Origin of the sequence: Paeniglutamicibacter sulfureus (assembly GCF_039535115.1) — a bacterium.
GTDB lineage: Bacteria > Actinomycetota > Actinomycetes > Actinomycetales > Micrococcaceae > Paeniglutamicibacter > Paeniglutamicibacter sulfureus.
Genome location: NZ_BAAAWO010000001.1, coordinates 2398882 through 2455754, shown reverse-complemented (window position 1 = coordinate 2455754; position 56873 = coordinate 2398882). Strand labels below are relative to the sequence as shown.

At 65.9% G+C, this 56873-nt stretch carries 49 protein-coding genes, 1 pseudogene and 1 riboswitch (2 of these 51 only partly in view); of the genes and pseudogenes, 15 read left to right on the top strand and 35 right to left on the bottom strand.

Annotated elements, in window-relative coordinates; all coding sequences use genetic code 11:
* A protein-coding gene (locus ABD687_RS11250; RefSeq protein ID WP_310291163.1) for a PrpF domain-containing protein crosses the window boundary here: on the top strand, window positions 1-605 show its 3' portion. The gene continues 511 nt to the left of window position 1, outside the view; 605 of the gene's 1116 nt are visible here — the last part of the coding sequence; its start codon lies beyond the left edge, outside the window; the stop codon is at window positions 603-605.
* Between the two features lie 11 nt (window positions 606-616).
* Window positions 617-2065 (top strand): SLC13 family permease, encoded by a 1449-nt coding sequence (locus tag ABD687_RS11245; RefSeq protein ID WP_310291164.1) that lies wholly within the window; start codon window positions 617-619, stop codon window positions 2063-2065.
* Between the two features lie 58 nt (window positions 2066-2123).
* On the opposite strand, the gene ABD687_RS11240 is transcribed toward ABD687_RS11245, so the two are convergent.
* Window positions 2124-2570 carry a UPF0158 family protein gene (locus tag ABD687_RS11240; protein WP_310291166.1) on the bottom strand — a complete coding sequence of 149 codons (447 nt, stop codon included), beginning with the start codon at window positions 2568-2570 and terminating at the stop codon, window positions 2124-2126.
* 271 nt (window positions 2571-2841) lie between these two features.
* Between ABD687_RS11240 and ABD687_RS11235 the strand changes: the two genes are divergently transcribed.
* On the top strand, window positions 2842-3939 hold the full coding sequence (locus ABD687_RS11235; protein WP_310291168.1) for an NAD(P)-dependent alcohol dehydrogenase: 1098 nt from the start codon (window positions 2842-2844) through the stop codon (window positions 3937-3939).
* Window positions 3940-4025: 86 nt separating this feature from the next.
* Here ABD687_RS11235 and ABD687_RS11230 read toward each other — a convergent pair whose 3' ends face one another.
* The 3 genes from ABD687_RS11230 to ABD687_RS11220 are packed head-to-tail and all read right to left on the bottom strand — an operon-like array spanning window position 4026 to window position 7485.
* Window positions 4026-4838, bottom strand: coding sequence for an enoyl-CoA hydratase/isomerase family protein (locus ABD687_RS11230; protein ID WP_302264188.1), 813 nt, complete (start codon window positions 4836-4838; stop codon window positions 4026-4028).
* Window positions 4835-6088, bottom strand: a complete 1254-nt coding sequence (locus ABD687_RS11225; RefSeq protein WP_302264190.1) for a CaiB/BaiF CoA transferase family protein — start codon at window positions 6086-6088, stop codon at window positions 4835-4837. Before ABD687_RS11225 ends, ABD687_RS11230 begins: the two co-directional genes overlap by 4 nt.
* A gap of 11 nt (window positions 6089-6099) precedes the next feature.
* Window positions 6100-7485, bottom strand: a complete 1386-nt coding sequence (locus ABD687_RS11220) for an SLC13 family permease (protein WP_302264192.1) — start codon at window positions 7483-7485, stop codon at window positions 6100-6102.
* Window positions 7486-7608: 123 nt separating this feature from the next.
* Here ABD687_RS11220 and ABD687_RS11215 point away from each other — a divergent pair, with 123 nt between their 5' ends.
* On the top strand, window positions 7609-8361 hold the full coding sequence (locus tag ABD687_RS11215; RefSeq protein ID WP_302264193.1) for an IclR family transcriptional regulator: 753 nt from the start codon (window positions 7609-7611) through the stop codon (window positions 8359-8361).
* Between the two features lie 97 nt (window positions 8362-8458).
* Here the strand turns inward: ABD687_RS11215 and ABD687_RS11210 are convergent, their stop codons facing one another.
* The 3 genes from ABD687_RS11210 to ABD687_RS11200 form a co-directional block, all read right to left on the bottom strand.
* Window positions 8459-9691 carry an amidohydrolase gene (locus ABD687_RS11210; RefSeq protein ID WP_310291174.1) on the bottom strand — a complete coding sequence of 411 codons (1233 nt, stop codon included), beginning with the start codon at window positions 9689-9691 and terminating at the stop codon, window positions 8459-8461.
* 113 nt (window positions 9692-9804) lie between these two features.
* Complete coding sequence (locus ABD687_RS11205; protein WP_310291176.1) at window positions 9805-10548, bottom strand: hypothetical protein; 744 nt, start codon at window positions 10546-10548, stop codon at window positions 9805-9807.
* 28 nt (window positions 10549-10576) lie between these two features.
* Window positions 10577-11326 carry a DUF5058 family protein gene (locus ABD687_RS11200; protein WP_302264198.1) on the bottom strand — a complete coding sequence of 250 codons (750 nt, stop codon included), beginning with the start codon at window positions 11324-11326 and terminating at the stop codon, window positions 10577-10579.
* A gap of 172 nt (window positions 11327-11498) precedes the next feature.
* A riboswitch (glycine riboswitch) is annotated at window positions 11499-11589 on the bottom strand.
* A 344-nt stretch (window positions 11590-11933) separates the two neighbouring features.
* Here ABD687_RS11200 and ABD687_RS11195 point away from each other — a divergent pair.
* Together ABD687_RS11195 and ABD687_RS11190 are read left to right on the top strand one after the other, a co-directional pair.
* Window positions 11934-12299, top strand: coding sequence for a nuclear transport factor 2 family protein (locus tag ABD687_RS11195; protein ID WP_302264214.1), 366 nt, complete (start codon window positions 11934-11936; stop codon window positions 12297-12299).
* Between the two features lie 122 nt (window positions 12300-12421).
* Window positions 12422-18754 carry an anti-phage protein ProA gene (locus tag ABD687_RS11190; RefSeq protein ID WP_310291179.1) on the top strand — a complete coding sequence of 2111 codons (6333 nt, stop codon included), beginning with the start codon at window positions 12422-12424 and terminating at the stop codon, window positions 18752-18754.
* A 197-nt stretch (window positions 18755-18951) separates the two neighbouring features.
* Here the strand turns inward: ABD687_RS11190 and ABD687_RS11185 are convergent, their stop codons facing one another.
* The 5 genes from ABD687_RS11185 to ABD687_RS11165 form a co-directional block, all read right to left on the bottom strand.
* Complete coding sequence (locus tag ABD687_RS11185; RefSeq protein WP_217387268.1) at window positions 18952-19227, bottom strand: HPr family phosphocarrier protein; 276 nt, start codon at window positions 19225-19227, stop codon at window positions 18952-18954.
* A gap of 58 nt (window positions 19228-19285) precedes the next feature.
* Window positions 19286-21328: a PTS fructose transporter subunit IIABC gene (locus ABD687_RS11180; protein WP_302264218.1), complete on the bottom strand. Its 2043-nt coding sequence runs from the start codon at window positions 21326-21328 to the stop codon at window positions 19286-19288.
* Window positions 21325-22305 carry a 1-phosphofructokinase family hexose kinase gene (locus tag ABD687_RS11175; RefSeq protein WP_302264220.1) on the bottom strand — a complete coding sequence of 327 codons (981 nt, stop codon included), beginning with the start codon at window positions 22303-22305 and terminating at the stop codon, window positions 21325-21327. The genes ABD687_RS11180 and ABD687_RS11175 overlap by 4 nt, the downstream gene beginning before the upstream one ends.
* Window positions 22302-23078: a DeoR/GlpR family DNA-binding transcription regulator gene (locus tag ABD687_RS11170; RefSeq protein ID WP_302264222.1), complete on the bottom strand. Its 777-nt coding sequence runs from the start codon at window positions 23076-23078 to the stop codon at window positions 22302-22304. Before ABD687_RS11170 ends, ABD687_RS11175 begins: the two co-directional genes overlap by 4 nt.
* A 242-nt stretch (window positions 23079-23320) precedes the next feature.
* Complete coding sequence (locus tag ABD687_RS11165; protein ID WP_302264223.1) at window positions 23321-24259, bottom strand: EamA family transporter; 939 nt, start codon at window positions 24257-24259, stop codon at window positions 23321-23323.
* A gap of 68 nt (window positions 24260-24327) precedes the next feature.
* Here ABD687_RS11165 and ABD687_RS11160 point away from each other — a divergent pair, with 68 nt between their 5' ends.
* On the top strand, window positions 24328-25188 hold the full coding sequence (locus ABD687_RS11160; RefSeq protein WP_310291183.1) for a LysR family transcriptional regulator: 861 nt from the start codon (window positions 24328-24330) through the stop codon (window positions 25186-25188).
* Here the strand turns inward: ABD687_RS11160 and ABD687_RS11155 are convergent.
* From ABD687_RS11155 to ABD687_RS11145, 3 genes and pseudogenes are all read right to left on the bottom strand, one after another.
* Window positions 25185-25409, bottom strand: a pseudogene (locus ABD687_RS11155) (3-oxoadipyl-CoA thiolase); the annotation flags it as partial. The gene ABD687_RS11160 and the pseudogene ABD687_RS11155 sit on opposite strands and share 4 nt — an antisense overlap.
* Before the next feature lie 132 nt (window positions 25410-25541).
* Window positions 25542-25853 (bottom strand): tripartite tricarboxylate transporter permease, encoded by a 312-nt coding sequence (locus ABD687_RS11150; protein WP_310293452.1) that lies wholly within the window; start codon window positions 25851-25853, stop codon window positions 25542-25544.
* A gap of 44 nt (window positions 25854-25897) precedes the next feature.
* Window positions 25898-26398: a very short patch repair endonuclease gene (locus tag ABD687_RS11145; protein ID WP_310291186.1), complete on the bottom strand. Its 501-nt coding sequence runs from the start codon at window positions 26396-26398 to the stop codon at window positions 25898-25900.
* 431 nt (window positions 26399-26829) lie between these two features.
* Here ABD687_RS11145 and ABD687_RS11140 point away from each other — a divergent pair, with 431 nt between their 5' ends.
* Together ABD687_RS11140 and ABD687_RS11135 are read left to right on the top strand one after the other, a co-directional pair.
* A complete protein-coding gene (locus tag ABD687_RS11140; protein WP_264268867.1) occupies window positions 26830-27819 on the top strand; it encodes a trypsin-like serine peptidase in 990 nt (329 codons plus the stop codon).
* Between the two features lie 64 nt (window positions 27820-27883).
* Window positions 27884-28057, top strand: a complete 174-nt coding sequence (locus ABD687_RS11135) for a hypothetical protein (RefSeq protein WP_310291188.1) — start codon at window positions 27884-27886, stop codon at window positions 28055-28057.
* Window positions 28058-28471: 414 nt separating this feature from the next.
* On the opposite strand, the gene ABD687_RS20710 is transcribed toward ABD687_RS11135, so the two are convergent.
* The 14 genes from ABD687_RS20710 to ABD687_RS11070 form a co-directional block, all read right to left on the bottom strand.
* A complete protein-coding gene (locus tag ABD687_RS20710; RefSeq protein WP_425566787.1) occupies window positions 28472-28591 on the bottom strand; it encodes a VOC family protein in 120 nt (39 codons plus the stop codon).
* The gene (locus ABD687_RS11130; RefSeq protein WP_310291189.1) at window positions 28543-29208 is read right to left on the bottom strand and encodes a VOC family protein; all 666 of its coding nucleotides are present in this window, start codon (window positions 29206-29208) and stop codon (window positions 28543-28545) included. Before ABD687_RS11130 ends, ABD687_RS20710 begins: the two co-directional genes overlap by 49 nt.
* 272 nt (window positions 29209-29480) lie before the next feature.
* On the bottom strand, window positions 29481-29717 hold the full coding sequence (locus tag ABD687_RS11125) for a hypothetical protein (protein ID WP_310291191.1): 237 nt from the start codon (window positions 29715-29717) through the stop codon (window positions 29481-29483).
* A 440-nt stretch (window positions 29718-30157) separates the two neighbouring features.
* Window positions 30158-31675 carry an aldehyde dehydrogenase family protein gene (locus ABD687_RS11120; protein ID WP_310291193.1) on the bottom strand — a complete coding sequence of 506 codons (1518 nt, stop codon included), beginning with the start codon at window positions 31673-31675 and terminating at the stop codon, window positions 30158-30160.
* Entirely contained in the window at window positions 31672-32376 is a 705-nt protein-coding gene (locus ABD687_RS11115; protein ID WP_310291195.1) for an HD domain-containing protein, read from the bottom strand. Before ABD687_RS11115 ends, ABD687_RS11120 begins: the two co-directional genes overlap by 4 nt.
* A 48-nt stretch (window positions 32377-32424) precedes the next feature.
* On the bottom strand, window positions 32425-33723 hold the full coding sequence (locus tag ABD687_RS11110; RefSeq protein ID WP_310291198.1) for an NAD(P)/FAD-dependent oxidoreductase: 1299 nt from the start codon (window positions 33721-33723) through the stop codon (window positions 32425-32427).
* A gap of 3 nt (window positions 33724-33726) precedes the next feature.
* Window positions 33727-34047, bottom strand: coding sequence for a 2Fe-2S iron-sulfur cluster-binding protein (locus ABD687_RS11105; protein WP_310291199.1), 321 nt, complete (start codon window positions 34045-34047; stop codon window positions 33727-33729).
* A gap of 18 nt (window positions 34048-34065) precedes the next feature.
* A complete protein-coding gene (locus tag ABD687_RS11100) occupies window positions 34066-34827 on the bottom strand; it encodes an SDR family NAD(P)-dependent oxidoreductase (RefSeq protein ID WP_264268875.1) in 762 nt (253 codons plus the stop codon).
* Between the two features lie 126 nt (window positions 34828-34953).
* On the bottom strand, window positions 34954-36819 hold the full coding sequence (locus tag ABD687_RS11095; RefSeq protein ID WP_310291202.1) for a PEP-utilizing enzyme: 1866 nt from the start codon (window positions 36817-36819) through the stop codon (window positions 34954-34956).
* 78 nt (window positions 36820-36897) lie between these two features.
* Window positions 36898-37992 (bottom strand): PEP/pyruvate-binding domain-containing protein, encoded by a 1095-nt coding sequence (locus ABD687_RS11090; protein ID WP_310291204.1) that lies wholly within the window; start codon window positions 37990-37992, stop codon window positions 36898-36900.
* Window positions 37989-39275, bottom strand: coding sequence for a cytochrome P450 (locus ABD687_RS11085; RefSeq protein WP_310291206.1), 1287 nt, complete (start codon window positions 39273-39275; stop codon window positions 37989-37991). The genes ABD687_RS11090 and ABD687_RS11085 overlap by 4 nt, the downstream gene beginning before the upstream one ends.
* A gap of 133 nt (window positions 39276-39408) precedes the next feature.
* On the bottom strand, window positions 39409-40227 hold the full coding sequence (locus tag ABD687_RS11080) for an IclR family transcriptional regulator (RefSeq protein WP_310291208.1): 819 nt from the start codon (window positions 40225-40227) through the stop codon (window positions 39409-39411).
* A 95-nt stretch (window positions 40228-40322) separates the two neighbouring features.
* Complete coding sequence (locus ABD687_RS11075; protein WP_310291210.1) at window positions 40323-41009, bottom strand: HD domain-containing protein; 687 nt, start codon at window positions 41007-41009, stop codon at window positions 40323-40325.
* Between the two features lie 288 nt (window positions 41010-41297).
* Window positions 41298-42527 carry an MFS transporter gene (locus ABD687_RS11070; protein ID WP_310293454.1) on the bottom strand — a complete coding sequence of 410 codons (1230 nt, stop codon included), beginning with the start codon at window positions 42525-42527 and terminating at the stop codon, window positions 41298-41300.
* 197 nt (window positions 42528-42724) lie between these two features.
* Here ABD687_RS11070 and ABD687_RS11065 point away from each other — a divergent pair, with 197 nt between their 5' ends.
* On the top strand, window positions 42725-43258 hold the full coding sequence (locus tag ABD687_RS11065) for a VOC family protein (protein ID WP_310291211.1): 534 nt from the start codon (window positions 42725-42727) through the stop codon (window positions 43256-43258).
* A 189-nt stretch (window positions 43259-43447) separates the two neighbouring features.
* Here the strand turns inward: ABD687_RS11065 and ABD687_RS11060 are convergent, their stop codons facing one another.
* Entirely contained in the window at window positions 43448-44809 is a 1362-nt protein-coding gene (locus ABD687_RS11060) for an MFS transporter (RefSeq protein WP_302264236.1), read from the bottom strand.
* A gap of 166 nt (window positions 44810-44975) precedes the next feature.
* On the opposite strand from ABD687_RS11060, the gene ABD687_RS11055 reads away from it, so the two are divergent.
* From ABD687_RS11055 to ABD687_RS11045, 3 genes are read left to right on the top strand one after another with little or no spacing between them, the layout of a single operon-like run.
* Window positions 44976-45848 carry a shikimate dehydrogenase gene (locus tag ABD687_RS11055; protein WP_310291214.1) on the top strand — a complete coding sequence of 291 codons (873 nt, stop codon included), beginning with the start codon at window positions 44976-44978 and terminating at the stop codon, window positions 45846-45848.
* Entirely contained in the window at window positions 45848-47689 is a 1842-nt protein-coding gene (locus ABD687_RS11050) for a bifunctional sugar phosphate isomerase/epimerase/4-hydroxyphenylpyruvate dioxygenase family protein (protein ID WP_264268884.1), read from the top strand. The genes ABD687_RS11055 and ABD687_RS11050 overlap by 1 nt, the downstream gene beginning before the upstream one ends.
* 26 nt (window positions 47690-47715) lie before the next feature.
* On the top strand, window positions 47716-48495 hold the full coding sequence (locus tag ABD687_RS11045; RefSeq protein ID WP_310291219.1) for an IclR family transcriptional regulator domain-containing protein: 780 nt from the start codon (window positions 47716-47718) through the stop codon (window positions 48493-48495).
* Window positions 48496-48505: 10 nt separating this feature from the next.
* On the opposite strand, the gene ABD687_RS11040 is transcribed toward ABD687_RS11045, so the two are convergent.
* The 3 genes from ABD687_RS11040 to ABD687_RS11030 form a co-directional block, all read right to left on the bottom strand.
* The gene (locus tag ABD687_RS11040) at window positions 48506-48985 is read right to left on the bottom strand and encodes a GNAT family N-acetyltransferase (protein ID WP_310291221.1); all 480 of its coding nucleotides are present in this window, start codon (window positions 48983-48985) and stop codon (window positions 48506-48508) included.
* A gap of 364 nt (window positions 48986-49349) precedes the next feature.
* A complete protein-coding gene (locus ABD687_RS11035; RefSeq protein ID WP_264268887.1) occupies window positions 49350-49910 on the bottom strand; it encodes a Dps family protein in 561 nt (186 codons plus the stop codon).
* 163 nt (window positions 49911-50073) lie between these two features.
* The gene (locus tag ABD687_RS11030; RefSeq protein WP_264268888.1) at window positions 50074-50565 is read right to left on the bottom strand and encodes a DUF6328 family protein; all 492 of its coding nucleotides are present in this window, start codon (window positions 50563-50565) and stop codon (window positions 50074-50076) included.
* 134 nt (window positions 50566-50699) lie between these two features.
* On the opposite strand from ABD687_RS11030, the gene ABD687_RS11025 reads away from it, so the two are divergent.
* Together ABD687_RS11025 and ABD687_RS11020 are read left to right on the top strand one after the other, a co-directional pair.
* A complete protein-coding gene (locus ABD687_RS11025; RefSeq protein ID WP_310291225.1) occupies window positions 50700-53237 on the top strand; it encodes an excinuclease ABC subunit UvrA in 2538 nt (845 codons plus the stop codon).
* Between the two features lie 425 nt (window positions 53238-53662).
* A complete protein-coding gene (locus ABD687_RS11020; RefSeq protein ID WP_310291227.1) occupies window positions 53663-54805 on the top strand; it encodes a hypothetical protein in 1143 nt (380 codons plus the stop codon).
* A 2-nt stretch (window positions 54806-54807) separates the two neighbouring features.
* On the opposite strand, the gene ABD687_RS11015 is transcribed toward ABD687_RS11020, so the two are convergent.
* Entirely contained in the window at window positions 54808-56352 is a 1545-nt protein-coding gene (locus tag ABD687_RS11015; RefSeq protein WP_310291229.1) for an FAD-dependent monooxygenase, read from the bottom strand.
* 61 nt (window positions 56353-56413) lie between these two features.
* Window positions 56414-56873 carry the final stretch of a cryptochrome/photolyase family protein gene (locus ABD687_RS11010; RefSeq protein WP_310291231.1) on the bottom strand. Its footprint extends 956 nt past the window's final position, so 460 of the gene's 1416 nt are visible here — the last part of the coding sequence; its start codon lies off the right edge, out of view — the gene reads right to left on this strand; its stop codon occupies window positions 56414-56416.

The window sequence follows — 56873 nt, the reverse complement described above, 5'->3', positions numbered from 1 at the left end:
GCAGCCTGCTGCCCTCCGGTGCGGCCAACGACTTGCTGGACGCTGACGGCACCCAATGGACCGTGTCCATGGTGGACGCAGGGGCGCCGGTCGTGATTGTCCGCGCCGAGGACCTGGGGCTGGACACCGCCCGATACGAGACCTGGGTCGACGGAGTCGAACTGCAGCTGGACACCCTGGAAAAGATCCGCCGGCAGGCTGCCGTGCTCATGGGACTCGCGGCCACCCCCGCCGAGGCCGTCAGGGCCATCCCCAAGGTCGCCATCGTCGGAGCCCCGGCAGCCGATCCGGAGTGCGACGTGAACGTCATGATGCTCTCGATGGGCAAGCCCCACCCGGCGCTGGCCATCACCGGAAGCATCGCGCTGACCCTTGCAGCCCAGACCCCCGGGACCGTGCTGGGCGACATCACCGGTGCCATGCCGCGGGCCACGCTGCGGCTGCGCACCCCCGCGGGCGTGATCGAGACCTGGAGCGAGGAACGCGACGGTTCCCTGCTGGTCGGCGTCGACCGCACCGCCCGCACCATCGCCAGCTCCACCATCCACCTCCCCGAGGCCATCGGCAGCGCCGCCGAAGCCTCGCTTGCAAGCGCCAGTTACTGAGGAGACACACCATGACCAAAACAGCATTGAAGCCAGCTCCACCGGCAGAGAACGACCTTCGCGAAGCGTCATCCGTGCGACCGGCCCGCAAGCGCCGTGTCATGCTTATTTCGGTCGCCGCGATCGCCTTCCTCGGTCTGCTCGCCCTCGTCATGGGGCGTGCCATCTTCGCCCCGGCGGCCGCCGCTGATTCGGAGCCGCCCATGACTTCCACACAGATCATCCCGCTGGTCATCCTCGTCGTGATGTTTATCGTCGCGACGAAATGGCCAGTGAACATCGGCGTGATGGGGCTGGTGGCATCCTTCGGCGTCGGCTACTTCATGCTTGGCATGAGCGACAAGGAGATCCTGGCGGACTTCCCCGCCAGCATCGTGCTGACCATCATCGGCGTCACCTACTTCTTCAGCATGGCCCAGCACAACGGGACCATCGACATCATCGTCCGCAGCTGCGTGCGCATGGTGCGCGGCAAGACGATGTTGTTGCCCTGGGTGTTCTTCCTGGTTGCCGCCGCACTGACGTCGCTGGGCACCTTCTCCCCGGCGGCAGTCGCACTGCTGGCCCCAGCTGCCATCGGCTTCGCCTACGAGTCGCGGATCCACCCGGTGCTCATGGGCGCGTTCATCATCAATGGTGCCCACGCCGGCGGATTCTCGCCGCTGTCCGTGGCAGGTGTGCTGGTCCACGACATCTCGCTGGAAAACGGCTTCCCCATTTCCCCGGGCGGACTCTTTGTCGCCAGCTTCGTCATCAACCTCATTCTTTCCGTGCTGACCGTTGTGGTGTTCGCCCTCCTGGGCAAGCTGCGCGACGGCGACGGCAGCGCGCACATGGCCGAGGTCGCTGCGGGCAGCACCCGTCCCCGGGGACAGCAGATCTTCACGCTGGCACTGATCGGCGCGATGCTCGTTTGCGCCCTGGGCTTCGGTCTGCCTATCGGCTTTGTCGCGTTGAGCGCCGGATTGCTGCTGGCCCTGTTCAACATCAAGGCGCAGCAAAAGTTCGTCGCCGGGATCTCCTGGTCGACCGTCCTGTTGGTGGCGGGCATGATCACCTACGTCTCGCTGCTCACGCATGTTGGCGTCATCGACACCCTGGCCCACAAGGCCCTGGCCCTGGGCGCGCCCATCCTGATCGCACTGGTGCTGTGCTACGTGATCGGCGTCGGCTCGGCCTTCGCTTCCTCCACCGCACTGCTGGCCGCCTTCATTCCGCTGGCCGGTCCGCTGCTGGCCGTCAGTTCGCTGAGCGCCTCCGGCACGGTGGCGGCCATCGCCATCGCCGCAACCGTGGTGGATGTTTCGCCGTTCTCCACCGCCGGAGCGCTGGTCGTCGCCAACGCCCATGAGAACGACCGCCAGCGCGTCTACAAGCAGCTGATGTACTACGCAGGCGGGATCGTCTTGGTGGCCCCGGCGCTGACCTGGGCATTGCTGGTTCCCACCGGGATCATGTAAAGACCCGATTCACAGTCGAAGAGTAGGCAGGAGCCCGAGAAAGGGTCCCTGCCTACTTTTATTTTTCGCGGGTTCCGGCGGGATCAGGATCCTCTACGGCCTCGATCCCGACCAGCCACTCGATGACCACCCGGCGCATGGCCTCGTCCTTGAATCTGTACCAGGCTTCGCGTTCCTCCGGGAAGAAGCCGAGCACGTCCTTGAAATGGCGGAACGGCTTGCTGCGGATCAGCGTCTGCTCGAGTTTTGCGCGGACCTCGCCTTCCGGCAGGGAACGGGTGAAATCCTCCATGTGTTGGTAGGACTCGTAGGATTCAATGCGGTCGACCCCGGCATACTTCTCGTCTTCGAGTTCCTCCGGATCGACCTCGAGGTCGTCGTCGTCGAGTCCGGCCATGACAAGCTCGCCCGTGAGGGTGTTGAGGTAGTACTCCACGCCCATGGAGCCGTCATCCTGCATGGCCATGGCGATCATGTCCAGATCGAGATCTTCGAGTTTCAGCATCTGGCTTCCTTGCCGTGGATCGGATCGGTGTCTCCTCCAGCCTTGCGCCACACCGGGGTGTGCACAAGTGCACCGCCGGAAACTGCCGAAGTCGGGGACGGCCGTCCCTGCGCCATCCGTATACGAATCCGTGCGCCGCTGGTAAGAATGAAGGTAGTGGCGGTTGATCCCGCGCCCGGGTTCCGCCGCTTCGCCCGGGCCCTGTGAAAGACGACCGGGCCTGCGCAACACTCGCAATTCCTTCCCGAGCACCATGCGCGAAAGGCCAGAGATGAAAACCAGAGCAGCAATCGCCATTGCCCCCGAAACCGATCTGGAGATCAGGGAGGTCGAAGTCGACGAACCCCGTGCCGACGAGTTGCGGGTGAGGATGGTTGCCTCAGGTGTCTGCCACACCGACGCCATCATCCGCGACCAGTGGTACCCGGTGCCGCTGCCGGTGGTCCTGGGCCACGAGGGTGCCGGGATCGTCGAGGCCATGGGGTCCGACGTGCAGGGATTCGCCGAGGGTGACAAGGTCGTTATCGGCCCGGCCTTCTGCGGTCGCTGCGAGCAATGCCTCGCCGGGCATCCAATGTATTGCGTGAACTTCTACGACCGGAACTTCGGAGTCCAGCGCCCGGATGGCTCGAAGTCCTTTTCCGACGCGCAGGGACCGATCGGGTCGCACTTCTTCGGCCAGTCGTCCTTTGCCGAGCTCACTAACGTGGTGGCCCACGGGGCGGTCAAGGTCCCCGATGGCGTGCCGCTGGAGATCCTTGGCCCCCTGGGCTGCGGCATCATGACCGGTTCCGGGGCCGTGCTCAATGTCCTGCAGCCGCAGCCCGGTTCCTCCATCGCGGTGTTCGGCACCGGAGCGGTGGGCATGGCCGGCATGCTGGCAGCCAAGGCCGCCGGCGCGACGACGATCATCATGGTGGACATCGTCCCCGAACGCCTGGACTTTGCCAAGGAGCTGGGAGCCACCCACACCGTGAACTCCAAGGAGACCGACCCGGTCGAGGCGATCAAGGAAATCACCGGTGGAGGCGCCAACTTCGCGCTGGACACCACCGGGGTGCCCCCGGTGTTCTCCCAGATGACACAGTCATTGGCCACCCGGGGCCACGGTGCCTTGGTCGGCGCCGCCAAGCTGGGGACCGAGGCGCCGTTCGCCATCGGCAACCTGCTGCTGACCGGGATCAAGGTTTCCATGGTCATCGAGGGCGACGCGGTGCCCAAGGAATTCATTCCCCGGCTGGTCAGCCTGCACGCCAGGGGCCTGTTCCCATTCGACAAGCTGATTAAGAAGTACCCGTTCGAGGACATCAACCGGGCCTTCGCCGATTCCGCGGACGGCTCGACGCTGAAGCCGGTCATCGTGTTCTGACGCCATCGGATCCGGAGTACTGGGTGGGCGGACATTTCACGGGGAGCATGTCCGCCCACCGTTCCCGCGAGGCAACGGCTTCGGGCTCAGCCGCCCCAGGTGAAGCGCGGCCTTTCGCCCTCCAGGAACGCGCGTTGGCCCACGGCGAAGTCCTCGCTGGCCGGCAGCTTCGCCCATTCCGCGCGCCACAGCTCGTCCTCCGCACTGCTCCCGGAAACCATGGAATCGATCAGCGACTTCATGGTGTGGATCGAATATTGCGAGCGCATGGCCATGCGGGAGACCAGACCCTGGCTCAGGACCTCGAACTCGTCCTCCGGGACCACGTCCGTCAACAGCCCCCAGGCCGCTGCCTTCTGCGCCGGGATCAGGTCCGCGCTGAACAGCACGTACTTCGCCTTGTCCGCGCCCAGCCGCTGAACCAGGCGTTCAATGCCGGAACGCGGATAGATGATGCCCAACTTGGACGGGGTGACCGCAAGCCTGACGGTGTCGGCGGCAATGCTCATGTCGCAGGCCGAGGCAATCTGCCAGCCTCCGCCCATGCACGTCCCGCGCACCAGTGCGACTGTTGGCTTGCGCGCCGCGCAGATCGCCGCATCGGCGGCACTGAGGTGGTCTATGGCTTCCCCGTTCGCGCCCTCGTCGAACAAGACCCGGCCGAGTTCGTTGATGGCGGCACCGGCCGAAAAGTCGTCTCCGCAGCCACGCAGCGTGATGACCTTGACCTGGGGGTCGGCATCGAGCAGGCGCACCTGTGCGGCGAGGTCGATGCACATGTTCCGGGTCAGGGCATTGCGCTGGCTCGGGTTCTCAATCACAATCTCGCCGATGTCGCCCTTGATTGCACTGGAGATGCGACCTGCCACCGTTTGGGCTGCCGCCGTCGTTGCGCTCATGCCGTCGCTCCGCTCGGGGCCAGGACGGCAGGCTCCCTCACGATGCCCTCCGCCATCAGGCGGTTGATCTGTTCATCGTCGAGTCCCATGTCGGAGAGGATCTCGCGGCTGTGCTCGCCCAGGGCGGGCGGTGCCTGGCGCACCGGCGTGGGCACGCGGTCGATGCTCACGGGGCCGCGCAGCACGCGCAGCTGGGTTCCGTCGGCGCGCCGGGTTTCGGCAATCAGTCCCAGCGCGCGGGCCTGGTCGCTGCTGACCGCCTGCACATAGTCGAACACGGGACCGCTGGGGATCCCCACGCCATTGAGCTCCTCGATCCATGCGGTGGCCGGCCGGGTCGACAACTCCCGGGTGATCAGATCGTTGAGTTCTTCGCGGTGCAGTGCCCGGTCCCGGCCGGTGGCGAAGCGTGGCTCCTCGGCCAGGTCGATTCGCCCGATCACCGAGCAGAATGCTGCCCACTGGGATTCGGTGGCCACCGCCACCACGATGTCGTCGCTGGCCGTGGCGAAGGCCCCGTAGGGCGCGATGGTCGGATGGTTGTTGCCCTGGGGTTCCGGCGCGCGATCCAGCGTCAGCGCGGTTTGCCCCTGGAAGGCGGAGAGTCCCAGCGCGGTCTCGAACAGCGAGGTGGAGACGTTGTGGGCGTCCCCTCCCCGTGCCCTGGCGTAGAGCGCACTGACCAGCGCGAAAGCGGAGACCATGCCGGTGGTGATGTCGACGATCGGAATGCCCACGCGGTAGGTCTCCTCCGCGCTTCTGCCGGTGACCGAGGTCAGCCCGGAGGTCGCCTGGATGACCTGGTCCAGACCGGCACGGTCCTTCCAGGGTCCGGCCGTGCCGTAGCCGGTAATCGAGGACACGATCAGCCGTGGATTGATGGCACGCAGCCGCTCGGCCGCAAGCCCCATCTTTTCCATGGTTCCGGGCTTGAAGTTCTCCACGAGCGCATCGGCGTCGGCCAGCAGCCCGGCGAGCAGTTCCCGTCCGGCATCGCTGTAGAGATCCAGCGAGATCGACTTCTTGTTCCGGTTGGTGGAATCGAAGTACAGGCTGTGGTCCCCATCGAACGGCGGCCAGGACCGCGAGGAGTCCCCGCCGGTGACGGTCTCGATCTTGATGACGTCCGCACCCATGTCCGCGAGCAATGCGGTGCAGTAGGGGCCGGCCAGCGCGCGGCTGAGGTCGATGACGCGAATACCGCTCAAGGGCAGCAAGGGGTTCTCCTTCTGGGGAAATGAATCTGACATGGCCGTGGTTCCTAGAACATGGTGGGCAGCACGAGCGCCCCGACCAGGCCCAGCGGGCCGATCACGACCATGGACATGCCCCACCGGGTCAACAGCTTGTTGATGCGCGGGCGCTCGTCTTCCTCGACGGTGGCCACTAGCGTGGCCCCCACGGTGGAGAACGGGGAGACATCCACGATCGAGGAGCAGACACCGAGCGCGGCGATCAGGGCCCAGCCGGCAATGTCGCCGGATGCCACCAACGGGATGGCCAGCGGCACCAGGGCCGCGAGCATTCCGGTGGTGGAGGCGAAGGCCGAGACCAGGCCGCCAATCAGGCAGATGACCAGGGCCGCGACAATCGGGGCGCCGATCCGGCTGGCCGCCTCGCCCAGCAGCTCGACGGCTCCCATTTTCTGCAGCACGCCGACGAAGGTGATGATGCCGCCGACCATCAGGACCGTGGACCAGTCGATCTTGGCCACTGCGGTCTTTCCGGTCTTCGGGTCGACCAAGGTCATGACCGAGGCGAAGGCGAAACACAGGATGCCGATGTCCGGGTCCAGTCCGCACATTGCCAGGACGATGACGCTGGTGAGCAGTCCGAGCATGCACAGCACGGTGACCAATTGGGTGGTGTTCATCCTCGTGCGCACGGCCGGCGCGGCGTCGGCCTTCTCCAGGGTCTGCAGGCTGCTGCGTGCAGCCTCGGCGCTGCGGCGGGTCAGTCCCTCGCGCTCGAACGGGTGGGCGGGAAGCGGTCCGCGGCCCGCAAAGCGCGGTGCTGCCGAGGGGCTGAAGGACCCGCTCGCCCGCGACTTGAGCAACCCGAAACCGCCGAACATGGCGTAGGCGGCGATCATCAGCACGAGGTTGGCGCCAAGCGCGACGCCGAAGAGCAGCAGCGGGTTCAGCGGGATTCCCACCGAGTGGGCGGTCCCATAGGTCACGATGCCGAAGAGGCTGGTCGGGGCGAATCCTCCGGCGCTCAGGCCGCAGCCGATGGCAAGTCCCATCAGCATCCGGTCGATGCCGTACTTCTTGGCCAGCGGCATGCCGATGGGGGTCAGCACGAGGCCCGCCAGCGGGGAGCCCATGGCCGATATGCCGACGGACAATGCGAAGAAGACGATGGGGAGAACAAAGGCGTTGTCGCCGACCTTGGCAATGGCGGATTCGATGATCCTGTCGACGGTCCCGTTCTCCTGGGCGATGGCGAAGAAATAGGTCACCCCCACGAGCAGCACGAGGATGGAGACGGGGAAGCCCCCGATCACCTGCTTCATTTCCAGGTCGGCCAGCCAAATGCCGACACCGGCGGCCGCGGCGAACATGATGACACCGAGGTGCACCTTGCGAAGCGTGGCCACGGCAAAGATTCCCACGAAGATCAACAAGGCAATGATTTGAGAACTCACGCTCGTCCTTTCACTTGCACATCCTGCGGTTCACTAGTTGAACCGACGGTTCATTTTCGGAATTCGGATGTAAGCTATATCACAACAGGGTGTTGGTCAAGGGAAGGAACGGGTATATCCACGGTGAGTACGCAAAGCGTGAAGACGGCAATCCAGGTCATTGAGACAATCTCGCTGCACCAGCCCATCGGGCTTTCGGACATTGCCAAGCGGACCGGAGGGTCAAAGGCCACGGTCCTACGCATGCTCGCGACACTCAAGGAGATGAATTGGGTGCAGCAAAGCGATACGCGGGATGCGGCCTGGTCGCTCTCGTTTCACGCGTATGCAGTGACCGCCCGTGCTGGCCTAGGCGTTGACCTGCGGGACATTGCCATTGGCCCGATGAACGGCCTGCAACTGGACACCCGGGAAACGGTGCACTTGTGTGTCCCCGACGGCAAGTCGCTGGTTGTCATCGAGCGGCTCGACACCCCGCACGTGCTGCGCGCGTTTCTGGCGCTGGGAACCCCCATTCCCCTGCACGCCTCGGCAACCGGGTTAGCCTTCCTGGGAGCGTCCGCCGACGAGTTTGTCCGCGACGTCCTTGCCGGTCCGCTGGAGGGCGTCAGTGAGCAAACTGTCACCGACCCCGAGTCCGTGTGGAAACTGGTGCGCGAAACGCGGGAGCGCGGCTACGCCATCAACGAGGAGGGGTTGAGCAGCGGCATCACGTCGCTGGGGGCGCCCATCGTGAATTCCGCGGGAGTGCCGGTCGGCAGCGTGTCGATTTCCGGGCCCTCGAGCCGCATCGAGCCAGCAAAGTATGAAGAGTACGGCACCGCCGTCGTGCGAACCGCGGGCGAAATCAGCGCGCTGTTGCGCGGTAGCCGCTAAGGGCCCCTGCACGCGCACGGTTCCGTCGAAAGCCCGTATATATGCCTCCGGCCAGGCCTTCGGTAAGAAGACCTGGCCGGAGGATTGAAGGTCTTCGCTACTTGCCGAGCTTCGAGTACAGGGCGCGGACAGCCGCCTCGACGCCGGTGCTCAGTGTCGGTTCCATGACCGGGGCGAAGAACGGCGAGTGGTTTGCCGGCGGGTGGCCGGCGGCCAGGGTCTTGGCGTCATTTCCGCCGAAGAACCAGAACACCGAGGGCACGCCGATCGCCGCGGCCAGCGCACCGAAGTCCTCGCTGCCCATGACCGGCGAACCCTGCAGGACCCGCTCCTCGCCGAACTCGGCGCGGAATTCCTCGGCCAGCTTTTCGGTTTCGGCCGGGTCGTTGTAGAGCGGCGGGAAGTTGGAGATGTCCTCGATCAGCGGCTCGGGCGCGCCGGAGGCCTCTGCCTCGGCGGCAATGATGCGCCGGATCGAGGTGAGGACGATGTCCCTGACCTCCGGCTCGAAGGTGCGCACATTGATGGTGAACACGGCGCGGTCGGGGATGACGTTTTCCTTGAGCCCGGCGTGGAACGACCCGATGGTCAGCACGGCCGCGGACTGCGGGGCGACCTGGCGCGAGACGATGGTCTGCAGGCGCAGCACCATGGACGCGCCGAGCACGATCGGGTCGATGGAGTGCTCGGGCATCGAGCCGTGGGAGCCCTGTCCGAAGACGGTGACCTTGAAGGAGTCTGCGGTGGTCATGGCCGCTCCGCCCAACAGCGAGACCGTGCCGGTGAGCCCGTTCATCACATGCTGGCCGAACATGATCTCCGGCTTGGGCGCCTTGTCCCAGAGCCCGTCCTCAACCATGGCGCGGGCGCCGGCGGCGGTTTCCTCGCCTGGCTGCAGCACGAACACGACGGTCCCGGCCCAGGCATCGGTGGCACCGGCGTAGAGCTCGGCGGTCTTCAGCGCAGTGGCCATGTGAGTGTCGTGGCCGCAGGCGTGCATGGTCGGGACCTCGGTGCCGTCATCCAGGGAACCTGTCGCGGTGCTGGCATAGTCGAGGCCGGTGTCCTCGAGCACTGGCAGCCCGTCGGTGTCGGCGCGCATGCCGATGACTGGTCCCTCGCCGTTGCGCAGCACGCCGACCACGCCGGTGCCGCCGCAGCGGAACACCTCAAGCCCCAAATCCTCGAGCCGCTTGGCCAGGTAGTCTGCGGTCTTGTGTTCCTGCATGGACAGCTCGGGGGTGGCATGCAGGTACTTGTAGGTCTCGCCCATTTCGGCCGCCGAGGCCGCGGACATTTTCAGGGACTGGGGAATCGTGGTGTTGGCCATGGGGCTGGGGGTTCCTTGCTTTGGGTTGGCGGCGGCACCGCAGGGTGCCGCCGCCGGTCAGTATTTTTGCAGTGAGTGTTTTAGCGGGTCGGTACGGTTGCCGGGGGTGCCGGTCAGTACATCGGGCCCTCGGGGGTGGCGTCCACCGGGACGTCTTCCGGGGTGCCCAGGGTTTTGCGGTCGCGGAACACCCAGGCGAGGACGGCCGTGGAAATCACGGCAACGGCGGTGGAGAACAGTCCGAAGGGCTTGTAAAGCTGGGCGAAGAAGACCACGATGACCGAGACCACCAGTGCGATCACTGCCGATCGAGGGGCCTTCTGGCTCACGATGGCCTGAACGACCACCGCGCCCATGACGGTCGGCAGGATATAGAACTGGACGGTTTGGATGATGTCGACCGGAATCACGCTGACCAGCCAGGTGCCCAGCAGGCCCACGAAGATGAACAGGGACGACAGGTGGACGGCTGCCGCGCCGCAGATGGCGGCGACCGAGGCCAGTTCGCCCTTGCGGGTGCCCGGCTTCACGCCGATGGTCGCCTGGGCGATCATCGCCGCCGGCAGCAGCTTGTTGGAGATGTTGCCGATCATGAAAGCCTGGTACATGGAGGAGGCGCCGAGGATCGGGAAGTAGGTCAACGGCTCGACGATCCAGATGACGCCGAAGACCGCGGCAAGGGCGGCGAAGGCCGTGATGATGCCGGCGATTTCGATGTCGAGGCCGGCGAAAAAGACCAGGTAGGCAGGGGCGGCCAGGGAGAAGAACAGGCCAATGATCATGGTGATCCGGCCCCAGCGGGAAGTGGTCTTGTCAAAGGCGCCGAGCGCCTGGTGGATTTCTGTTGCATTGCTCATGATGTGCTCCTGGAAATCTTGGCGGCGGCTAGAGGCGGGTGGCGGCGTAGGTGATGGCCAAGGCAAGGATGATGGCAATGCCCAGCGCCCATTCCTTGATCCACGGCCTGTTGACCCGTTTCGCGATGACCATCAGGATGGTCATGATCGCCGCCGAGGACACGAAGGCGACAACGTGCAGCCACGACTTGGGCAGTTCGCCGATGCCCAGCACCATGAAGGCCGCAACCATGGCGGCACCCGGGACGACCAGCATGATGGCCGGGTTGACCTTGCGCAGGGCGGAATCGCCGCGCTTGAGGAGCGGGGTGAGGATGAGGGTGGCGATCATCCACATGGCACCGCCAAGGCTCATTGCGGCCAAGGCCAGGCCGAAGACCGCCTGGGTGTAGGTGGGGCCGCCGAGTTCCGCGCCGGCCGTGTTGGCGGCAATGGCGGCGGCGGCGGTTTCGTAGGACACCGAACCGATCAGGCCGATGCGCACCAAGACCGCGGGTGTGCCGAAGATCGTGAGCAGGGCAACGGCGACAAGGACCACGGCAAGCGAGGGGCCCAAGGCTGAAACGGCGCCGGCGCGGAAGCTTGTCTTCAGCTCGGCCTGGGTCATCCCAACATGGGGTGCGGCAATCTTGGCTGCCTTCATGTAGATGACGGACTGGACGATGATGACCAGGAAGACACCGATGGCGCAGGCCCAGAGGACCGGTGAATTGGCGACGGCGAGGATGTCCGTGGAGTTGCTGTCCGCAACGGCGGGCAATATGGCAGGTATTTGCATGGGGGAGTTCTACCGTTCATCGAAGGGTTCAGTGCGGTGGGAGCGGGCGTATGTTGTTGCCAGGTGCCACCGTGCCCGCTCTGTCCTGAACCTGAAAGTGAAACCGGTGCCCCATGGCACCGGCGTGCTTCGTCGGTGAGCCACCCGTCCCGGCGGCTGCTCTCCAGAGTTTCCTCACGCGGCTGTTCTTGGTACCTGAGAGATTGCGGGTGCTTGCCCCTTCGGTGCCCGAGTGGTGTCCGGGACTCTCCAGCCGCGCGTGATCGGAAGACTATTCAGTTGTCGGCGGCTGCTTGTCCGCTGGAAGCCAACATTACTTGACGTGGGTCACAGCGGCACTCTTTATTTCAGCCGACCGAACGGTCATGAATTTCTTTTTTCCGATCCGACAAGGAATGGCCTAGGGAGTGAGGGTGATTCCAGCTCGACGCGGGGTTTCACAACGACTTGGTTCCACTACGGGAGAGTGTTCCCATCCGTCCGCGCCAGTGGTTAGCCTTGGGAATCGGCAGGCCTGCGCCCGTGGCCCGAGCTGTTGGACAGCGGGTGCCCGTTCCGCCCCTGCCGCCCATCAACGCGCCACACAGGATTCCCGGAGGTTCCATCCATGTCGGCAAACAAGGACACCGTCAGGAAGTACATCGACGGATTCAACAAGTCAGATCATGCCCAGATCCTTTCCTGTCTCACCGAGGACATCGAATGGACGGTCTTCGGCCACTTCCGGCTCAGCGGCAAGGATGCCTACGACGGGGCGATCGAAAGCCCGGACTTCAGTGGGCCGCCGGTCCTGGAAATCGTGCGCCTGGTCGAGGAAGACGACGTCGTCATGGCCGAACTCTCCGGCGAGGCACACCGTGCCAACGGTGCGACCATGCGCATGACCATGGCAGAGGTCTTCGTGATGCGCGATGCGTTAATCACCGAACGCCGCGCCTTCGTCATCGAGCTGACCGAGAACGACTACAAATAGGCGGCGGCGATTGGCCTGCGCCTCGAGTGACGGGCCGCCGCTGCGCATCTGGGATAGGTTCTTAGGAGGGAAGCGGCACCCTTGATCGGGTTGCCCGGCGATCAACGGGGATGGGCAACTGGATGAGACTGCGTGAATACGTCGGTGCGGCACTGGACATCGTTTCGGGTGCACTGACTCCATTCATGGCCGACCACCTTGCCCGGCAGAACCAAACCGCCGGCTGGACAGGTCTGCTGGACCGGCTTGAGAATGCGTTGGGGGCCGAACCACCGACCGTCCCCGCGGCATTGCCCGCGCAGTTGGGCAGGCTAATGGCAACTCCCGGAGCAGCGGGGCACGTGATCATGCTTTCGGCCGGGCAAGAGCAGCTGGCCGCGAGGCTGCGCGACGTGGCCAACGACTGGGAATTGGGTGCCGGCTTTAGTGCCGCTGCCGTCCAGCGGAACCTGGCGACCTGTGCCCAATTTCTCCGGGCCCTGGGCCTGGAACATCCGGCACGGCGCGTGGACGAGCTGGCCCGGGCCGCCGCGGAACACGTCGAAGACCCGGAGGCCACGGAGGAATCCACCGTCGATGCGGCGCCTGCAGGGAACGGTGGACGCGTCCGGATCGACATCGCGCACGGTCCTTCCATCAACTACGCCTCGGCCCACACCCATGCCCGAATCCTTGAACGCGTGGTACTGGAGAACCCCCGCCCGGAACCATTGTCGATCCTGGTGACGGCCGTGGTGATGGCAGGCAACCTGCCGGTCTCCGCGGTGGCCGAGAGCCGCCTGGAACTCCCGCCGGGTCTGAGCACGCTCCATGACCTGGACGTGGCGCTGGACCCGGCGGCCTTCGCCTTGATCGACACCCGCCGCCCGGGCAGGCTCATTGTCAGGGTGGCCGAGAACGGAAAACTTGTCGCCGAGGAATCGGGCGCGGTCGAGCTGCTTCCGGCCGGTTACTGGCCGGGTGCAGGCACGCAGGCCAATGCCGAACTTTTGGCCGCGTTCGTGCAGCCGCAGCATCCGCAGCTCACCGGGATCCTCTCCGAGGCCGGGGACCTGTTCCGGGCGCGCAGCGGGACCGACTCGCTCGACGCCCGCCAGGGCGGCGCCCAGCGGGTTGACCAGTCCGTCGAATGCATCTTTGAGGTGTTGCGCGCCCGTGGCATCCGGCTCGGCAATCTGCCCGCAAATTGGGACCTGGCCGATCTCGGGGGACAACACGTCCGCGCAGCCCAGGAGGTCCTCACCGAACGGCTCGGAACCGCCCTGGACACCACACTGCTGATGTCCGCGCTACTCGAGCGAGTGGCCATCAACTCGGTCATCTGGCTGGTGTGCGGCCATGCGTTCCTGGCCTATTGGCGCACCCCGGACGGCGCGCTGCCCAGCAGCAGCCTCGATGCCGAGGGAGCCCGGTCACTGGCGAACCTTGTAGACGCCGACCACCTGCGCATCGTCGAGACCACCGCGATCACCACCGACGGGCGCCCGCCCATGGCGGAAGCCGCAGCCGCGACCAAACTGGCCCACGCACAACTTCCGTCGGCAGCCGGGTCGATGGTCTACGCCATCGACATCCGCCAGGCGCGGCGCAGCGGCATCAGTCCGCTGCCGGCCCGCGGCATCTCGGAGTTCGGCAAGCCCGTCGTGGTCGAGTACCGGGCAGCGGCGCCCGACACCCTCGAGCGCTTTTTCCGGGAAAGGACAGAACGCCGCCAGGCAGCCCCGGCCCCCACCGTCCAGGCGGCGCCGCCGCGCATCACGGCGTGGAAGAACGGGCTGCTGGATCTCTCCCTGCGCAACCGCCTGCTGAACTTCACCGAGCGTTCCCGGCTCCCGCTGGCGATCCCCGACTCCGTTCTCGCCGGACTTGAGGACCTGGTCAACCACGGGCGGAGCATCGAGTTGCTGCCCGCCGACGAGATCGGCGCGCTCGAGAAGGAGAGATACACCTCGGGGCCGTTGCTGCCGGTCGAACGCCGGATCGAGTTGCTGCTGACCCGCGGCCGGGCCTATACGAAGCTCGAGTCGGGAACCTACCTCACCCGGCTGCGCCGCCTGGCCAGCCAGGCCAAGCGGATCATTGACGAGAGCGGCGCCAACAACCTCTATCTGGCACTGGGCTCACTGAGCTGGTCGATGGACGGACGCGCCCTGCGCTCGCCGCTGTTCCTGGTGCCCGTCACCCTTCGGCCGGCGGGACGCGGCAAGCACTTCCGCCTGGAAATCGACGAGACCGGCGCCTCCGCCCCGAACTATTGCCTGAGCGAGAAGCTGCACGAGCAATTCAACCTGCGCATCCCCGGATTCGAGGATCCGGTGCGCGACGGGTCGGGAATCGACCTCGAATCCGCCCTGGGCGCGCTGCGCGCCGCTCTGGCGGACGCCGACCTGCCCTTCCATGTGGAGGGCACCGTCGATCTGGCGATCCTGCAATTCGCCAAGTTCCGGATGTGGCGGGACCTGGACGAAAACTGGGAAACCTTCATGTCCGCGCCGCTGGTGCGACACCTGGTGGACACGCCGACCAGCGAATTCACCGACCCCGCCGGAACCGGCACCGGGCAGGGCGTTGACCTGGACCAGCTCGCCGCCAGGCTCCCGGTCCCGGCGGATGCCTCCCAGCTGGAGGCGGTCGCCGCCGCGCACGCCGGGCACACCTTCGTCCTGGAGGGCCCGCCGGGCACCGGCAAGTCGCAAACCATCACCAACCTGCTGGCCCATGCCATGGCCTCCGGGCAGCGGGTGCTGTTCGTGGCCGAAAAACGGGCGGCGCTCGAGGTGGTGAGCAAGCGGCTGAACGAGGTGGGCCTGGGCGAGTTCGCCCTGGACCTGCATGACAAGGGCTCCTCGCCAAACGCGGTGCGCGCCCAGATCAAGGCATCCCTTGACCACCTGGTCTTCGCCGACACGGCGGGGATGGAATTGGCCTCCACCGACCTGTCCTCCTCCGTCCACCGATTGGCCGGGTATGCGCGGGACCTCCACGAGGAAAACCCCGCCGGCTACTCCACCTATGCGGCGTACAACACCGTCCTGTCCATGGATCCGGCCATTGCCACATTGCCCATCCCCGAACGCTTTGCCGCGCAGGCCTTCCCCGCCGCAGTTGACGAGGTGCGCCAGGCGCTGGTGCGGCTCCCGGACACCGCGGGTCCGACCAGGCCGCGGGACGAGCATCCCTGGGGATTCATTGGCGGACCGTTGGGTGGTGAACTGCAACAGGCAGTACTCGATGCGGTGCAGGCCCTCGACCTGGCCCTGCACGGCGCCGGCACCCTGACGCGCGATCCGGGCGTGGCCTCCCTGGTGGAACGTGCCCCGGAACCCCAGGACCTGCGCGCCCTGGCCCGGCTGCTGAAAGCCGGGGTCCCGCTGCCGGTTCTCGATGCCGCGGCAACGGTGGAGTGGCGCTCGCGCAGCGGGGCGCTGCTGACCGAAGCGACCGCGCTGGTCCAGGAGATGGCCTGGCTGCCGGAGCTCGTGGAGCCGTCGGTGCTTCGAATGGATCTTGCCCCGGTTCACGAGGCAGCCACGCTTGCCAACAGGTTCGGTTTCCTGGGGATCGGCCGGAAGAGGCGGCGCCTGCAGGTCATCGCCGAGCACTTCGGCCAGCGCTGGATCGGCGGCGAGGACACGGCGCAACATCTCGTGGCCAGTGTGGAGGGCATGATCGAGGCGCGGGCGCAGTGCGCCAAACTCGTCGCGGGCCTGGGCTCCCTGGCCGGAATCACCCTGTCCGGGAACTGGAACCCCTTTGTCGACGGCGACATCGAATGGCTCGCGCGGCGGCGGGAGAACCTGGTCCAGCTGGCGGACCTGCTCGCACCTGCCGGGCGGGACCGGGAGTACGCGGCGCTGCTGCGCGAGGTCCTTGGACAAAACACCCCCGCAGATCCGGCGCGTGCCGGGGAACTGGAGCGGGTCGCCGCAGCGTGGGACGCGTTGCGGGAGGCCATTGCGCCCGAACCGCGCGCCGGGCAGGCCTGGCCCGACACCGCTGGCTTCCTGGGCAGGTACCGGCGCACCGGCCAGGACCGGGTCACCGGGCGCGACGCCGAGCGCGGGCTCGAACGCTGGGTCGCATTTGTCGAGGCGCTTGAACCGCTGAAGGACCACGGCCTCGGTGCGGCCTGGACGCAACTTGCCACTGGCGCGATCCCGGCCGAGAACGCCCTGCGCGGGTTCTTGCGCGGCACCGCCGAGTCGGCCCTGGCCGAACGGCTTGCCACCCACGGATTCGATGAATTCAGCACCGCTGCCCAGGAGCGCGCCATCGCGCGATTCACCGACTCGTCGCGCCGGCTGCGCCGGCACGTGGCCAAGTCCCTGCCCGAGGCGATCACCCGCCAGCGTGCGCAGAAGCTGAAGCAGGCCGAGAGCCGCGTGGGGGAGCTGGCCCGCCAACTCGAACGCCGGCGCGGAGGGCTCAGCGTGCGCCAGCTCATGGACTCCTACGGGGACCTGGTCACCACCATCCTGCCCTGCGTGCTGGTCAGCCCCGACTCCGCCGCCCGGTTCTTCCCGCCGCGGGCCGGCGAATTCGACATCGTGGTCTTCGACGAGGCCTCGCAGATCCGCGTGGCCGACGCCATTGGCACCCTGGGCCGGGCCAGGTCCGCGGTCATCGTGGGGGATTCGAAGCAGATGCCGCCGAGCTCCTTCGCCGAGGTCTCCGTCGAGCCGGACGAGGATCCGGAATCGGGGCTGCTGGTCGCCGACGAGGAATCGATCCTGTCCGAGGCGGTCATGGCCAGGGTGGCCCGCCGCTGGCTGTCCTGGCACTACCGCAGCCAGGACGAATCGCTGATCGCCTTCAGCAACCGGCACTACTATGACGGCAAGCTCTCATCCTTCCCGTCCCCGCGCCACGGTGCCGCGCACGCGGGTCCTGACGGCTACGGCATTTCCCTGGTGCGGGTCGATGGCACCTTCCACCGCACGGGGCCCGCCGAGGTGCTGCGCACCAACCCGGTGGAGGCCGGGCGCATCGTCGCGGAAATCAAGGAACGATTCGATGCCTCCCCAATGTCCACGCCGTCCATCGGGGTGGTCACCTTCAACGCGCCGCAACGCGATTTGATTGAGGGCCTGCTGCGTGATGACCCGGACGAGCGCCTGGGTGCCGCGCTGGAAACGGACGACGAGGGATTGTTCGTGAAGAACCTGGAGAACGTGCAGGGCGACGAACGCGACGTGATCCTGTTTTCCACCGCCTTCAGCGCCAACGCACGCGGGAGGCTGCCGCTGAACTTCGGCCCGCTGAACAATGTCGGCGGCGAGCGCCGGCTGAACGTGGCCATCACCCGTGCACGGCGCCAGGTCGTGGTGTTCTCCAGCTTCGACCCCGCGGACCTGCGGGCAGAGGACTCCTCGGCCCTGGGCATCAAGCACCTGCGCGCCTACCTTGACCTTGCCGCAGAGGGCACCCGCACGCTGGAAAACGGGTCGGATTCGGCCGTGGCGCGGGACCGGCACCGCGAGCAGGTGGCGGCGGCGCTGAAGGAGCGCGGCCATGCGGTGGCGACGAATGTGGGACTCTCGGACTTCAGGATCGATCTGACGGTTGCGAATCCCGCCCGCCCGCCCGAGCCGTTGCTGGCGATCCTGTTGGACAACGGGCCGTGGGCGCGGCGCCGGACCGTGGGGGACCGCGACGGCCTGCCGCAGGAAATCCTGCGCGGCCTGCTCGGTTGGGAATCGGTCGCGCGGATCTGGCTTCCGGCCTGGCTGCAGGATGCCGGGGCCGTCCTGGACTCCCTCGATGCCGCGGTGGAAAAGGCAGGCAAGGCGCGGGCGGCGCGGGAAGCGGCTCCGGCCGCCGTGAAGTCCCCGGGCGAAGGCCAGGCATGGCGTGGCAGCCGGGACGGCGCGGCGGATGGGCGACCGGAAGCCTACCCGGGCAAGGCCACCGCGTACACGCCGTGGGACGCGCGCACGGCGGGGACGCTCGGCGACCTTGACGAACTCAGGAGCGCTGCCGGCAAGAAGAAGGCCGCCGCGCTGCTGGGCGACATCGCGGGGGCGGAATGGCCGATCCACGAAACAAGGCTGGCACGATTGGCCATCGGCGCCCACGAATCCGGCAGGATGTCCGCGGCGCGGGAGAAGTCCATGCTGGCGGCACTGCCGCGGAAGTCCTACACGGTTGATGCGGAGGGCTTCATTTGGCCCTCCAAGCAGGACCCTGCCCGGTGGGTCGATTACCGCACCGGCTTCGCGTCACACGGTCTGGACATTGAGGACATCTGCCTCCGGGAAATCGCCAACGTGATGTGCGCCCGGGCGTCGCTGGCCGGGGAGTCCGGGGTCGACGAGCTCAAGCGCGAGGCCATGAGTGTCCTGGGATACGGACGCATGACGCAGAAGGTTTCCGCGCGCCTGCAACAGGGCCTGGAACTGGCGGTCCGCGAACAGCGCCTGGAATCCGTCGCCGGCAGGATCCGCCTGGCTGGCTAGTGCGCTGGTGCCGGAGCCGGTGAGGAAGTTGCGGTACGGCACCAGGTGAGACGGCGAAGGACCCGGGAGCAATCCGCGTCAGTGGCGGTTGCGAAACACCGGGGATGTCGTGCACATGAAAACGCGTCCCGGTGGGGGCTTCATCTCGAAGCCCCCACCGGGACGCGTTGTAGAGAAGTATGTCGAAGCAGCGAACCCTAGGCGTCGTGGTCCGTTTCCAGGATCGCGGCCAGGGTCTCGAGGACCGATTCGGCGCCTTCGCCGTCGGCGCGCAGCACGACCTTGGTGCCGTGCTCGGCGCCCAGGCCCATCAGCGAGAGGATGCTCGAGGCGTCCATCGCTTCATCGGCCGGCTCGCCCTCGCGGGCGATGGTGACCTCGAGGTCTTCGTTGCCGGCTGCCTCGGCGAAGATGGCTGCCGGACGGGCGTGCAGGCCGACGCGGCTGGCGATGGTTGCAATACGTTCTGCCATGGGGGGTTCTCCTTGGATTGAGCTGGTTTTTTGTGTGGAAGTTTGTCGGGCGGGGTGTTTAGGCCGCGACGGGAGCTGCCTCTTCGACGGCGACCGCCTGCGGGGTGGCCTTGCGGACGAACTTCTTCAGCACGATCACCAGGATGGCCGAAACCAGCGTTCCGACGATCGTGGACACCAGGAACATCGGCCAGGTGTTGTTCATGGCGAAGAAGACGAAGATGCCGCCGTGCGGGGCCTGCGACAGGACGTGGAAGCCCATGATCATGGCCCCGGTGATGCCGCCGCCGACCATGGAGGCAGGGATGACGCGCAGCGGGTCCGAGGCGGCGAACGGGATGGCACCCTCGGAGATGAACGAGGCGCCCAGCAGCCAGGCGGCCTTGCCGTTCTCGCGCTCGGCACCGGTGAAGAGCTTCGGCGAAATGACGGTGGCCAGGGCCATGGCCAGCGGAGGCACCATGCCGGCGGCCATGACCGCTGCCATGATCATCAGCGGAGCCGGGTTCTCGGCGATGGATGCGGCGCCCAGGCCCGCGACGGCGAAGGAGTAGGCGACCTTGTTCACCGGCCCGCCCAGGTCCACCGCCATCATGAGTCCCAGGATCAATCCCAGGGCCACGGCTGCAGTGCCGGTCATGCCCGAGAGCCAGCCGTTCAGTCCCTCGGTCAGCTTGGCGATGGGCCCGCCCAGGAGCAGGAACATGAGCCCGGAGGCGATGATCGAGCCCAGCAGCGGCACGATGACCACCGGCATCAGCCCGCGCAGCCAGCGCGGGACCTTCCACGAGGTGATCCAGCGGGCTGCCAGGCCGGCCAGCAGGCCGCCCACGATGCCGCCGAGGAATCCGGCGTCCATGAACACGGCAACGGCACCGGCGGTGAAGCCCGGGGCGATGCCCGGCCGGTCGGCGTAGGCATAGGCGATGTAGCCCGCCAGCGCCGGGACCAGGAAGGACATCGACAGGTTGCCGATCTTGAACGCCGCGGCGCCCAGGTACGCGGCAAGACCCGCGTCGGGGAGGTTGAAGAGCGTGTTTTCGGCCAGATAGGTGTCGGCGACCTCGGTGATCGCGTAGCCGCCGAGCAGGAAGCCCAGCGCCATGAGCAGCCCGCCGCCGGCGACGAACGGGATCATGTAGGACACACCGGTGAGCAGGGCGCGCTTGAGCCCGCGGCCGAAGGATTCCTTGGACGTGGACTCGGATGTCTCCTCGGCCCCGGTGCCTGCCGGGACGCGGCGGGCCTTCGGGTCCCTGGAAGCGGCGATGGCGTCGTTGATGAGCTTGGCGGGTTCGTCGATGCCGCGCTTGACCGGGACCTGGATCAGCGGCTTGCCGGCGAAGCGGGAGCGGTCGCGGACGTCCACGTCCACGGCGAAGATCACGGCGTCGGCGGCGTCGATGACTGCCTTGGACAGCGGGGTGGAGCCCGAGGAGCCCTGGGTTTCCACGGCGAACTCGACTCCGAGTTCCTCGGCGGTCTGGGCCAGGGAGTCGGCTGCCATATAGGTGTGGGCGATGCCGGTGGGGCAGGCGGTGACGGCGACGATGCGGGGCTTGCGTTCCGGGGCGGCTGCCTCGGCGGCCGGAGCAGCAGCTGGTGCCGCGGGTGCGCTCGAGGCAACGGCCGCAGCGGCGACCGCCGGGTCGTCGGAGAGCACGGCGGAAACCAGCTCCACGATCTTGTCTTCGGTGGTGGCGGCGCGCAGGGCGGCGGTGAAGGACTTCTTGACCAGCGCGCGGGCCAGCTTGGAGAGCAGCTTGAGGTGTGCCTGGTCGGCGCCTTCCGGTGCGGCAATGAAGAACACCAGGTCAGCCGGGCCGTCCTTGGCTCCGAAGTCCACGGCCGGGGCCAGCCGGGCCATGGCCAGGGTCGGTTCGAGCACCGCGGTGGAGCGGCAATGCGGGATTGCGATGCCGCCTGGTACGCCGGTGGCGGTCTTGGCCTCGCGGGCCTTGCCGTCCGCGGCCAGCGCGTCGGCGTCGGTGGTGCGGCCGGCGGCCGCGACCATGGCGGCCAGGTGCTCGATGACCTCGGTGGTGCTGGCGCCCAGGTTGGCGTCGAGGCTGACAAGACCGCGATTAATGAGTTCGATCATGACATCGTCCTTGGGATCAGGGTCAGCTCTTCGACGCTCACGGCGTCGGGAGCCAGTTGGGTGGGAGTGGGAATTGCGGAGCCCGGAAGGGAAGCTGCCGCTGACCCGTAGGCAACGGCGCGGGCCAGCCGCCCGGGAGCGGTTTCACCCGTTTCATCTGCCAGAAGGTATCCGGCCAGTGCCGAATCTCCCGCGCCAACGGTGCTGCGCGGGGTGATCGGTGTGTGGGTTGCGTGCCAGGCACCGTCGGCGTTGACCAGCACCGCGCCATTGGCGCCGAGAGTGGCCAGCACGGTGCCGACCCCTCGGTCCAGCAACGCCCGGGCCGCCGCGGCGGTGGCGGTGGGCGAATCCTCGAAGGCATCGGCCGAGCCCTGGCCGGAGAGCTCGGCAAGTTCCTCGGCGTTGGGCTTGATGAGGTCCGGGAGCTGGTGCACGTGCGGCGCGAACAACGCCCGAAGCGGTGCCTCGGAGGTGTCCACGGCGATTTTCGGGGCCGCATCGCCCAGGGTTTCGCGCACCGTGGCCACCAGGTCCGCGTAGAAGCTTGGGTCCGCGCCCGGCGGCAGCGAGCCGGCCAACACGAGCCACGAGGCGGAGCGGGAAACGTTCACGACGACGCGCACGATCTCCTCGAGCACCGCGGCGTTCAGAGCCGGGCCCTGTTCGTTGATCTTGGTGGTGGTGCCGTCGGGATCGGTGAGCGTGATGTTGGTGCGCAGCAGCGCGCCGATGTGCACCGAGCGGTGCTCCAGGTCATCGGCCACCAGCCGGCGCAGCAGCGGATCGGTTTCCGCGCCGGGCAGCACCGCGAGGGTCTTCACGCCCGCGTGGGCGATGGCGCGGGAGACGTTGACGCCCTTGCCGGCGGCCTGGGTGTGGCTGCCCAGGGAGCGCTGGACGCCTCCGTGGGCCAGCGGGGCACCGAGTTCGATCGTGGTGTCCAGCGCCGGGTTCATGGTCAAGGTGACGATCATGCCAGCACCACCTCCACGTCCGCCGCCTCCAGGGCCGCGGCGAGTTCGCCGGTCGGTGCGGCGTCGGTGACCAGGGTGTCGATCGCATCGATCTTCGCGAATTGCACGAGGGTGAGCCTTTCGAATTTGGAGGAGTCGGCCAGCACGACGACGCGTTGGGCGCTGGCGGCCATGGCGGTCTTAACCGTGGCTTCCAGGGGGTCCGGGGTGCTGAGACCGAAGGTGGAATGCAGGGCGTTGGTGCCGAGGAACGCAATGTCGGCGCTGAGGCGGGAGAACTGTTCGACGGTTCCGGCGCCGGTGGCGGCGCTGGTCAATCCACGGACGCGGCCGCCGATGAGCTCCAGGGAGATCTGGGGGTTTGCGGCGATGCGAGCGGCGATGGGAAGTGCGTGGGTGATCACCAGCGAGGGGGTATTGGCGGAGTTCTGCGCGATCAGCCCGGCCAGGATCTCGGTGCTGGTTCCCGCGTCGAGCATGACCGAGACGCCGTCGCCGGGCAGCAGCCGGTGGGCGGCCTGGGCAATGCGGGCCTTGGCCTCGGCGTGGATGGTGCTGCGTTCGCTGTGGCTTTCCTCCCGCGTGCTGGCGGCAAGGGTTGAGACCGCGCCGCCGTGGACGCGGCGCAGCGTGCCCTCGGACTCGAGCTGGGCCAAATCCCGCCGCACGGTCTCGCGGGTGATGTCGAAGCGTGCCGAGAGCTCGGCAACGGTGACCTTCCCGTTGCCGGCGATCATCTCGGTGATCAGGCGGTGCCGCTCTTCGGCAAACATTGCTTCCTCGCATCCAGTGACATGACACACATGCATCTGTGTTTGAATGACTTTATGCCCGTTTGTGTGGCAACGTCAAGTGGTTTGCGCCGTAAATGTGGACTTGCCTGGCGATGGACTCACGATTCTCGCGGAACCGACGTGAGTGGGGTTCCGTTGTCGGTCGGACATCGAAGCCATGGTGCGGGTGCGGGCGGCACTCGGGAAGCTCACCAATCGCCGGCATCCGGGCCTCGAGTACCTCAAACCGTCCGGGTCCGGGGACGGGATGTGGCCAGTCCCCGCACGGAAACGAAGATGTTGCTCAGGACAATCAGCGCGACTCCCAGCCATTCGTTGGGCTGCAAGGCTTGGTGGAGCATGACCCATCCGGCGAGAACCGCCCACACCGGACTCAGACTGGTGAAGATCCCGAAAATCCTGGCCGGAACCCGCCGCAGGGCCTGCAGATCGGAAACGGCGGGGACGACCGAGGACAGCAGGCCGCAGGCTGCGGCCAGTCCGAGGGCGCCGATGCTCGGCACGTGGGCGAGGAACCAGAGGATCGCGATGGGCACCCACATGCCGGCCGTGACGATGCTCGCCGCGGCGGTTCCCTGCAGGCCCGGCAACCGTTGCCCCAAGGTGCGGTTCAGCAGGATGTAGGAACCCCACCCCGCGGCGGCAACCAGGCCCAGTGCGATTCCCAAGATGTCGGTAGCCGGACCGGGGTTGATAAGGACAATGACCCCGACACCCGCGAGCAGCGCACAGGCGACGTCAAACGGCCGGCGGGAAAAGGCGATGGCGACGCCGAGCGGACCCAGGAACTCCAGGGTGACGGCCAGGCCGAGCCCGATGCGGTCGATCGCGGCGTAAAGGGAAAGGTTCATCATGCTGAACACCAGCGCCAGGCCCAGGATCGGCAGCCACCGATCCTTGCGCAGTGCGCGCAGCCGGGGGCGCACGACCGGAGCCAGGACGAGTGCCGTGACGAGCTGTCGCACGGCTAAGACGCCGACCGGCCCGATAACCGGAAACGCCATGGACCCCAGGGCCGCACCGGCCTGGTTCGAGACCGAGCTGGCCAGCATCAGTGCGAACCCGGTTCCGCGCCGACGCCCGGTGGCGGCCGTGGCGCGCAACGGCGCGACGGCGACGGGAGCATTCTGCCGGCGATCTGCGGCGTCAAGGGGTTTCATGTCCTCACCGTAGGTTCCCCTACGGCATAATCCCAGTGCATGTTTTGGGTCTGCCATACACTTTGGTTATGGACTGGAATCTTCGGGAATTGAGGTACTTCGTCACTGCGGCCGAGGAAGGATCCTTCACCGATGCCGCTGCACGGCTCTTCGTCTCGCAGGCCGCAGTCTCACGCACCATCGCGGGACTGGAGAAGAGCGTGGGGGAGAGGCTGCTGCGCCGGGTGCCGCGAGGATGTGAGCTCACCAGCACCGGTCAGCAGGTGTTGCCCCAGGCCCGCAAGGTGCTCGCCGAGGCGGTACGGTTCACCAGATTCCTGGACAGTCGCCACGGCGTCTTGCGGCTGGGGTACGCCTGGGCGGCGCTCGGGCGGCACACCGCCCGCCTGCAGCGTGACTGGGACCGTGGCCACGAGGCCATCGAGCTCCAACTGGTCAGGCAGAACCTGCCCACTTCCGGCTTGGCCGAGGGGCTCTGCGATGTGGCGGTGATGCGCGGACCCGCCGATGCACGGCGCTTCGATTCGGTGGTGGTGGGACTGGAACGCCGAGTGGTCGCCTTCGCCTCTGACGACGCACAGTGGGTGCGGCGCCGCCAGGTGAGCATGGCCGAGGTCGCGCAGCGCACCGTGGTCATCGACCCCCGTGCAGGGACCACCAACAGCCACTTGTGGAGCGGTGCGGGCCAACAACCCACGTTCATCGAAACCACCGACGTCGACAGCTGGCTGGACTCCATTGCCGCGGGCCGCGGTGTGGGATCCACGGCCGAGGCCACGGCACACCACCATCCACGCCCTGGCGTCACCTATCGCCCCATCAAGGACGGCCCCCGGATCGAAGTACGGCTGGTGTGGTGGCAGGACGAACCTCCCGGCGGGCTCAGCGACCTCGTTGACGCCGTGACCCGCCTCTATGCCGATAGTTAGGCGCGCTCCAGGAGCATTGAGGTTCCCAGGTCCACGCCGACACACATGGTGGCCAAGCCACGGTTGGAGTCTTCATTTTCCATCCGACCCATCAGCGTCACCACCAGGCGCGAACCGCTGGAGCCCAGCGGGTGGCCCGGCGCAATGGCGCCGCCGTCGTTGTTGACGATGCCCGCATCGAGCTTCAGTTCGCGCATCAAGGCCAGCGACTGCGTGGCGAACCTCGTTGGACTCAGCGCCGGATTCCCCGCGCAGTTGCGAAGGGTGTACATGCGACCGGGGTGGCACCGGAATTCGGTGCCACCCCGGTCGCTGTCAATTGCGGGTATCGCGGAGTCTCGGGCAGGCCCGGATTACACGTCCTGGCGTGCGCGGGAGTTGACCTTGCGCCAGAGTGTGTAGACCAGCACCAGAGCGAGCACCCTGTAGAGGGTGAGCGTGATCGGCGAACCCACCACGATCGAGGCATCGCCGCCGGAGGACATCATGGCGTTTCGCAGGCTGGTTTCGGCCAGCGGGCCGAGGACGACTCCGATCATGATCGGCGCTAGCGGGAACCCAAAGCGGCGGAGGGCAAAACCGAGCACGCCGATGAGCAACACGATCACCAGATCCGTCACCGCCGTACTGGTGGCGTAGACGCCCAGCGCGCAGAAGACGGTGATTCCGCGGGATCATGTCGGCTCGCAGGCAGCTCGCCTGCGAGCCCTCACATTCCGTCGATATCCTTGTCCCGTGCGGGAGGGCCCAGAAAATGGGCGAGCGTTTCGAGCGTGGCCTTCGGATCCCGCAGCTCACATTCCCACACCACGATGGTCTCCCAGCCGAGGTCCCGTAGGGTTTCGATCGCTTGCCTATCTCGTTCGTGGGTGCGGTTGCGCTTGTCCGCCCAGAATTGGGCATTTGTCGCCGGTGCACGTTGCCCGGCGGGGCAATCATGTCGGTGCCAGAAGCATCCATTGATGAAGACAGCCTGATGGCGGGCGGGAAAGACGATGTCGGGAGAGCCGGGAAGCTTGCCGCCGCGCAGGCGCACCTCCGGGTATTGGCGATTCAACTTCTCGAGTGTTCCACGTGGAATGCGACCGTGAAGCCGGTAGCGGTATCCCGCTGCATGCAGCAGTTGGCGCACGAACAGCTCGGGCTTAGTATCCTTGCCGCGGATCTTGCCCATGAGTTGTGAACGCGCTTGTTCGGACATGCTGTCCATGTCTCGATTGTGCACCCGCTGCCCCGGAAAGCGCACGATCAATAGTTAGGGTGAGATTTTTACGTTGCCGCCACCGCCTACGTTGCCGCCGAGTTCCTTCACATTCCTGGAACGGGCTCATCATGCAATTTGGATTCGCGACTTCGGCCAAACGTGAACGCGGGCACGCCCTGCATTCTGTGGCGTGAGTCCCGAGACGGGGCAAGTTGCAGAAAAGCGGGAGGTGTCGATGACGAACCTACTCGTGGGTAATCCTTCAAGTTTTGTCTCTGATTCGTTTCATAAATTTCCATGGTCCAGAATATTTGGTCCCGAAGATGGTAGCCAAAAGTCTATAGTCACTCTTTGAAGCATGTGTTTGACTGTTGTGCACCAGTGCTTCGGCACCCACTTTTGAAGGTGACAACGGCGTCACCGGACAGGAAGAAAACGTGCAAGCAACGTACGTAAGTCACCACCCCAAGGGCAAAACCATGAGCAGGACGGTAGCTGCGCTTCTTCTCGCGGGCGCCCTGATCGGCGGAACCGCATCCACGGCAACTTCGGCCCCGCGGTCCGAAACCGATGCGGTCGACACGAAGAAGATCTCTTCGACGCAGGCTGAAGCGGCAATGTCCTATTGGACTCCCCAGCGAATGAAAGACGCCAAGCCCGCCGATAGCCTTACCCGCGGCAAATCGGCGTCGAATGCTCCGCTGGATATCGGTGAATCAACCAAGATTGCCGGGCGCAGCGCAAGTAAAGCAAAAACGACTGCAGGTAAACCGACCAAGAACGTGGCCGAAACACCCGTGTCCCACATCGGCAAAGTGTTCTTCACCTTGGGTGGCGCGAACTACGTATGCTCCGGTAACGCAGTTGTCGCCGCAAATGAGGCAACCGTCTCTACTGCGGGCCACTGCGTCAACGAGGGGCCGGGTGCCTTCGCGACTCGTTGGGTCTTTGTCCCTGCCTATGAAAACGGCAGCGCTCCCTACGGGTCCTTTGCCGCAACCGAACTCGTCGCTCCGACACAATGGACGCAAGGTGGAGACATCACCTATGACACGGCCTTCGCCGTGGTCTCGGACCAGAGTGGCGTGAGCCTAGCAGATCAGGTCGGAGCCTCTGGCGTCGCCTTCAACCAAGCCCGGGGTCTGACCTACACGGCATTCGGTTATCCGGCGGCACGGCCATTTGACGGAGAGACGCTGCAATCATGCAGTGGGGCCGCGAGCGACGATCCGTATGGGCAGACGCAGTCGCAGGGAATTCCGTGCGACATGACCGGTGGCTCTTCCGGAGGGCCATGGTTCCTCGGTGGATCGGATGGCTTCCAGAACTCAGTGAACAGCTTCGGCTACGGAGGCATCCGCAATACGATGTTCGGCCCATACTGGGGCTCGGTCATCGAACAGGCCTACCAGGCAGCACAAAACTAGTAGTCCAAGCGGTGGGTGGAATGCCATGATGGCATTCCACCCACCGTCGTTTAGGAGGTGCAACGTGAAATCCAGCGACAGCGCGAAAAACGAATCGCAGGGCATTGAACCATCAGTCTTCGAACTGAACGCGACGCCCGAGGAACAACTTGAATATTTCACGGTGGAACGACGAAGAACTGCGGTGCCCCGGGAAATCGAATTGCCGGATCCGGAAAATTTGAACGACGAGGATTGAACCGGCTCGTGAATCCATCTGTGCAGAATCACGAAGTCCGTCATTAAAGGTTTGAGCACCGGCCGGAGGATTCGGGGGACAAATCATGTTTCCAGCCGGTGCTCGCATCACTCGCACCTTCATGAGGTAGTAATGACTCTATGGTCCGAGGCTATGGATTTGATGTGTCTGGCCATGACGTTGGGTGTGAGTGGGCCACGCCAGAAGTTCGCGCCCGGGTCAGTCCGCGATACGTACCGTGATCCGGGTTCCCCAAGGGTCGCTGGTAGTCAGGGATCTCTTGCCGGGCTCGTGCGGGATCTGGTTCTCGGTCAAGCGGGCGGCAATGGCATCCAGTTGGGCGTCATTCGCTACTTGGATGGAGACGGTGCGCAGGCCGAGGCTTTCCGGGCGTTTTCCCGCTCCGGATGAGGACTAGGTGTTGACGGCAAGGTGGTGGTGGTAGCCATTGGCCGCCAGGAAGATGGCGCCTTCCGAACGGGCCGTTACTGCGAATCCGAGCCCGTCTTCGTAGAATTCCTCGGCGTGCTGCAGGTCGCCGCCGCGCAGGTGCACATCGCCACAGCCGTGGCGCGGGCAGCGGGAGCACTGTTTCCAAGGTGCTCGGCGATGAAGGCATTCGGGTCCAGCGCCGCCGAACCCATCGTGACAAGTCCGTCGTTCCACTCCCAGGTGTCCTCGGGCATATCAACATAGAGCTCAACGCCGTTTCCCTCGGGGTCTGCGAAGTAGAAAGCTTTGCTCACCTTGTGGTCGCTGGAACCTTGAAACGAGGCTGGTGCCAGGTTCGCGGTGCGCAGCACGGAAGTGGCTAGCTCGGCCTCGTCGGGGAAAAGGAATGCGGAGTGGTAGAGCCCGGCCTGGGTGTAGTCATCCGGCGTCGCATCCGGGGAGTCGGCAGCGATCAGACGCAAGAGCTCGGTGTCCCCGGTGCCCATGACAACGTCATCCTCGCCGCTGCTGATGGTAGTGAGGCCCACTCCTTCGGTATAGAAGCGGTGGAGCCCGTCGAGGTCGGACGTCACCAATTCGACCGGTCCCATCCGCAGTCCGGGGCCCAGCGCGCTGGGCGGGGGGCCGTCTTCGGCCGCGGCGGTCGTGCCGCAGGCCGCGAGCACGAATGCAAGGACCGCAAGAATCGCAGCGATCACCCACCGCAGGGGTCGAATGCGGTCGGCACTGCGCGCTGAGATGTTGCCTATGATGAGTTCCCCGTCGTGGTCGAAAAGAATGAAACTTGACGTTTCAAGTAAATTCTAGCCTATGTGGTGAAACGGTGGTTGGCCCGGCGCCCGGGGGAGCGCGAACGACGACGCCGTTGGTCAGAGGGCGGAGACGTCGGCGGCAGAGCGGCCACCAGGAATGTGCTGGCCGTTCCGGCGCCTTGAGCCTCTGTCAACAAGGGAAGAAGCCGGTTTCGCGATCAGGCCGCGGCGGCGGCCCGGTGGATGCGCTTGATGCGCGATCGAAGCAGGAGCGCAAGCGCTACCAGTGAGAGGACTATGACCAATGCCGCATATCCGTTGACGACGATCTTCAGTCCGAGCGTGGGAACGAGCAGTCCGGCGACCAGCGTCGGCACACCGAACGCCATGTAGCTGACCAGATAGAGCGACGAGAGTGTACCGCCGCGCTGCAGGGGCGGGAGTAGTTCGAGCACCGAGCGAAGTCCACCCTGAAATCCCGCACCGAAGCCGATTCCGCCGATGACCCTGGCCGCGAAGTAGAGCCACTTTCCAGCGCCACCGCTGCGGCAATTGCTGCAACCCCAAGGATGAGTGCAGATGCTCCGATGGTCATGACCTCGCTGTTGCCCCTGAAGCCGGGTACCTGCATTTGGAGAGTAAGGATAAGTCGACTGGAGGGAATTCGTTTTTCGGCCGCGGAGAATCGGAGTCGACAGGGCGTTGTCCCAACGGCGAAGCCGCCGTTAAAGTTTTGAGCACCGGCCGGATGATTCGGGGGAATGAATCGTTTATCCGGCCGGTGCTCGCATCACTCGCACCTTCATGAGGTGATAATGACTCTATGGTCCGAGGCTATGGATTTGATGTGTCTGGCCATGACGTTGGGTGTGAAGGCCGTTCGCGGCGGCCGGTCTCAGCGACGGTGAATCGACTTGTAGCTCAAATAGGCGGCCAGGCCTTCGGGGCCGTACTCGGTGCCGAGCCCAGAATCGTTGCGACCGCCAAACGGCGCCGCGTGGTTGGAGGCGAAGAAGTTGATGCCAACGCTGCCGGTATCCATGCGGTCGGCCGCTGCCTGTGCGGCATCGGTGTCGGCGCCAAAGACCAGACCGCCCAAACCGAACTCGGTGTTGTTCGCCAGTGCGATCCCCTCATCGATTCCGTCGTAGCGAAGAATTGAAACCACCGGCCCGAAGATCTCCTCCCGGGAAATCCGCATCCCGGGCAATACCTCCGCAAACACGGTGGGGGCGACAAAGTAACCGGCGTCCAGGTCGCCGCCCAGTTGCGCCTTGTGCCCGCCTGTGGTGGCACGGGCACCTTCGGCGTGTCCCGACTCGATGTACTCGAGCACGGTCCGATATTGGCTGGCGGTGGCCGACGGGCCAAAGACCGTCGCCGGATCCAGTGGGTCCCCCTGGGGTGCAGTGGCAATGGTGGACGTGACCAGGTCCACGACCTCGTCGTAGCGCTCGGACGGGGCCAGGATGCGCGTGGAAATGTAGCAGGTCTGTCCGGTGTTGCGCATGCAGGAACGGATGAGGGTGTCGCCCATGGCGCCCAGGTCCGCATCCGGCAGCACCAACGCACTCGACTTGCCTCCCAGCTCGAGGGTGACGGGGCGCAGCAGCTCACCGCAGGCGGCGGCGATCTTGCGACCCACCGGCGTGGAGCCGGTGAAGGCGACCTTGTTGATCTTGGGATGGCGCACCAGCGCGTCTCCCAGGCGGCCGGATCCGGTGACCAGGTTGGCCACGCCTGCCGGAACACCGGCAGCAGCCAGCGCATCCATGATGATCCTGAATGACAGCGGCGTGGGGGAGGCCGGCTTCATCACCACGGTGCACCCGGCCAGCAAAGCGGGTGCCAGCTTGATGACCATCAGGTTGATCGGGAAGTTCCACGGGGCAATAAGTCCGCACACGCCCACCGGGTCCCGGCGCACCAAGGACTCGCCCAGGCCGTTAGGGAAGGGACGGACGTCCTCTGATTCCAGCAGCGGGGCCAGCGAGGCAAAGTAGCGGAAGATGCTGGCGGCATTTGCCGCCGCGCCCTTGGTCTCGGAGACCGGGGAGCCGTTTTCCAACGTGTTGGTCAGTGACAGCTCGGTGGAGCGCACCTCGATCTGATCGGCAATGCGCAACAGCACAGCCGCCCGCTGGGAGGGCGACAGCCGCGGCCAGGGGCCCGAGTCGAAGGCAGTTCGCGCCGCGTTCACCGCCTGCTCAAGGTCCTCGGTGGTGCCGTCGGCGACCGAACCCCACGCCAATCCGGTGGCCGGGTCGGTGACGTCGTTGCGGGCGCTACCCGTTGAGGCAAGCCACTCGCCGTCAATGAAGTGGGTGTCTACGTGGCGGTAGGGAAGAGCCAGGGCAGCGCGCGCGGCAGCGGCGCCTGGCTGATGCTGGAGGTGTTGCTGTTGCGTGCTCATCGCAGCACCGCCGTCTGCAGCAGGGCGCGGGAGCGGTCCAGATCGGTGGTGGCCATGTCCACCGCGGCGTGGGTGATGAGCTCGGGGATGATCTCGGTCTCCAGCCGGTCCGTGTACACGGCGGGGTTCTGCGAGAACCAGCCCGCGGCCAGCGCGATGCCGGCGTGGTCAAAGCGCCAGAGCCGGTCGGCGTCGCGCATCAGCGCATCCTCCAGGGAATGGGCCACCGGGCGGGTATCGTGCCCGTCGATGATGGCGCAAACCGCCTCGATGAATTCGGGTTCGTACCCCAGCGAAGGCAGCACACGGCGGGCCACATCGCAGCCCAGGCGCTCGTGCTCAAAGCGGATGCCGGCCTTGCGCCAGTCGCCGCGGAAGCCCTCGGAGATGATCTTGGATTCATCCACGTGGGCCCACCCGGTGTCGTGCAGCAAGGTGGCCACGAGCACCAGCTCGCGGTTTGCGTCCGGGTAGGCGTCGCACAGGCGGCGAGCGAAGGCCAGGGAAATGGGCAGGTGGATGTCGTTGCCGCGGGCCCGGGTCTCGGGAACCACCGCGGCCCAGAGCGGGAGTAGGTCCGCCTCGATGCCCGGGGTGAGGCAAATAGGGCTGGTGTCCACATTCCCGGGAGCGGGAATGGGGCGTTGTGGGTAGGCAGCGGCGAAGGCGGCGCCGGGATCGGTGTCGGTCAGGGTGTTCATGGCGCGTGCGGCTCCTTGCGTCAGGGAAGAGTATGTGGGGGAGGGCGGCTAGGCAATGAGGGACTTGAGCATGGTGCCCGGATCGGCGGCCCGTTCCGGGTCGATGGACTTGCCGGCGGCCAGGGCCTGCTTGACGGCCATGAAGTCCAGCGGGGCGTTGACGGCGTCGGCGGCAATGATGCGCCCGCCGCGGTAGTAGAGGACGGTGAACTTCCCCTTGTCGGGGTCGCGGCGGATGACCGTGGATTCGAAGCCGGTGGACAGGCCGGCGATCTGGAGTTTCATGTCCGCCTGGTTGGACCAGAACCACGGGATGCCGGCGTATTCCTCGCTGCGTCCCATGAGCGAGTAGGCGGCGACCTTGGCGTGCTCAATGGCGTTGTTCACCGACTCGAGGCGGATGCGCTCACCGGCCGGTGCGCCGGGAACGGGGTTGGGCATGTTGGCCACGTCGCCGACGACGATGGTGGTGCCGTCGGAGGCGAGCGCCCCGGCGTCCACGACGATGCCGTTGTTGATTTCCAGCCCGAGGGATTCGCCGAGCTCGGTATTGGGGATGACCCCGATGCCGACCAAGACGATCTTGGCCGTGATCTGGGACCCGTCTTCGAGGCGCACCGCGCCCACGGCGCCGTTGCCGTCGTCGAGGATCTGCTCGATGCGCGCCCCGATGTGGATGTCCAGGCCGCGCTTGCGGTGTTCGGTGAGAAAGTAGTCGCTGGTTTCGGTGCCCACGGCCCGGCCGACGAGGCGCTGCCCGTATTCCAGGACGGTGACGCGCTTGCCCATGGCGGCCAGTGAGCTGGCGGCCTCCAAGCCGATGAACCCGCCGCCGACCACGACCACGTCGGTGGTGGCGGGGGCAAGTTCCTTCAGCCGCAGTGCGTCGTCCGCGTTGCGCAGGTAGACCACCCCGTCCAGCTCGGCGCCGGGGGCCTCGAGGTGCCGCGGGCGGGCTCCGACAGTCAAGGCCAGACGCTGATAGGGGTAGGTGGCACCGGAGGTGCCGTGGGCGGTTCCGCTGCCGTCGGCGTTTGAGTGCACGGACTCGATCCGCTCGCCCTTGATGAGGGTGATGTTGTGTTCGATCCAGTAGTCGTTGGTGCGGAAGATCAGGGATTCGGAACCGACCTTGTCCTGCAGGAACTCCTTGGACAGGGCCGGGCGCTGGTAGGGTCGGTGGTCCTCGTCGCCCAGCAGCGTGATGTGCTCGGTGTAGCCCAGGGCGCGCAGCGAGATGGCCAGCTGCACCCCGGACTGGGAGGCTCCGATGATCAGCAGACCGGTGGCGGTACCCGACTCTGGTGCGCCGGCCCCGGCACGGGAGGGAACGGTGGCGGTGTCCATGTCCTAGACCTGCGTTTCGGGGGTGGTGACGTGGAGTTCCTGGTCCTCGCAGAGCCGGATCTGGCAGGAGAGCCGGGAGTTGTCCTCGCGGTCAACGGCGGTGCCGTAGAGCATCTCGTCCTCCATCTCGCCCATGGGCTCCAGGCTCGGCAGGTCGGCCTCGGCGACGAAGACATGGCAGGTGGCGCAGGAGAGCGAGCCGCCGCATTCGGCGACGATGGCGGAGACGCCGTTGCGCACCGCGGTCTCCATGACCGAGTCCCCGGTGTTGGCGTTGATGGTGGTGGTGGTACCGGCTGCATCGGTGAAGTGGACTGTAGGCATGATGATCAATCGACCTTTCTAGATGAACTGGCGGCCACCGTCGACGACGAGCGTCTGACCGGTGATGAAGGAGGAATCGGGACCGGCGAGGAAGAGCGCGGCGCCCACGATGTCGTCGGGCTGGCTGGCCCTCTTGAGCGCACCGCGGTCGACCCCGTAGTTTTCGGCGTTGTCCATCAGCCCGTAACTGGCCTCCGTGAGGGTGAATCCCGGGGCGATGGTGTTCACTGTGATTTCGCGTCGGCCCAATTCCTTGGCCATGACCCGGCTCAGGGCGATGACCCCGCCCTTGGAAGCCACATAGTGGGCCCACTGCTCGGAACCGGAGTAGACGGTGGCCGAGGCCAGGTTGATGATGCGCGAGCCGGCACCCAGATGCGGGCTCAGCGCCCGGGCCATCATCCAGGGTCCCTTGAGGTTCACCGCCATGACCCGGTCCCATTCCTCGAAGTCGATGTCCTCGAAGGGCGAGCGGGTGACGGTGGCGTAGATTGCGGCGTTGTTGATGAGCACCTGGACGTGGCCGCCGGCGAAGCCGGCAACCTGGGCCGCGAGCGCTTCGGTGGAGACGGGGCTGGTGACATCGACGGTGAAGGCCTCGGCGCGGCCGCCGGCGGCCCTGACCATTTCTGCGGTCTCGGCGGTGCCGGCAGGATCGATGTCCGCCGCGGCAACCGCATAGCCGCGCCGGGCGAATCCGAGGGCGAAGGCCCGGCCGAGGCCTCCGGCGGCGCCGGTGACCAACACCGTGCCCGGCGGGGTGTGTGCTTCGGTGGTCATTGTCTGTACCGAGGACCTTTCAGTGGGGCGAATGCTCTGGGCGGGGAATCGGGGTGGGCGGTGGGCGGGGCCTTGGGGTGCCCCGCCCACCTGCGGATGTCCGAAACCGCTATGGGGGGAGCGGTCCTAGACGTGCGTGTGGGAGTGCGCCCCGGGGCCGGTGACCACGGGCGCCTCCTCGAGGATTTCGACGGTGCCCTTGGTACCGTCCACGCGCAGCATCTGGCCGGTGCGGATGGTGGTGGACGCGCTGCCGGTCCCGGTGACGGCCGGCAAACCGTACTCGCGGCAGACGATGGCAGCGTGGCTCATCATCCCGCCAATGTCGGTGACCGTGGCCTTGATCTTGCCGAAGATCGGGCCCCAGCTCGGGGCGGTGATCGGGGCAACCAGGATCTCGCCGGCCTGCACGTCGGAGAGGTCATCCGCGTGCATGACCACGCGGGCCATGCCCTCGACCAGTCCGGGGGAGGCGGCCATGCCCTTGAGCACGCCCGACTCGGAATCCTCGTCCCCGCCCAGCCACTGCTGAACTTGTTCGGTGGTGATGCCCCAGAGCATCCGGGTGAACGGCTCGGTGATGGCCGAGGGCGGGGTGTTCAGTGCCGGGGCCGGCCGTGCGGTCTTCAGTGCGTCGACGATGCCGCGGCGGCGCTCGATCTCCTGCGGCCACACCACGTTCCCGATCGGGTCGCCGGCGCCGATGCCCCAGGAAGTGACGAGGTCGAAGATCACGTCACGGACCTCGTTTCGGCCCAGGTAGAGCATGTCCTCGGGTTCGTTCCAGAGGCCCTGGGCGTGCAGCATGCGGGACAATTCGCGCACCTTGCGCCAGAACACGCCCATGGTCCAGTGCTCGATGTAGAAGTTGTGGTTTTCCACGTACGGGTAGGCGGTGGCGGCCAGGGTGCGCTTGGCGTCGAAGACCTCGCGGACCTCGGGATCCAGCAGGTCCCGGTACTCCTCGACGATGCGGTCCTTCTCGGCGATCAGCTTGTCGGTCGGGCGCATGATGTTCGCCCCGCCCTGCAGACGGTGAATGTAATCGGCGATGAAGCCAAGCGGGATCTCCTGGTGTTCGATCCAGTACTTGTCGTGCCCGTAGAAGCCGTTGCCGATGGTGAAGTTGAACCACGGGTCCTTGGCCTCCTCCCAGCGTGCCAGCCAGCGCTCGCCGGAGGGCGAGGTTGCGATGGCTGCAAGCGTGGCTGTCGGGTCGTCGGTGTTGGAGAACGCGCCGGACAGATCCAGTTCCACGGCCAGTGCCGCGAGTTCCTTCAGTTCATCGTCGGGCTTGAACAGTTCCATGTCCACGCCCTGGACCATGGTGGCGATCGACTGGTCGGGGATGTTGGGGAATACTTCCTTGCAGAAGTTGAAGAAGTCCAGGTAGGCGATGTAGCCCAGGTTCAGGAATTCGAAGTGGTATTGCCAGTTCTGGTAACAGAGCTGGATCAGCCGGTCGTAGTTCTCCAGCAGCACCTCCGAGCCGTCCTTGGCCTTGCCGGAAAGGATGTCCGCCATCGGGACCTGCTCGGGCAGGGCCTCGAAGCTGAGGGACTCCATCTCGCTGATGGTTCCCTTGACCTTGATGTGCCAGGCCTTCAGGAGCTCTTCCCAATTGGCGAAGTAGTGGCCGATGCGGGCCTCGAAGTCAGGGACGCGGGCGGCGATCTGCTCGCTGGGCACCGGAAGCGGAGACATATAGAGGTAGCCGAGGTGGATGCGGAAGTCGATGCCGTTGGCGTTGGGGATCATCAGGTGGCGGGCGTTGTACTGGCCCAGGCACTTGACGGCGAATTCCCCGCCGATGGTCTCGAACGGCTTGAAGACGGTGGGCCAGTGCTGGGAGTCGCAGAACCAGAACTTTTCGTCTTCCTCGGCCTTTAGTGCGTCCTGAAAGACCAGGTAGTACGGGTAGAGCTCCTCCCAGCCCTCGGCGCCCGGGGGAACCTGGAGATCGGAAGGCTTGGGAAAGGATTTCATGCTCATGGTGGTGGATGCCTTTCAAAAGATGCTGCTGCGGAGTTGGGGGAAAAGCGGCGAACGGTGGTGGGTCGGGCAACGCGGCTAGGATGCGGTGTTCATCAGCGAGGACGTGATCGAGGAGAAGTTGAAGCCCGAACCCAGCCCGAGGGAGGAAGCGTAGCCGCCGGCGTCCGGCTTAACCGTGGACTTGGACGAGTGCACGGTTTCCGGGCGGGACTGGAGCAGGAGCAGGTTTTCGCCTTCGGGCAGATCCGCATCCAGAGCCCACTCGATGTCCTGCGGGCAGCCGTAGTGCTTCTCGGCGCGCTTGGCCAGCTGCGCCACCAGGGCCAGGTCCGCATCCGAGAGGCAGCGCACCGCGCGGCGCTCTTCACTGACCTCGACCTCCACCAGGGAGTTGGTGGCCGGGTCGGGAATGAGTTCGGCGTGCTTGGCCCCGATGTGCTCGGTGATGATGGCCAGGGTGACCTTGTCCAGCTGGATGTTGTCGGGGGTGACGGTGCCGGAAACGACCATTTCGCCGACCCCGTAGGAGGCGTCGATGGTGATCTTGGAGCGGTCCCCGTTGGTGGGGTCCAAAGTCATCGCCACGCCGGCTGCGGCGGAGTTGACCATCTTCTGCACGACGACCGCCATGGACAGGCCCTCGTCGGGGATGTTGTTCTTCAGTCGGTACAGGATGGCCCGGGAGGTGTAGAGCGAGGCCCAGCAGGCGCGGATGTGCTCGGTGACCGCATCGTAGCCGTTGAGCCAGAGGTAGGTGTCCTGTTGTCCGGCGAAGGAGGCATCGGGAAGGTCCTCGGCGGTGGCCGAGGAACGCACCGCCAGCGGCACCTCTGCGGTGAAGTTCCCCTGCAAGGTGGCGTAGGCGTCCTTGGTGACTTGGCGCAGGGCGGCGGGCACCGGGCGCTGGGTGATCATGGAGCGGATCGCGGCGCTGGCGGCGTCCACGGCGTTCACGTCCTCCGGATCGACGCCGGCCAGCAGAGCGTTGATTTCGGCGGTAATGCCGCCTTCCATGAAGGCGTCGAAAGCTGCGGTGGTGACGACGAATCCGGGAGGCACGGGCATCCCGGCCGCGGTCATCGTCACCAGCGAGGCACCCTTGCCGCCGAGGTTTTCCAGCTTCGGGTCGGCACCGCCGTCGAAGAATTCAATGAAGTCGTTGTTGCTCATGCCTGGGATTCCTTCCAGCTCACGTTGACGTATTCGGGGACCCGAAAGGACAGGTTCTTGCGGAACTCGATGCCCTCGCCATCGATCAGCTCGAGCCCCGGGATCCTGGAAGTAAGTTCCTCCAGGGCGATCTTGGCCTGCAGCTTGGCGAGCATGTTGCCCAGGCAATAGTGGATGCCGAAGCCGAAGGAGAGGTGTTCGCGGGCGTTGGTCCGGGCGATGTCGAAGGCCTCGGGGTCCTCGAAGCGGGCTTCGTCGCGGTTGGCCGCACCCATCAACAGCAACAACTCGGCGCCTTCGGGAATCTTGACCCCGGCGACCTCGGTGTCCTTCAGGGCCTTGCGGCGCCAGCCGACGATGGAGCCGGCGTAGCGCAGGACCTCGTCGATGGCCGCGGGGATGGCCTTGGGATTTTGGACCACTTGCTCCCAGGCCTCGCGGTGGGCCAGAAGCACGCGCACGCAATTGGAGATCAGCGTGGTGGTGGTTTCGTGGCCGGCGAAAAGCAGGGAGTAGAGCAGCGAGGCGATCTCGTGGTCGCTGATTTCCGCGCCCTCGGACTGGGCCTTGACCAGGTCGGCGGTGAGGTTGTCCCCGCCGTGCTCGTGGGCGTGGACCACGAGGCGCATGCACTCTGCCCAGTACTCCACGAGGTTGTGGGCATGCGGGATCTGCTCCTCGTCGCTCAGGTCTCCCCAGGTCATGGCGGCCCGGGAATCGCTCCAGCGCTTGTAGGTGTCGACTTGGGAGACATCGGCGCCGATGAGGGTGAGGATGGTGATGGTAGGAATGGCGTAGGCCAGATCCTTGACGATGTCGCCGGTGTTGGATTCGCGCGCCAGCATGGTCTCGATCGATTCGATGACATTGGCGCGGATGGAGGGTTCCAGGGCCTTGAAGCGGCGCGGGGTGAACGCCTTCTGTGCGATGGCCCGGATGCGGGTGTGCTCCGGCGGGCGGCGGGCCGAGAGCCCGGAGTAGGTGGTGAAGCCGCCGTCGTTCATGATCTTGGTGGCCTGCGGACCGCGCTTGCGCACCGGGGCTTGGGCGTTTTCCGAGGAGAAGGTTTCCCAGTCCTCAAAGACGGCCTTGACGTCGTCGTAGCGAGTGACCACGTAGAGCCCGACACGTTCGTCGAACATCACGGGTTGTTCGTTGCGGAGGTTCGTGTAGGAGGGAAACGGGTTTTCCATGGTGAACGGTTCAAAACCGTGGTGGTCGGCCGGTGCCGTGGCGCCGTGCCCCATGGGACAAACCCCGGCTGCAACATTGCTGCTGGACATGGAACGGACTCCTTGAGGAAAGAAGATCGGGGTTGCGCTACCCGATTGTGGGTTGCGCAACATTCATTGCCTCAAGTGTTACCCATGACACATGCGAAGGGTGCAGAACCTTTCCCACTCAGTGGAACCTTGTTCAGGGCTCGGGTTCGGCGGGAGGCCCCGGTGCGCTTCCTGTGACGCTGCCCAGTAGCGTTTCGAGCGGGATGTGCGCCGTGGCTGCCTCGATGCGCTGGGAAATGCCCTTGAGCACGGGCAGGTGCCGGGTCATGGTTCCGGCATTGGCGGAGGGAACCACGAGCCCGATCGAGCAGCCCAGGCGACCGGTGTGAAAGACCGGCACGGCAATGGAGCACGAGCCGATGATGACCTCTTCCTGTGTCGTGGCGTAGCCCTGCTCCCGAACCTGGGCAAGCTCGGCGCGCAGGCGGGCCGGGTTGACGTGGGTGTGGCCGGTGACGGTAGTCAGCGGGCGGTTGAGGTAGGCATCGGTGACCCAGTCCTCGGAATGCGCCAGGATTACCTTGCCCACTGCGGTGGCATGCAAAGGCAGCCGGCCGCCGACACGTGAGGCGCGCGGAACCCTTTTGGAACCGTAGACCCGGTCGATGTACAGGGCCATGTTGCCGTCCCGCACGGCAAGCTGGCTGGTTTCCCCGGTCAGGGAGAACATGTCCTGGACGAAGGGGCGGGCGGTGTCGCGTAATTGGCGCCCCGCATTCTGGGCGATGGCCCACAACCGCAAGCCAAGCTGGATCCCGCCGTTGGGTCCGCGGCTGAGCATGCCCCACTCGACCAGCTCGCTCACCAGCCGGTGGGTGGTGCTCAAGGGGACGCCCGAGGCTTCCGCGATTTCGGTCAGGCTCAGTGCCCGGCGCGATGTTTCAAACACTTCCATGATGGCAAGGACCTTGGAGGTCACGGTGCTTCCGGGAACTCGATTTCCACCTGCCATCTACGGTGTCCTTTCCATCTGCCGCACCTATTTTGCGCGCACCTTTGAGTGTAGGGGAGGACCCTCGGAAGTGACCGGACGAGACATGGAAGTCCTTAGTGCACCGGGTGCAGTTCCCGGCTCCGGGGCCAGAGGTTCGCCTGCTCAAGGGCAATCAATCCGTTTGCCATGGTGATTGCCTCGGGAGTGAAAAGCTTGCCCAGCACCCGCGATGCACACAGGCGAAGGGCCTGGCCACGGTGCAACCCAAACCAGTCCATGACGGTGTCCAGGCCGTGCGGGGTCAGCCGCCACAACTTGTCGGCGTCCTTGACGATTTCGTCGTCGGGGTTCAGCGCATGGGAGCGGGAGTCGTGCCCGTCGATGATCGCGGCGACCTGTTTGATCACCAGTGTATCCACGCGGAGGGATTCCAGGATCTCGGTTGCCAGTCGCGCGCCCTCCTTTTCGTGTTGCAACACCAGCTCGGGTCGTCCGCCGCCCGGGGCGATGGCTGCGAGCACGAGGCCGGGCTCCACTTGTGACCAGCCGATGTCGTGCAGCATCATTGCCGGCAAAACAACTCCGGGGTCGGCCTGCGGCCGTTGATCGAGCAGGGCGGCGGCCAGGGAAACGGCGTAGAGGGTGTGGGCGTCGTTGTCGCGCACCGCCAGCAGGCCCCGCGCCTGTCCCCAGATTTCGCCCAGCAATGGATGGGCTTCGAAAAGATCGGGATGCGGCGGCGGGATGTGCTCTGAGCTGTCGAGTCCAAAGTGGTTGGCCTGTGGGTGAACTTTAATCATGGGCACATGCTTGCACCAACACAACTTAAACCCAAGTGGTGGGTTCCGGGCAGTGGAAACCTCTCTGACAACGACCGGCCGGGATCGGGCCACGATTGGCTTTGCCTTCATGCCGGTATGGCTGGGTTAAATGGGTGAGCACCGGCCGGAAAATTATGGGGGCAATTCTTCCGACCGGTGCTCTCATCACTCGCACCTTCAAGAGGTAACTACGACTCTAGGGAATGATTCTGGGCATTCCATGTGTAGAGGCCTCATATTTCATGTGGCTGCAGTTGGGCGCCTTTGCTAGGCGTGGGAGAAATGCATGCCGCTGCGCCGCCGGACCAGGACCGCGGACAGGATGATGCCCAGGACCGCGAAGCCACAGGTCATCCACCAGGTGGCTGACCAGCCGCCAGTGCTCATGGCCAGCCAAGCCACGATCATCGGGCCGGTGAAGTTTCCGACGTTGTAGATCTGCTGCATCAATCCCATGGCCGCCGGAGCCGAACCGCCCTCCGGTGCCAGATCCACGGCCATCCGCGTCATGGTCGCCGGTATCATCGCCCCGGTCAGGGAGAAGAAACCGACACAGGCGACTTGCCAGGCCAGCCCGCCGGGAACCGGCGACCAGTCAATGGCAAAGGTCAGCAGGCTGGCCGCGGCCATCAGCACGAAGGACAGGAACAGCAGGGCACGGGCCGGGGCGCCGCGCTGGAGCAGCATGCCGGTGACGATGGCACCGACCCCGTTGAGCCCGCCGACAATGGCCGATAGGACCCCGGCATGCGTGCCGCTGAGGCCGCTTTCCCCGTAGAGCGTGGGCAGGAATCCCACCACGGCCATCCACTGGACCGTGTAGCACCCGAAGACCAGCCCGGCGATCCACACCTTGGACGAGCGGGCGGTGATGCCGATGCGTCCGGCTGCCGCCTTGGCCCCGCCGGTACCGGCGGGGTGGTCCTTGGGAACCATGCGCAACACCAGCGGGATCGGGATCAGCGTGATCGCGGCCATGACCCACCACCACATCTGCCAGGTGCCAACCTGCAGGAAGTAGGCACTGGCAATCAGGCCCACGAAGGTGGCAGTGCCCTGGTAGGCGCTCCAGCAGCCGACGGCCATGTTCACGCGGCGGAACGGAGCATGGCGGCGGATCAGGCCAGGCCCGACCACGGTGGCGACGATGAACCCGACGCCCTCGACGGCCCGCGAGGCCAACAGGGTGTTCGGGCCGATGGACAGGGCGCCAAAGATCGAACCGGCACTCAGGAAGAGCAGCCCCAGCAGCAAGGTCCGACGCTCGCCGATGACCTCGGCCAGCAACGACACCGCCAGGCCGCCGACCATGCCAGCCACCTGCACGATGCCCAACAGCACCCCGGCTGCCAGCAGGGAAAGACCCAGGTCTTCCTGGATCATGGGAAGCGCGGCGGGAAGCTTCCAGATATGCAGCGCAGCGCTGATGCCCGCAACCACCACAACGATCCAGGCGGCATTGCCGCTGGCGGTGCGTTGGAGGTTCGGTTGGATCATGGTCACGTCAGTTGGTCCTTCGTTGGGCAGTTGATCGGATTCTTCCATGCCTGTGAGACGGAACACGAAGATGTGTCGAACCACAACCGGGTGCGGGTCTGCCCGCGGCCTGTCGGATTCCTTCAAGACCTTGACCGCCCGTCCGGCGTCCGATGGAATGGCAAGCAGGAATCCAGGCCAGCGAAGGGTATTCGATCATGTCCCCGGAACCAACCAGTACGGCAGCAACCGGCAAGCACACGACCAACGGGGTGCCCCACGGTTACACGGCTCTGACGCCGTTCATCGTGGTTGACCCGGCGCACGAGGCCATCGAGTTCTACCGCCACGTCTTCGGTGCCACGGTGCTCTCGGTGATGCCCGGCGCCCCGGGGGAAGATGGCAACGCCACCGTCGCCCATGCGGAGCTCGATTTCGGCAACGGCATCCTGCAGCTCTCCGACCCGCAGCCGGGATACGGGCTGGTCGCGGCCGATGCGCAACACACCAACAATTCCATCGCGGTCTACGTGCAGGATATGGACGCCGTCTTCGCACGGGCACTGGAACGCGGAGCCACCGCGGTTGAGCAACCCGCGGACTTCGTCTCCGGAGACCGCTTTGCCACCTTCGTGGATGCTTTTGGGCGTCGCTGGAACGTCATGACGCGTGTGGAAGACCTGTCCCGGCAGGAATCCGAACGACGGGTTGCCACCTGGCTCGAATCGTTCAACGCCACGGGCACGGATTAGGGGAAAACCAGCGTCGGCTGCCGGCGGTGCAGGCCTGAGCCGCATGTACGCGCCCGGGCTTATCCTGGCGCGGTCGTGAAATCCCGGGTGCAATGCGCCCGACTGGCATGGCAAGGACCGGACGCGCCAGGGCCCCGCCGACTCCCGTGGTGGGGAGTCGGCGGGGCCCTGGTCGTGGCGTGCGGGGCGTTACTGCACGTGGGCGCCGGAGGCGTTCTCCACCTTGTGCGCGGTGCGGCCCAGCAGGTGCGTGGGCACCTTGTAGGTTTCCTTGGCCGTCAGCGCGGAGACCGAGGCGATCAGCGCGATCACGGCGGTAAAGATGCTGATGACCACCCAGCCGCCCGGTGCCAGGCCTCCGAGGGCCGCGACGATGGACGGGGCGAAGCCGGCCATCAGGAAGCCGAGCTGGGTGCCGATGGCCAGGCCGGAGAAGCGGACCTGGGAGGAGAACATCTCGGCGTAGAAGGACGGCCAGACGGCGTTGGCCGCGGCGTAGGCACACGAGAAGACCAGCAGCGAGAGCGCGAACTGCAACACGGTGTTGCTGGTTTCCATGGAGCGCAGGTAGAAGGGCATGAATACTGCCGAGGCCACAGCGCCGTAGATGAACACCGGCTTGCGGCCGATCCTGTCGGCCAGCTTGCCGAAGAACGGTTGGGTGAACAGCGCGCCGATGTTGCCGGCAACCACCAGCCACAGGGTGATGGACTCATCCATGTTGCCGATGGACTTGCCGTAGGAAATGGCCAGGGTGCCGTAGACGGTGGAGACCGCGGCGATGAAGGCGCAGAAGACCACGCGCAGCACGTCGCGCCAGTGGAAGCGGATCAGCACGCCCAGGGGCAGCTTGGCGATCTCGTTGTTCTTCTTGGCTTCCTCGAACTCCGGGGTCTCGTGCAGCGAGCGGCGGATGAAGAAGGTGACGATGACGACGACCGCGGAGAGCCAGAACGGGATGCGCCAGCCGATGCCGAACTTGAATTCGTCCGGCATGGCGACCACGGGAATGAAGATCAACGCGGCCAGGATCTGGCCACCCTGGGTGCCGGTCAGCGTCCAGGAGGTGAAGAAGGAGCGGCGGTCATCCGGTGCGTGTTCCAGGGTCAGCGAGGAGGCGCCAGCCTGCTCGCCCGCGGCCGAAAGTCCCTGCAGCAGGCGCGCGAACACCAGCAGGGCCGGGGCCCACCATCCGATCTGGTCGAAGGTTGGCAGGCAGCCGATGGCGAAGGTCGCAGCGCCCATCAGCACCAGGGTGAACATCAAGACCTTTTGCCGCCCGATCCGGTCGCCGTAGTGGCCCAGGATCACCGCGCCGATAGGCCGGGCAACATAGGCGAAGCCGAAGGTCGCCAGTGACATGACGGCGGCATTGGCGCCGGCATCGGGGAAGAACACATGCGGGAAGATCAGTGCGGCCGCGGAGCCGAAGATGAAGAAGTCGTAGTATTCGACGGCACTGCCCATGAAGCTGGCCAGGGCGGCCTTGACCGGCGTCCTGCCCCCGGTGCCGGGCGCGTTCTGCGCCGGTGGGTTGTCGGTGTTTGGCATCGGGTGCTCCTAGGTATGACGGGACAACTGAGGGGGAACTCAACGTGTCTGCGAGACTTGTGTGCGCAAAGCGTACGGTTGTACGAATTGCGTACAACCACTAGAGTAGAGCTAAATCACATGCAAGACAATCCTCACGCGAAAAATCTCAAGGACTGGAATTTTCATGAGCACCAGCACGCAGTCGTACCTTGTAGGCCTGATCGGGGACGGGGTCATGCCATCGCTGACCCCGCCCATGCACGAGGCCGAGGCTGACGCCCACGGATTGCGCTACCTCTACCGCCCCATCGACCTGGCCGAGATCGGCAAGGACGCCACCGAGGTCGGTGAGCTGCTGCGCGCCGGGGCGATGCTGGGATTCAACGCCTTCAACATCACCCACCCTTGCAAGCAGCTGGTGCTCGAGCACCTCGATGACATCAGCGACGAGGCCCGCGCCATCGGCGCGGTGAATACGGTAGTCATCAAGGACGGCATGTTCCACGGCTACAACACCGACGCCTCAGGCTTCTCCTGGGCCCTGGCCAACGGACTGCCGGGAGCCACGCTGGATTCGGTGCTGCAGCTGGGCGTCGGCGGGGCCGGCTCCGCGGTGGCCTACGCGCTGCTGGACTCCGGGGTAAAGGAGTTGCTGCTGGTGGACCCCGAGGCCACCCGCGCCGCCGAACGCGCCGCGACGCTGGCCATGCAGTTCCCCGAAGCCACCATTCTGGCCTGCGACTTCGACCAGGTCCCGGCGTTGCTGCCGCGTGTGAACGGCGTGCTCAACGCCAGCCCTGTGGGCATGCACCACCATCCCGGGCTGCCCTTCGACATCAGTGGGCTCACACCCGGGCACTGGGTCGCCGACGTGGTCTACCGCCCGGTGGACACGGAACTGATCACCGCGGCCCGGGCCCTGGGCTGCCGCACCCTGGACGGCGGGCACATGGCAGTGGGCCAAGCGGTCGACGCCTTTGGCATCATCACCGGAACCGCCCCGGACACCGCCCGGATGCGCAACCACCTGCTCGAAATGCTGGAGGCGGGCCTCTAATGCGCACCTCCATCGCCACCGTCTGCATCTCCGGCACCCTCGAGCAGAAGATGCTCGCTTGCGCCAAGGCCGGCTTCGACGGCATCGAGATCTTCGAGCAAGACCTCACCGTCTCACCCATGTCCCCCGAGGAGGTTCGCGCCCTGGCCGACCGTCTGGGCCTGACCCTGGACCTCTTCCAGCCCTTCCGCGACTTCGAGGGCGTGGACGAGGCGACCCTCCGGGCCAACCTGGCGCGCGCCGAGGCCAAGTTCCGGCTCATGGGCCAGCTGGGCATCGACACCATGCTGCTGTGCTCCAACGTGGGCACCGCGACCATCGACGACGACGAACTCTTCGCCAGCCAGATCCGCGCCCTGGCCAAGCTCGCCGCCGAGCACGGGGTGAAGATCGCCTACGAGGCCCTGGCCTGGGGCAAGTTCGTGAACACCTACCAGCACTCCTGGAAGATCGTCGAGCTGGTGGACCACCCCAACGTGGGCCTCTGCCTGGACTCCTTCCACATCCTCTCGCGCGGGGACGACCCGGCGGGCATCGCGGACATCCCTGCGGAAAAGATCTTCTTCGTCCAGCTGGCCGACGCCCCGGTGCTCTCCATGGACGTGCTCTCCTGGTCTCGGCACTACCGCGTGTTCCCCGGCGAGGGCGGCTTCGAGCTGGACGCCTTCATGGGGCACTTGGTCCGCTCCGGCTACGACGGCATCGTCTCGCTGGAGATCTTCAACGACGTCTTCCGCCAGTCCAACGTCGAGCGCACCGCCGTGGACGGGATGCGCTCGCTGATCTGGCTGCAGGACAAGACCGCCGCGCACCTGGGTGCAGGTGCACTTGACTACCCGTTGGGGCTCGCCGCCCTGCCCGGCGCCCAGGAGCCTTCGGGCTTCGACTACGCCGAGATCCGCACCGAGGACCCGGAAATCGTGGCAGGGATGCTCGCCCAGCTGGGCTTCACCTTCCGCGGCCAGCACCGTCGCAAGCCGGTCACGCTCTGGAGTGCGGGGGAGGCGCGGATCATCATCAACACCCAGCGCAGCCGCGGGATCACCGCGGAGGTCTCCGGCTTCGGCGTCCAGGTCCCCGAGGCGGCACTGGGCACCCGGCGCGCCACCGCCTTGAAAGCCCCTGCCGTCCCGCGCCACCACACCGTGGGCGAGGCGCCGCTGCACGGATTCACCGCACCGGATGCCACCGAGGTGTTCTTCGGGACCACGGCGGACGAGCCCGCCTGGGCCGCCGAATTCGGCGACGGCACCACGCCCGCGGACACCGGGGCCATCACCGGCATCGACCACGTCAACCTGGCCCAGCCCTGGCAGGCCTTCGACGAATCGGTCCTCTTCTACACCTCCACGCTGAACCTCACCGCCCGCCCGGGCACCGAGGTCCCAAGCCCCATGGGGCTGGTCCGCTCGCAGGTATTGCGCACGGAAGACGGCGCCGTGCGCCTGGCGCTGAACATCGTGCCGCACGGGCTGGAGGACTCCCGGGCCAGCGCCCCGCGCTATCCGGAGCATATTGCGGTGCACACCGATGACATCATCGCCCTGGCCCGCCGCGCGGTGGCCGCCGGCATGGAGTTCCTGGCCGTGCCGAACAACTATTATGAAGACCTGGCGGCACGCTTCGGGCTGGACGGGGAAACCCTGGCGCAATTGCAGGAACTGAACCTGCTCTATGACCGCGACGAGCACGGCGAGTTCCTCCATTTCTACACCGAGACCGTGGGATCGATGTTCCTGGAGGTCGTTGAGCGCCGCGGCGGCTACGACGGCTACGGGGCACCGAACGCACCGGTGCGGCTTGCCGCGCAATTCGAGCGCAACCGCCTGATGACGTACTAGAAAAGAACAAAGGGGAGTGGTGAGTCATGGCCGAGCAGCCTGACTACTATGTGAAGTCGGCGGAGAAGACGCTGGCGGTGTTGCTGGCCTTTGATGCAGCCCACCCGCTGCTGACCGTGACCCAGGTGGCGCAGGCCATCGGAGTCTCGCGTGCCGCGGCCCGCCGCTTCCTGCTCACCCTGGTGGACTTGGGGTACCTGGAGGCCGACGGGAGCGCCTTCCGGCAGACCCCGCGGGTGCTGGACATCGGTGCCTCCTACCTCTCCGGGCTGACCCTGCCCCAGGTGGCCCGCCCGCACCTGCAGGCCCTGGCCGCCGAGCTCTCGGAGACCACCGCGCTGTGCGTGCTCGATGACCAGGACATCCTCTACGTGGAGCGCATCGCCGCGCCGCGCATGCATTCGATGAACGTGTCAATCGGCAACCGGCTCCCGGCCTGGGCCACCTCGATGGGCCGGGTGCTGGTGGCCGAGCTGCCCGAGGCCGCGCGCGAGGAGTTCCTCTCCAGGGCCAAGCTCACCCACTACACCGCCAAGACCGTGGCGAGTATCGACGAGCTGCGCGCAGAGCTCGATACCGTGCGCGCCCAGGGATGGTCCCTGGTCGCCCAGGAACTGGATGAGGGGCTGCGCGGGCTGGCGGTCCCGGTCTACCGCGGGCCGCAGCTGCTCGGGGCGCTGAACGTCTCGGTGCAGCCCGGGCGCATCGGCTCCACCTCGATCACCGAGGAGATGCTGCCCCTGATGCGCAAGGTCGCCAACGACATTGCCGAGGACTTCGGCGGGCGCACCGCGGCGCGCAACTGAGACGACGGCGCTAGCGCGCACCCTCGAAGTCGATGCGCATGACCAGACGACGCGGGGTGGGGTGGCTGACCTCCGTGAATCCGGCTTCCTCGAAGATGGACCGGCTGCCCACGTAAATCTCGCCCCACATGGCCCTTTTTCCCTCGGGCAGCAGGATTGGGTAGCCCTCCACGGCGCTTGCCCCGCGGTCACGGGCGAAGGCCACCGCCGCGACGGCCATGGCCCGGCTGACACCCATGCGCCGGTAACCGGTGCGGGTCACGAAGCAGACAGCTGCCCAGACGTCCTGGCTGTCCTTGTCCTCGTCGCGTCCGCTCCACGGGACCTTCGAGGTGCGCAGTCGCGGGTAGGCGGTGCGCGGTTCGATGGCGCACCAGCCGACGGGCTCGCCCTCGAGATAGCCGACCAACCCGCTGGTGTTTGTCGCCTTGGGATGCCCGCACGCGGTCTGGGTGCGCAACCGGTTGGCCCGTTCCTCATCGGTGAGCATGTTGAAGCTCTTTCCGGGATTCTGGAACCACTGGCATTGGCAGTGCCCGGCATCGCCCCGCGTGCCGAAGATCTTTTCCAGGTCCTCGCCGCTGGCCTGGTTCGCCGGAACGATGCGCAGGTCTGCCCTCTTGGTGGTTTCCTGGTTGGTTTCAATTGACGAGCACTCCCGCGGACCGTGGCGTGAGCCGCCGGGATTCGGCAGGCTCCCTGGCTTCGAGACTGCCAGTGCCGCATTCGCCGGTCAAGGGCCACGTGCCGACCTGTAGCCGTGGTGCGGATTCCTGAGGGGTGCAAGACGAAGGAAAGGCGGGGACGGAAGAGCATGCTCTTCCGTCCCCGCCAAGATGCGCGTGCAGTTAGGGCTACTTGGCCTTCTTGGCCGCGCCCTTCTCGGTGGTGGCGTCCCGGTGGGCCAGTTCGCCCTCGGTGTTTTCGAGGTGCGAGCGCATGAACCACTGGAATTGCTCCAGTGCGGCGGTCTGGCCGATGAGGATGTCCTCGGTGATCGGGTCCAGCTCGCCGACCTCCTCGATGGTCTTGCGCATCGACTCGATGACCCCGGTGTAGACCACATCCAGGGCTGCAAGGTGCTCGGTGGTACGGGCTCGGCCAATCTCATAGTCGTCCCATTCGCGTGCCTTGACCAATGCGCCGGGCAGGCCGTTCGGGGCAACGCCCATGGTGGCCATGCGTTCGGCCAGCGCGTCGATCATGGCGCGAACCAATTCAATCTGGGGGTCAAGCATTTCGTGGACGCCGATGAAGTCGCGTCCCACGACATTCCAGTGTGCGTGCTTAAGCGTCAATTGCAGGTCGTTGAATGCGTGGATCCGCATTTGCAGGGCGTTGGCGACCTTGTGGCCGTTGGCCAGACTCATTCCCGGAACGGTGAATCCTGCATTGCTCGTGGTTTTTGCTGCCATTGATGCCTCCTCGATGTTCGACTGCCGCGCAGTCTTCCGTGGATATCCATGTGATGTAGCGGTACTTAGGAACGTATCATGCACCGGGCGCAAAAGGCCCGGGATTTACGCGTAGGGAAAACACAAGAACACCGAACGGCTGGTTTCTGCTAGGCGCAACCCGTCATTCCGCCGGCAGCTTCGAGCGCGGGGTGACAATCCGGGGCAGGACGAGCAAGAGGAAGAGGGCTGCGGCCGTGAGGATCCCTCCCACCAACAGGCCCATCTGCCAACCGTGCAGGACCTGGATGACAAACCAGACGCACCCGGCCACCAAGACACCCACCCCCACGACGACAATCCGGGAGATGATATGGCCCAGGTGGACGGTGGTGGCCTTGAGCTGCTGGCCGAAGAAGTGGCGGTGCACGGCCACGGGGGTAACCAGCAACAGGATCACCAGGGCCGACGCGACCAGCAGCACCAAATAGAACCTCTCATCGGGTGCCTCAAGGGTGTCGAAGCGGGACTGGAAGGGCAGGACGACCAGGAAGGCTGCCAGGATCTGTGCCCCGGTTTGCATCACGCGCATTTCCTGCAATAGCTCGTTCCACTTGCGGTGCAGTTCCTCGTCGCTGTTCTCGGTCTCTTGGACATTGTCGGTGTGCTTGGCCATGTCAGGTTCCTCTGCCGGGGACGGTGTGTCAAAAACATTATGCGACGCCCGGGCGCAGGACACGACAACACGGCGGATAACCCACATAACAACGCAACGGCTGGAGATCGGCGGGTATGCGGCTTAGTGTGGGGATGGTGAACAGCATTGGGCAGGACACCGAATACACGCCGGCACCAAACAAGCATGACGGGTTCGTCCACGTGCGCGGCGCCAACGAGAACAACCTGCAGGACGTGGAGGTGCGCATCCCGCGCGATGCCATCGTCGCCTTCACCGGGGTCTCGGGGTCGGGGAAATCCTCGCTGGCCTTTGGCACCATCTTTGCCGAGGCGCAGCGCCGATTCCTGGAATCCGTGGCACCCTATGCGCGTCGGCTCATCGCCCAGGGCCACACGCCCAAGGTCGAATTCATCTCCGGATTGCCGCCGGCCGTCGCCCTGCAACAGCGCCGCGGCACCGCCAGCTCCCGTTCCACCGTGGGCACGCTGACCACGCTCTCAAACTCGGTGCGCATGCTCTTCTCCCGGGCCGGGGACTATCCCCAGGGGGTTCCGCGCCTGGACTCGGACTCCTTCTCGCCGAACACCGCGGTGGGCGCCTGCCCGCAATGCCACGGCCTGGGCATCGCCCATACCGTCACCGAGGACTCACTGGTTCCTGACCCGTCACTGAGCATCCGCGAGGGCGCGATCGCCGCATGGCCCGGTGCCTGGCAGGGGAAGAACCTGCGCGACATCACCTCGCACCTGGGCCACGACGTGGATATACCCTTCCGGGAACTTCCCAAAAAGGTGCGTGACTGGCTGCTGTTCACCGAGGAGCAACCCGTGGTGGAAGTGACACCCGAACGCGACAGGGTCGCCAAGCCCTACAAGGGGCGGTTCTGGAGCGCGCGACGCTATGTGCTGCACACCGTGGCCGACTCCAAGTCCGAAACGATGCGCACCAAGGCGCTGCGCTTCATGCGCTCGGGCCCCTGCCCGGCATGCTCCGGGACGGGCTTCCGCCCCGAGGCCCTGGCGGTGGGCTTCGCCGGGTTGGACATCGCAGAGTTCAACGCCACCGCGCTCGATGCCCTCGCCACGGTGCTGCGGCCGGTTGCCGAGAACCGGCCGGCTCCCGGAGGGGAACCGGCACACGAGGTGGCCGCCACGATCGCTGCCGACCTGCTGGAGCGCATCGAGGTGCTCACCGGGTTGGGACTGGGCTACCTGAGCCTGGACCGCGGCACCCCCACGCTCTCGCCGGGGGAAATGCAGCGCTTGCGCATCGCCACGCAGCTGCGCTCGGGTCTCTTCGGGGTGATCTACGTGCTCGACGAACCATCCGCCGGACTGCACCCGGCCGACGCCCGACCGCTGCTGGAGGTGCTCGAGGCCTTGAAGGCCGGCGGGAACTCGGTCTTTGTGGTGGAACACAACATGGATGTGGTCGGCCGGGCGGACTGGATCATCGACGTGGGTCCCGGGGCGGGCGCGGGAGGCGGCAAGGTTCTCTACAGCGGACCGGTGGCGGGGCTGGCGAAGGTTCCCGAATCGGTGACCCGGCGCTTCCTGGAGCCCGCCGACGCCGCTGCACCCCGGACGCCGCGGGAAGCCGAGCACTGGCTGGAACTGGACGGGATCAGCCTGCACAACCTGGCGGATCTTGACGCGAGCTTCCCGCTGGGCGTGCTCAGCGCCGTCACCGGTGTTTCCGGATCCGGCAAGTCCTCGCTGGTCAGCCAGGCATTGGCGTACGGTGTTTTGGACAATATGCGCGGCGACGGGTCCAACGGATCGCCCGATTCCTTCGAATCGGGCGAGGGCGGGCCGGACATGGCATCCGACCGGGGCACGGTGCGCGAGGTACGCGGAGCAGGGCGGATCGATCGGATCGTGGCCATGGACCAAAAACCCATTGGCCGCACTCCGCGCTCCAACCTTGCCACGTACACCGGCCTCTTCGACGCGGTGCGCAGGGCCTTTGCCGACACATCCTTGGCCAGGCAGCGCGGCTACGGGGCAGGGCGGTTTTCCTTCAATGTGGCCGGTGGGCGCTGCGAGACGTGTCTGGGCGAGGGATACCTGGAAGTTGAATTGCTCTTCCTGCCCGGCAGCTACGGCCCCTGCCCCGAATGCCACGGATCGCGCTACAACCCGGAGACCCTCGAGGTCACCTACGAGGGCAGGAACATCGCCGAGATTCTGGCCCTGAGCGTGGACGAGGCCGCCGAATTCCTGGCCGGCATTCCGGCCGCGGCACGGTCCCTGGAGACGTTGCGCGACGTGGGATTGGGCTACCTGTCCCTGGGTCAACCGGCGCCCGAGCTCTCCGGCGGCGAGGCCCAGCGCATCAAGCTGGCCACCGAGTTGCAGCGTGCCCGGCGGGGCCACACGCTCTACCTGTTGGACGAGCCCACCACCGGCCTGCACCCGGCGGATGTGCAATTACTGCTGGGCCAACTGCACCGGCTGGTCGATGAATCCAACACCGTGATCGTGGTGGAACACCACATGGATGTGGTGGCAGCCGCCGACTGGGTCATCGACCTGGGCCCGGATGGCGGGGACGCCGGAGGGAAAATCGTTGCCACCGGGACCCCTGCGCAATTGGCTGCGCACCCGAAGTCCAGGACCGCTCCCTACCTCGCCAAGCGACTGGGGATCGCGGGGTCCAACCGTCGGTAACCGGCGAGCACCACGCCAGGCGGGGAAGTCGAGGTCGCGGCGGTGGTTCTGGCGCATCACGTGGCGGATGCACCCGACGGCGCTGGGCGTGAGCACCACGTCGATGTGCTTCTGCAGTGCCCGAGCCTGCTTCTGAAGGTTGACCGGGCGGCCGCCCTTGCGAAGCTGCCGGGCAACATGGGCCGCGAGTGCGTCCTGCGCGTGGGCGATGAAGGCCTGTGGCCTGGCGGCGCGGATCATGTCAAAGCCTCGATGGGGGGAGTGCCCGCGATCCAGCAGGATCGCGAATCCCATGGAAGGGCCGCGGTTGATGCCCATGTGGCAGTGGGCCAGGACCTTCCCGCCCTCAAGCTCCGCGAGCCGGGCGAAGCGGTCGGGACCATCGGCTTACTAGTGCGTTGGCGAAAAATGAAAGAATCAACGATGTGGATAACGAACTTGAACCCGGGCGCCGGCGTGAATCGGCGGAGATCCAGTTCCGCAGCGAAAGCTGGGCACTGTGGCTCGGGTTCGGCTGTACGGCCCTGGGCGTGGCGGTCGGGCTCGTCGGCTTTGCAAACCACCGTCCGGATTTGGCGGGCTTCCATTCCGTGGGCGTGTATTCCGCGATCCTGGCGGCACTGACAGCGTCGGGCGGAAGCGTCCTCGGCTACCTGAGGGTGCTGACCAAGACCCAGACCTGGCTACTGGACTTTCCGCTCTACCGGCAGATCATCAACGCCGGCGCACTGGTGATCATCCACGCGGCAATTTCCGCGATGGCGGCACTTGTCACCTTTCGGATCTTTCAGGACGCCTTCCTGGGACTGACCGTGGACAGGTATGCGGGCAGCCTCATGTTGGGCATCACCGCCGGAATCGCCGGCTATGTTGCCCTGCTGTCCTCGGCGCGGGTGACGGCACAAAGCCTGTCAACGCTGCTGGCAGCCTTCATGACCACCGGCGTGTTCATCAGCATGCTGGCCGCTGAGAACCCGTTCTGGTGGCGTTCGATGTTCTCCGCCCTTGGCACCAGGTCCTCCGGGCTCATGTCCTTCTGGACGTTCAACGTCACCCTGGTCGTCTCCGGCCTGGTGCTCAGCACCCTGACCGCGTTCATCGTGCGCGACGTGATCAGGATGGCGCGCATTCACGACAGGCTGGCCACCGCGCACGGAAGGCCGCTGCCGCGTTTCATCCGGCCGCGCCCCGCGGTGGTGCGCACCTGCCTGCTGGGCCTGGGGGCCTGCGTCATCGGGATCGGACTGATCCCGTTCAACGTCTCGGCGCCGGTGCACTCGGCCATCGTGCGCATTGCCGCGGGATTCATCGTGGTGCTGCTGCTGGGCGCGGCACTTTGGCTGCCGGGATTCCCCTGGGTGTTCCACCTGCTCTCATTTGCCTGCTTCCTGGGGCTGGTGGGCGCTGCCCTGCTCTGGCAGCCGCTGGCCTACTACAACCTCACAGCCTTCGAGCTGGCGGTCGTGGGCATCGTCTTTGGCTGGCTCAGCGTGTTCATCCGCACCACCGACGCGGCCCTCGCCGTCAAGAGGAAGGAACTTGCCGACGTCTTGGCCGTCAACAGCTGAGCTTAGGTGCCCACGTGTTCGAAGTGGGCCACGAACATGTCAGGCCGCACCAACACCACCGAACCATTGGGCAGGCGGCGCTTGGGAGCGGCGACAAATTCATGAAGCGGCACCTGGTACTCGGCGGCCAGTTGCTCCCCGCGCTCCCTTCCGGCCGGGCCGTAGACGTGCACCTGCCAGCGGGCGTCGTTGAGCACCTCGAAGTTGTCGGCGTGTTCGCCGGTGCGGTTGGGCACCCATGGCAGGCGGCGGCCAAGCACCTGTCCGCGTCGCCTGGTCCGGGCAAAGCCGGTGGCCAGGGTGGCACGGTCCTTGGCGCTGTCATCCATCCAGTAGTGGATGCGGATCTGCGAGAGGTACCCGAAGAAGCGCCGCCCGGCAGGTATTCTGCCCATCAGGCGCACGGCGGCCGGCCACACCAGAGGCAGCACCCGGGTGCGGATCGTGCGGGCCAGCAGGGAATCGGAGGTGGCGGCGCTGAAGAGCCTGTCGGTGGTGGCCACCAGGCGCAGGGCCACGGGGCGGCGTTCGACTTCGTAGCGCTCCAGGTAGGACTCGGGCATGCGGCCGGAAAAGACGTCAGCCATCTTGCACACCAGGTTGTGTGCGTCCTGCAGCCCGGTGTTCATGCCCTGCGCTCCGACCGGCGAGTGGATGTGGGCGGCATCCCCGGCCAGGAAAACCCTGCCCCGGGCGAAGCGCTCGGCAACGCGGTGATGCACGCGGTAGGTGGTGAACCACGAGGCCGATCCGTACATGACACCGAACTCGCGGCGCAGGCTGGCCCGGGCGCGGTCCTCGTCGATATCGGGTTTGTCCCCGGTGGAGTCCTTGGGTTCGTGCAGGATGCCCAGCAGGCGACGCCGCTCGCCGCCGGAGTCATCCCTGCCCATCGGGAAGCCGAGCATGAAGTTCTCATCGGAAAAGCGCAGGTTGATTCCCGAGCCCATGCCGGTGACCCCCTGGGCGTCGAGCACGTAGAAGACCTCGTCGTCGGTTTTCCCCTCAAAGGCAATGCCGAGGGATTCGCGGATGGGGGAGGAAGCGCCGTCCGCGGCGATCACGTAGCGAGCCGAAATGTGCACCGGCCCCTGCGGCCCGGTGCACTTGATGAGCAACTGGTCCCCAGTGTCCGAAAAGGACTCGTAGCCGTGCTCCCAGAGCACTTCGTTGCCCGCGTCTTTCAGGTAATCGGCCAACAGCTCCTCATTGGCGCTCTGTTCCAGCATGGTCAGTCCCGCGAAGGGCGTCTGGGCGTAACCGAGCCGGTTGAGCTTGATGCTCTTGAAACTGCGGGACCCGATGCCCGGGCGCATTTCCCCGGTCGGCACCGAGCGTCGCTTGACCTCGTCCGCCAGCCCCAGTTGGCGGTAGATCTCCATGCTGCGTGCCTGCAGCGCCAGGGCGCGCGATTCGCGGGTGGGACCCGACTTCATGTCAATGACCCGTGCGTCGATCCCGAAATTCTGCAGCCAAGCCCCGGCCATCAAACCCGTGGGCCCGGCACCGATTACCAAAACGTCTGTGTGCAGTAGCGTCGCGTCCATGAAACCCACGCTACGCCCCCATGCCCGGCAAAGCACTGATACGGGCCTTGTGGCGGCGCAATCACGTGCCGGTTTCCGCCGGGGGTGTCTCCTTCATCCGCGCAAGCGAGTCCAGGGCCCGGGCACGGGAGGCCATCAGGTCCACCATCTGATCGACCTTGGAATACGGGACAAAGCGGTCAATGTAGGAACCGTGCGGATCAAATTTCTTGGCCTGCAGCAATGGGTTGAAGACCCTGACGAACGGGGACGCGTCGGCCCCGCACCCGGCGACCCATTGCCAGTTGGCCGGGTTTGATGCCGCGTCCGCGTCCACGAGGGTGTCCCAAAACCATTCCTCGCCCACCTGCCAATGGATACCCAGGTTCTTGACCAGGAAGCTGGCGGTGACCATGCGGACCCTGTTGTGCATCCATCCCGTTTCCCAAAGCTGCTTCATGCCGGCGTCCACCAGCCCGTAACCCGTCGAACCATCGCACCAGGCCTTGAAGTGGCGGGCCGCCGTTGTTTCCTCCGGCCCT

Excerpts from the sequence above, each read along its gene's own strand:
- ABD687_RS11245 (WP_310291164.1), top strand. The coding sequence starts at position 617 with ATGACCAAAACAGCATTGAAGCCAGCTCCACCGGCAGAGAACGACCTT.
- ABD687_RS11240 (WP_310291166.1), bottom strand. The coding sequence starts at position 2,570 with ATGCTGAAACTCGAAGATCTCGATCTGGACATGATCGCCATGGCCATG.
- ABD687_RS11235 (WP_310291168.1), top strand. The coding sequence starts at position 2,842 with ATGAAAACCAGAGCAGCAATCGCCATTGCCCCCGAAACCGATCTGGAG.
- ABD687_RS11230 (WP_302264188.1), bottom strand. The coding sequence starts at position 4,838 with ATGAGCGCAACGACGGCGGCAGCCCAAACGGTGGCAGGTCGCATCTCC.
- ABD687_RS11225 (WP_302264190.1), bottom strand. The coding sequence starts at position 6,088 with ATGTCAGATTCATTTCCCCAGAAGGAGAACCCCTTGCTGCCCTTGAGC.
- ABD687_RS11210 (WP_310291174.1), bottom strand. The coding sequence starts at position 9,691 with ATGGCCAACACCACGATTCCCCAGTCCCTGAAAATGTCCGCGGCCTCG.
- ABD687_RS11205 (WP_310291176.1), bottom strand. The coding sequence starts at position 10,548 with ATGAGCAATGCAACAGAAATCCACCAGGCGCTCGGCGCCTTTGACAAG.
- ABD687_RS11200 (WP_302264198.1), bottom strand. The coding sequence starts at position 11,326 with ATGCAAATACCTGCCATATTGCCCGCCGTTGCGGACAGCAACTCCACG.
- ABD687_RS11195 (WP_302264214.1), top strand. The coding sequence starts at position 11,934 with ATGTCGGCAAACAAGGACACCGTCAGGAAGTACATCGACGGATTCAAC.
- ABD687_RS11190 (WP_310291179.1), top strand. The coding sequence starts at position 12,422 with ATGAGACTGCGTGAATACGTCGGTGCGGCACTGGACATCGTTTCGGGT.
- ABD687_RS11185 (WP_217387268.1), bottom strand. The coding sequence starts at position 19,227 with ATGGCAGAACGTATTGCAACCATCGCCAGCCGCGTCGGCCTGCACGCC.
- ABD687_RS11180 (WP_302264218.1), bottom strand. The coding sequence starts at position 21,328 with ATGATCGAACTCATTAATCGCGGTCTTGTCAGCCTCGACGCCAACCTG.
- ABD687_RS11175 (WP_302264220.1), bottom strand. The coding sequence starts at position 22,305 with ATGATCGTCACCTTGACCATGAACCCGGCGCTGGACACCACGATCGAA.
- ABD687_RS11170 (WP_302264222.1), bottom strand. The coding sequence starts at position 23,078 with ATGTTTGCCGAAGAGCGGCACCGCCTGATCACCGAGATGATCGCCGGC.
- ABD687_RS11165 (WP_302264223.1), bottom strand. The coding sequence starts at position 24,259 with ATGAAACCCCTTGACGCCGCAGATCGCCGGCAGAATGCTCCCGTCGCC.
- ABD687_RS11160 (WP_310291183.1), top strand. The coding sequence starts at position 24,328 with ATGGACTGGAATCTTCGGGAATTGAGGTACTTCGTCACTGCGGCCGAG.
- ABD687_RS11145 (WP_310291186.1), bottom strand. The coding sequence starts at position 26,398 with ATGGACAGCATGTCCGAACAAGCGCGTTCACAACTCATGGGCAAGATC.
- ABD687_RS11120 (WP_310291193.1), bottom strand. The coding sequence starts at position 31,675 with ATGAGCACGCAACAGCAACACCTCCAGCATCAGCCAGGCGCCGCTGCC.
- ABD687_RS11115 (WP_310291195.1), bottom strand. The coding sequence starts at position 32,376 with ATGAACACCCTGACCGACACCGATCCCGGCGCCGCCTTCGCCGCTGCC.
- ABD687_RS11110 (WP_310291198.1), bottom strand. The coding sequence starts at position 33,723 with ATGGACACCGCCACCGTTCCCTCCCGTGCCGGGGCCGGCGCACCAGAG.
- ABD687_RS11105 (WP_310291199.1), bottom strand. The coding sequence starts at position 34,047 with ATGCCTACAGTCCACTTCACCGATGCAGCCGGTACCACCACCACCATC.
- ABD687_RS11100 (WP_264268875.1), bottom strand. The coding sequence starts at position 34,827 with ATGACCACCGAAGCACACACCCCGCCGGGCACGGTGTTGGTCACCGGC.
- ABD687_RS11095 (WP_310291202.1), bottom strand. The coding sequence starts at position 36,819 with ATGAGCATGAAATCCTTTCCCAAGCCTTCCGATCTCCAGGTTCCCCCG.
- ABD687_RS11090 (WP_310291204.1), bottom strand. The coding sequence starts at position 37,992 with ATGAGCAACAACGACTTCATTGAATTCTTCGACGGCGGTGCCGACCCG.
- ABD687_RS11085 (WP_310291206.1), bottom strand. The coding sequence starts at position 39,275 with ATGTCCAGCAGCAATGTTGCAGCCGGGGTTTGTCCCATGGGGCACGGC.
- ABD687_RS11080 (WP_310291208.1), bottom strand. The coding sequence starts at position 40,227 with ATGGCAGGTGGAAATCGAGTTCCCGGAAGCACCGTGACCTCCAAGGTC.
- ABD687_RS11075 (WP_310291210.1), bottom strand. The coding sequence starts at position 41,009 with ATGATTAAAGTTCACCCACAGGCCAACCACTTTGGACTCGACAGCTCA.
- ABD687_RS11070 (WP_310293454.1), bottom strand. The coding sequence starts at position 42,527 with ATGATCCAACCGAACCTCCAACGCACCGCCAGCGGCAATGCCGCCTGG.
- ABD687_RS11065 (WP_310291211.1), top strand. The coding sequence starts at position 42,725 with ATGTCCCCGGAACCAACCAGTACGGCAGCAACCGGCAAGCACACGACC.
- ABD687_RS11060 (WP_302264236.1), bottom strand. The coding sequence starts at position 44,809 with ATGCCAAACACCGACAACCCACCGGCGCAGAACGCGCCCGGCACCGGG.
- ABD687_RS11055 (WP_310291214.1), top strand. The coding sequence starts at position 44,976 with ATGAGCACCAGCACGCAGTCGTACCTTGTAGGCCTGATCGGGGACGGG.
- ABD687_RS11050 (WP_264268884.1), top strand. The coding sequence starts at position 45,848 with ATGCGCACCTCCATCGCCACCGTCTGCATCTCCGGCACCCTCGAGCAG.
- ABD687_RS11045 (WP_310291219.1), top strand. The coding sequence starts at position 47,716 with ATGGCCGAGCAGCCTGACTACTATGTGAAGTCGGCGGAGAAGACGCTG.
- ABD687_RS11040 (WP_310291221.1), bottom strand. The coding sequence starts at position 48,985 with ATGCTCACCGATGAGGAACGGGCCAACCGGTTGCGCACCCAGACCGCG.
- ABD687_RS11035 (WP_264268887.1), bottom strand. The coding sequence starts at position 49,910 with ATGGCAGCAAAAACCACGAGCAATGCAGGATTCACCGTTCCGGGAATG.
- ABD687_RS11030 (WP_264268888.1), bottom strand. The coding sequence starts at position 50,565 with ATGGCCAAGCACACCGACAATGTCCAAGAGACCGAGAACAGCGACGAG.
- ABD687_RS11025 (WP_310291225.1), top strand. The coding sequence starts at position 50,700 with ATGGTGAACAGCATTGGGCAGGACACCGAATACACGCCGGCACCAAAC.
- ABD687_RS11015 (WP_310291229.1), bottom strand. The coding sequence starts at position 56,352 with ATGGACGCGACGCTACTGCACACAGACGTTTTGGTAATCGGTGCCGGG.